The following is a 56,412-nucleotide window of genomic DNA, read 5'->3' on the forward strand; positions in this document are numbered from 1 at the left end:
CCGTCTTCCTCGGCGATACCCTGGATGTGCAACTGAGCTGGACCGCCGGCCCCATCGCCTGGGGCGTCTGGGTCACGGTCAAGCTCTCCCTGGTGGCGGGCATCTTCGCCATCCTGCTTGGCACCCTGGCCGGGCTCGCCCGCCTCTCCCCCAATCCGGCCCTGCGCAACCTGGCCGTGACCTATGTGGAGCTCATCCGTGGCACCCCGTTGCTGGTGCAGATCTTCATCGTCTATTTCTTTATCGGCACCGTGCTGAACCTCGACCGATTCACCGCTGGTGTGGCGGCGCTCGCGGTCTTCACCGGCGCCTACGTGGCGGAAATCGTGCGCGCCGGCATCAGCTCCATTCACAAGGGGCAGATGGAAGCGGGCAGAAGCCTTGGCATGACCTCGGCCCAGACCATGCGGTACGTCATCCTGCCCCAGGCCTTCAAACGGGTGCTGCCACCGCTAGCGGGCCAGTTCATCAACCTCATCAAGGACTCCTCTCTGGTCTCCGTCATCTCCATCACGGATCTCACCAAGGCGGGGCGCGAAGTCGTCAGCTCCACCTTCAGCCCGTTCGAGGTGTGGTTCACCGTGGCTCTGCTCTATCTGGTGCTGACCGGCACTCTCTCCTTCCTGGTGCGTCGTCTGGAGGTGAAATATGCGCGCAGCAACTGATCCCGTTATCAAGGCGCCATCGGTGTCGAAACGTTCTGCCATCACCGGCACTCCCTGCCCCTTCCCGGCGCGTCGTCTGGAGGTGAACTATGCGCGCTGCAACTGATCCCATCATCAAGGCGACCGGTGTAGAGAAGTTCTACGGCACCGAGGTGCACGCCCTGAAAAACGTCAGCACCCAGGTGGCCGAAGGGGAAGTGGTGGTGATCGTGGGGCCGAGCGGCTCGGGCAAGTCGACCTTCCTGCGCACCCTCAACCAGCTGGAGACCATCAACGATGGCAATATCGTGGTCGACGGCATCAGCCTCACCGAACCCGGGGATGTCAACAAGCTGCGGGAAGAGGTGGGCATGGTGTTCCAGTCCTTCAACCTCTTCCCTCACCTGACGGTGCTGGACAACATCACCCTGGCCCCTCAGAAGGTGAGAGGGCTCTCTCGCCAGGAGGCTGAGGAGCGGGCCAAGGCCCTGCTGCTCAAGGTCGGTCTCTCCAACAAGGCCCAGAGCTACCCCTCCCAGCTCTCCGGCGGCCAGCAGCAGCGGGTGGCCATTGCCCGGGCGCTCGCCATGCAGCCGCGCATCATGCTGTTCGACGAGCCCACCAGCGCCCTCGACCCCGAAATGGTGGGAGAGGTGCTGGACGTCATGAAGGGGTTGGCCCGCGAAGGGATGACCATGGTGGTAGTGACTCACGAGATGGGCTTTGCCCGGGAAGTGGCGGACAGGGTGCTCTTCATGGAGAGCGGCGAGCTGCTGGTGGACGAGAAACCCGCCGACTTCTTCGACAATCCCCCCTCCCCGCGCCTGCGCCAGTTCCTGAGCCAGGTACTCTGACGAGCGCACCGATATTGGCAATCCGGTAAAGGGGCAAACCCGGGCTCGATCAACCGCGCAGCGGTGTCATGCAAATCAAGAAGAGGGAGCCCAGGCTCCCTTTTTTGTTCCAGGTGGCTCGCCCCTAGAATCGATACATGCCCGTCAGGCCGACGAAGTGCTGCTCGGGCTGCACCACGGGTGCCAGCAGCCAGCGATCCGTCCCGTAGGCACCGGCGGCGGCCCCCAGCGCATTGGCCCCCGCATCCAGGGCGGAGAAGGGCCCCTGACCACTGGCCCGCTCGATCAGCTCTGCGGCGATGCCGATGCCGGTCGAGATGCCAAAACCAATCCAGCCCCTGTGCTCCCGATAGCCATAGTGATCCGCGATGGCCGTAAAGCCCGCCCCCATGGCCGCACCACCGACAACATGGCTCAACTCGCTGTTGAAACTGTCATTGGCCATCGCACTCGCACTGAGCAGGCCGAGCATGAGACAAACAGGCGTCCCGTTCATTTTCTCTCCCTCCCAAGGTACTGCCGCTTGCGGTAGATGCCGCGCGCGCTCCTTCTTCAGTGTAAACAGGGAGGCAAGGCCGGGCCGCGTCAGACAGGAGGATCACCATCAAATGTTAATGAGTTTTTAACATCATCCGGTATGCTGACATCCAACTGGTCCAACCGGATGGCTCACATGGATGTGCAACTGCTCCTGCTCTACCTCTCGCCTCTCTTTCTGGTCTTCATCGGCTGGGAGATGCTCTACCTGCGAAAACACGGCGCCGCCTATCCCACTGCGGGCTACCAGTGGAAGGATCTCTTCGCCAATGCCACCCTGGCACTGATGCATCAGGGGGGCGATGCCCTGGCCGCCATTGCCATCGCCTATCTCTATGACACCCTCTGGGGCTGGCGACTATTCGATATCGAACTGAACCTCTGGAGCCTCTTGCTGCTCTTTCTGTTGCAGGATCTCTGCTACTGGCTGTTCCACTTCGCGAGCCACCATGTCCGCTGGCTCTGGGCCTCCCACGTGGTGCACCACAGCTCGGAGCGGCTCAACCTCTCCACCGCCTTTCGCCAGAGCCTGATGTACCCGGTCTCCGGCATGTGGCTGTTCTGGATCCCCATGATCCTCATCGGCTTCCCCCCCGAGGCGGTGGTCGCCACCGTGCTCTTGAGCCTGGGTTTTCAGTTCTTCGTCCACACCCAGGTGGTGGGCAAGCTGGGCAAACTTGAATGGATCTTCAACACCCCGTCCCACCACAGGGTGCACCACGCCAGCAATGCCAGATACATCGATCGCAACTTCGCCGGCGTGCTCATCATCTGGGACCGGCTGTTTGGCACCTTCGTGGAAGAAGACTGGGGCGAGCCGTGCCGTTTCGGCATCACCAAGCCAATCCACAGCTTCAACCCCCTCACCCTCACCTTCCACGAGTGGCGCGACATGCTGCAAGAGGCCCGGGGCCTCCCCTGGCGGCAAAAGCTCGCCGTGCTGTTTGGCAAACCGGCGGGCCCCACCAGCGGTTGACCCACCGACCAAGATAAAAAAGAGCGCCCAGGGGCGCTCTTTTTCATGACAGGGACAACCCCCGGGTCAGACGTGAACGAAGGACCAGACGGCGGGGATCAGGCTCAGCAGCGTCACCCCGGCCAGCAGCCGTTCGCGACCGCTGAGCCGCTGTTCGGCGCCGAGCTGGCGACGGCTGTAGAGAAACAGCAGCAGACCCGGCCCGTAGAGCAGAAGCGACAGCAGCAGGTACTCCACCCCGGCGGCGTAGAGCAGCCAGAAACCATAACCGCTCGACACCAGCGCCACCACCTGCATCAGGCCGCGGCCCTGCCCCCCCTTGCCACTGAAGACCAGCTTGAGCAGGAAGAGGCCGATGAGCAGGTAGGGCACCAGGATCATGGAGGTGGAGATGAGCAGCAGGTTGGTGTACCCCTTGCCAAGCAACCACACCAGCAGCAAGCAGCCCTGCACGGTCAGGCTGGTGAGCCAGAGCGAGGCGATGGGGGTGCCGTTGTGGTTCTCGCGCCGGAAGATGGCCGGGAAGGCCCCGTGACGCGCCGCGCTGAACGGCACCTCGGCCGAGAAGAGGGTCCAGCTCACGTAGGAGGCGAGCACCGACACGATGAGGCCGGCGCTGATGAGCAACTTGCCCCAGGAACCCGTCATCTGGGCCATCAATCCCGCCATGGAGGGGTTAGGCAGGGCCGCAAGCTCCGGGCGGCTCAATATTCCGAGCGCCAGCACCGAGATGAGCACATAGAGCAGCAGCGCCAGCACCACACCGAGCACGGTGGCGGTGCCCACGTCCCGCTTGTTTCTCGCCCGGGCCGAGAGCACCGCTGCCCCTTCGATGCCGGTGAAGACCCAGAGGGTGATGAGCATGGTGTTGCGCACCTGCTCGGAGACCGGTACCGCCAGGGTGCTGCCCTCCTGATCCGCCGCAAAGGTGACCGGATCGAACCAGTAGCAGGCGAACAGGATGAACAGCAGCAGCGGCAGGCTCTTGGCCAGGGTCGCCACTAGGTTGAACAGGGCCGCCTGCTGCACGCCGCGGGCCACCAGCAGGTGCACCGCCCAGAGGATGCAGGACTCGCCGACAAAAGCTGCCAATGTGTTGCCCTCGCCAAACCAGACCCGCTCCGGCGTGTCGACGAAGCTGCCCAGCGCCGCGAAGGCGATCACCAGATACCCCACCACGCCGATGGTGGCACAGAGCCAGTATCCCCAGGCGGAGAAGAACCCCACCAGCTCGCCAAAGCCGGCTCGGGCATAGCTGTAGATGCCTCCGTCGAGCTCGGGTTTGAGCCGCGACAGGTAAAGGAAGCTCATGGCCAGCGCCAGTATGCCGACCCCGGTGACGGCCCAGCCGATCAGCACGGCGCGGGCGCCCGCCACATCGGCCATGTTCTGGGGCAGGCTGAAGATGCCGGCCCCCACCATGGAGCTGAACACCAGCGCAGTGAGGGACCAGAGCCCGATCTTGCTCTCTTTCATGGGCGCTCCTTAACGCAGCCGGCTGGCCAGCGCCTCGATGTGTTCCGGGCCGATGCCGCAGCAGCCGCCGATGAGGTTTGCCCCGGCTCTGCGCCAGCGCTCGGCCCAGCCGAGGTAATCCAGCGGCCCCAGATCGCCGCGGATCTCGTCCAGACCGTCATTGGCAGTCGCCTCCTTGGGCTGGGGCGGGAAGGCGTTGGCATAGGCGCCGAGGCGAACGTCGGTGCGCCCCTGAACCTGCAACGCGGCGACGGCCACCTTGAGCGCCCCTTCAATCACCTCGGGCTGGCAGCAGTTGAACAGGATGGCATCCACCCCGGCCGACGCCAACGCGGCCACGGCATCCGCCACCCGCTCGCCGGAGCGCAGGGTGGGCTCGCTGCCCGGCGCCTCATCTTCCAGAGTAAAGGAGACCCAGAACGGCTTGCCGTCCTCGGGCAGCAGGGCCTTGAGGGCCAGGGGTTCGGCGATGAGGCTCATGGTCTCCGCCAGCCAGAGATCCACATGGGGTGACAGGGCCCGGATAAGCGGTGTCGCCAGCTCGCTCACCCGCTCGGCTTGATAGAGGTCCGCACGATAGGAGCCAAAGAGCGGCGGCAAGGAACCGGCCACCTTGACGGCTCCCCCCTGCTCGTCGGCCACGTCTCGGGCCAGTTGCCCGGCCAGAGCTGCAAGTGCCTCCCCTTGGGCGGCAAAGCGCGCCTCGCCGATATGGAAGGGAACCAGGGCATAGCTGTTGGTGGTGATCACCCGGGCACCGCTCGTCGCATAGGCCTGGTGTACCTCGCGCACCGTCTCGGGCGCTTCCATCAACGCCAACGCCGACCACTCCGGTTGACGGAACGGCGCACCACGCCGCGCCAGTTCACGACCCATACCGCCATCGAGTACCCACAAATCCTGCTTGTCCATCTCTGTCTCTCTGCGTCTCCCCGCCATGACGGGTGTTTATTGTGTGAAATCACATTAAGCCATCAAAACATCTAGACGGCTAGAAATCCCAGATATCATGACCCAAAGTAGAACAAGAGGCAATCGGGGGCTACGAACAAATCCGGGCAAGCTCAGGATGATGGCGGCAAAGGGAGGTATCCCCGGCACAGGTATCACCTGGCCAGACACTGAAACGACAAGAGGCCACCCCGGGGGGTGACCTCTTGTGAAACAGGGGATCAAGGCGGGCACAGCCGCCGATAACCAGAGGGACTCAGCGCCCGGCCAGCACCCGCTTGGTCTGCTTGACCCAGTCGGAGACCCGGCCCTGATGGGGATAACCCTGCCAGATTTGCTCCCACTGGGCGGGGCTGAGCGGGCGGCCCAGCCGACGCTGCACCCCGGCATAGAGGTAGTCGTGGGCCGTGGTGCGGGCCTGGGCCGAGGTGAGGAACTTGGCAACAGGGTCGGTGAGACGTACGTCCCGCATGCCGAGCAGCGGATAATCGCTGTGCACCGCCGCCAGCATGGTCTCGCGCATGGCCGATTCGATGTAACCCCGGGCAAACAGGGCGGTGACCGATTCAAGCGACCCTTGATCCGGGCCGTGATACTCCTCGTCGAACACCGGGCTGGGCTCTGCCACGGCGCTTTGCACCACCGCATCGGGATCCTGCTGCGGGACCACCACGGCAGGCTGGGGAGCGACGGGTTTGACAGGCGTCACCGGCTTGCGCGGTGCGCTCTGGCTGCAGGCACCCAGTGCCAGGGCGAGCGCCACACAGGCCAGCACACGGGAATGAGTCTTCATCTTCATGATTGTTAACGAACTCCTTTAGGATTCCTGAGCGGGCTTCTCATTGCTCGCAGGTTCTACCCGGGTGACCAGCAACTGGTCAATCTTGTAACTGTCGATGTCCACCACTTCGAACTTGTAACCGGCATATTTGACCGAGTCGGTGCGCTTGGGGATCTTGCGCAGCATGTACATGATGAAACCGGCGATGGTCTCGTAGTTCTGGTTTTCCGGGAACTCCTCGATGTCGAAGGCGCGCATCACGTCGGAGATGGGGGTCACCCCGTCCACCAGCCAGGAGTTCTCGTCCCGCTGGACGATCTGCTCTTCCACCACGTGGGTGGCCCACTCCCCCATGACGGTACTCATCAGGTCATTCATGGTGACGATGCCCACCACCAGGGCGTATTCGTTCATCACCACCGCAAAGTCGCCGCGATGGTTCTTGAAGTACTCCATCGCCTCGTAGAGGTTGAGGGTGTCGGGAATGATGATGACGTTCTGCACCAGGGAGCCGCTGTTGAGATCGATGCTCTGGCCGCTGATGACGCGGATCAGCAGCTCCTTGGCATCCACGAACCCCTTGATGCTGTCGAGGTTGTGGTCGCACACCAGGAACTTGTTGTGGGGGTGCTCGGCGATCTTCGCCTTGATGCTCTCTTCCCCCTCTTGCAGGGTGAAGTAGATGAGGCTCTCCCGCGCCGTCATGGCGGAAGTGACACCCAAGGACTGGAGCTCGAACACGTTCTCGATGAGCTGGTGCTCCTCGCGCTGAATGACACCGGCTTCGGCACCTGCATCCATCACCGCATAAATATCGTCGGAGGTGATCTCGTCGTTGCGCACCATGGAGATGCGCATCAGCCGGAACAGGCCGTTGGCCATGCCGTTGAACAGCCACACCAGCGGCATCAGCAAGGTGACGCACAGCATCATGGGACGCACCACCACCACGGCGATCCGCTCGGGCATGGTCATGGCAAGGCGTTTGGGCATCAGGTCCGCTATCAGGATGAACATGCCGGTGACGAAGACGAACGAGGCCGCAGAGCTAATCTGGCCGAGCCAGGGCCCCTGGTAGAAGCCGGCTATCAGCTCCCTGATGGCGGGATTGAGGGCGGATTCCCCCAGGATACCGCCGAGGATGGCAACGGTATTGAGGCCTATCTGCACCACGGTAAAGAAGTTGCCCGGCTGGGCCTGCAATGCCAGCACCTTCTCGGCGTGGCGGTTGCCCTCGTCGGCCATCACCTGCAACTTGATCTTGCGGGAGGCGGCAAGGGAGATCTCGGAGAGTGAGAAGAACACGCTGCCGGCGACCAGCAGCATCAGAAAGAACAAACTATCGGCAAAACTCATGATTAACCTATTGCTACAGCCGCCTTAGCACAAGACGGCAAACTGGGCCCGGGAAACCGGACCGTGACTCCATCCGGGACTCACACAGGGGCCATATTCTAGCAGAAAAGCGCCCGCTGGGTGGCGTTATCTTGAACTGCCGTGCCATGCAATGAAAAAGGCGCTCAAAGCGCCTTTTTATTCAATCAGAGTTGGATTCCCGTCGTGCAGCCGCGACGGGAGCTCCACCCAAGGCGCCCTATCAGCCCTTGCCCAGCAGATCGCTCAGGTCATCGGCCTTGGTGTGACGCACATCCTTGCCCTTGACGTAGTAGACGATGTACTCGCAGATGTGCTGGCAGCGATCGCCGACCCGCTCGATGGCCCGTGCCGCCCACAAGACGTTCAGCACCTGCGGTATAGTGCGCGGATCTTCCATCATGTAGGTCATCAGCTCGCGGATGATGGACTCGTACTCCCGGTCCACCTTGTCATCTTCCTTATAGACCGCCAGGGCGGCATCCAGATCCATGCGGGCGAAAGCGTCGAGCACGTCGTGGAGCATCTTGATGGTGCGACGCCCCATGTTCTCCAGCGACACCAGCGGTGGCTGGGGTTTGTTGGCGTTGTCGGTCAGCATGCGGGCAATCTTGTCCGCCACGTCGCCAATCCGCTCCAGATCCGTGATGGTCTTGATGATGGCCATCACCAGCCGCAGGTCGGACGCGGTGGGCTGACGCTTGGCGATGATGCGGGTGCACTCCTCGTCGATCGCCACTTCCATGGCGTTGACCTTGTGGTCGTTGGCCACGATCTTGCGCGCCGCATCCAGATCCTGGCCATGGATGGCGGCGATGGCGTCGGTGAGTTGCTTCTCCACCAGCCCCCCCATCACCAGTACCTGGTTGCGCACGCTCTCAAGCTCGGCATTGAACTGACCGGAGATGTGTTTGTTGAGGTTCATATTGTCCATACCAGTAATCCTTGTTGCTCCGATTATGCCTTAGCCGTTGAACTGACTGCCAATCTGTTTGTTGATGCCCATCTTGTTCATCTCAATCACCCTTGTTGCACCAACATGCCTTAGCCGTTGAACTGACTGCCAATCTGCTTGTTGATGCTCAACTTGCTCATCTCAATCACCGGCATCCCTTAGCCGTAACGACCGGTAATGTAGTCTTCGGTCTTCTTCTTGGCCGGGGTGGTGAAGATGGTGTTGGTATTCGAGTACTCGATGAGTTCCCCCATGTACATGAACGCGGTCTGATCCGAGACCCGCGCCGCCTGCTGCATGTTGTGGGTCACGATCACCACGGTGAACTGGCTCTTGAGCTCGTTGATGAGCTCCTCGATGGTGAGGGTGGAGATGGGGTCCAGCGCCGAGGTCGGTTCATCGAGCAACAGCACTTCCGGCTCGATGGCGATGGCACGGGCAATCACTAGACGCTGCTGCTGACCGCCGGAGAGACCAAAGGCGTTGTCATGCAGACGATCCTTCACCTCCTCCCATAGGGCGGCACCGCGCAGGGAACGCTCGGCGGCCTCGTCCAGAGTACGGCGGTCATTGATGCCCTGCAGGCGCAGGCCGTAGACCACGTTCTCGTAGATGGACTTGGGGAAGGGGTTGGGGCGCTGGAACACCATGCCCACCTGACGGCGAAGGGCGGAGACATCCACGCTCTTGTCATAGATGTTGTGGCCGTGCAGCTGGATCTCCCCCTCGATGCGGCAGATCTCCACCAGATCGTTCATCCGGTTGATGCAGCGCAGCAAAGTGGACTTGCCGCAACCGGACGGGCCGATGAAGGCGGTGACCTGACCCTTGGGGATCTTCATATTGACGTTGAACAGCGCCTGCTTGTTGCCGTAGTACAGGTTGAGATCCTTCACCTCCAGCGCAGTCTGCTCCGGGGTCAGGTTGAGCAGGTCGGTGGCGGTGTGCGGGGCCGAACTCGGTGTTACGTTGATCATCTGTTTACCTCAAATTCTCTTGGTGGCAGCGGGCAAACGTCTTGCCCGCTGCCGGAATATCTGGTTGGCAGGGAAGGTCCCTGCCCGTCTCTGTAATGGCTGGATTAATGTTCCAGCGACCGGAATTTCTCGCGCAGGTGGTTACGAATACCGATCGCCGTCAGGTTGAGGCCGACGATCACCGTCACCAGCAGGAAGGAGGTGGCGTAGACCAGAGGACGCGCCGCCTCGACGTTCGGGCTCTGGAAGCCCACGTCATAGATGTGGAAGCCCAGGTGCATGAACTTGCGCTCCACGTGCAGGTACGGGAAGTTGCCGTCCATCGGCAACGTGGGAGCAAGCTTCACCACCCCCACCAGCATCAGCGGCGCCACCTCGCCCGCCGCACGGGCAATCGCCAGGATAAGGCCGGTCATGATGGCCGGGCTGGCCATGGGCAGCACGATGCGCCAGAGGGTCTCGGCCTGGGTAGCACCCAGCGCCAGCGAACCCTGGCGAATGGTGCTCGGGATCCGGGCCAGCCCCTCTTCGGTGGAGACGATCACCACCGGCAGGGTCAGAATGGCCAGGGTCAGGGCTGACCAGATGACTCCGGGGGAACCGAAGGTCGGGCTCGGCAGCGCTTCCGGGTAGAAGAGGCGGTCGATGCTGCCCCCCAGGGTGTAGACGAAGAAGCCCAGACCAAACACGCCGTAGACGATGGAGGGCACCCCCGCCAGATTGATCACCGCGATACGGATGATCTTGGTCAAGCTGTTCTTGCCCGCGTACTCATGCAGGTAGACCGCCGCCACCACCCCGAGCGGGGTCACGATGATGGCCATCAGGATCACCATGAAGACGGTGCCGAAGATGGCCGGGAAGACGCCGCCCTCGGTGTTCGCCTCCCGTGGGTCATCGGAGACGAACTTGCCTATCTGGTGGAACCAGTGACCCACCTTGGCCATCAGGCTCATGTCGTTGGGCCAGACCACATCCAGCACCCGGGACATGGGCATGGTCACCAGCTCGCCGCGCATGTCCTTGACGGTGATGCTGTCTCTGTCCGCCTGGGTACGCAGGGAGAAGAGCTCTTTCTCCAGCACCTGATAACGGTCGTTGAGCGCCTGACGCTCGCTCGCCAGCTCGGCTTTAAGCTGATCGGTCAACTTGTCATCCAGCTCGGCCTTGCGCTCTTTCAGGCGCAGGCGCTCCAGCTGATAGTTGATGCTGCCGATGGCCCCTTTTTGCAGGTCGTTGGCTTGGCTTGAGAGGCCGTTGGCACGGGCCAGCACCCGCTGCAAGGCGGGATGCAGATCCGTGGTCAGCTCCTGGCCATCTTCCTTCACCGAGGTGATGTAACCATAGAAGTTGCCGTTGGTGGCGCGTTCCACCATGGCGAGCTCCGCCGGCTGGGTGCGCGATTTGATATCGGTCTCCAGCACCCAGCGAAAATCGAGGTCCACGAACTCCCGGTTGCCGGTCTTGACCAGATAACGGGTAATCTCTTCGCGATCCTCCCCTTCCAGCGCCTGGCCTGCGGCGCGCAGGCGCTCCACCGGCACCAGCTCCCGGTCGTTGATCTCGCCAATCAGGACGCTCTTGTTGCCGCTTGCATCTTCAAGTTGCCACTCATAGATGGGATGGGGCCAGAAATAGACCAGACCACGCCAGCCGATCAGCAACAACAGACCCAGTACGGCCACCAGACTCAGGCTGACGGCGCCCCCCGTCATCCAGATCCAGGGGGCCCCCGATTTAAACCACTTACCCATTGTCGATTCCTTAGTCCTTACAGAGAGCTGTACTTTTCACGCAACCGCTGGCGGACGAATTCGGCCAGGGTATTGAACAAGAAGGTGAACACAAACAGCACGAAGGCGGCGAGGAAGAGCACCCGGTAGTGGGAACTGCCCACTTCCGATTCCGGCATCTCCACCGCAATGTTCGCCGCCAGGGTCCGTAGCCCCTGGAACATGGAAAAGTCCATGATGGGGGTGTTGCCTGTGGCCATCAGCACGATCATGGTCTCGCCCACGGCGCGGCCAAGGCCCATCATCACCGCCGAGAAGATGCCCGGACTCGCGGTGAGGATCACCACCCGGCTCAGGGTCTGCCACGGGGTCGCCCCCAGCGCAAGCGAGCCCTGGGTCAGGTGCTTGGGCACCGAGAAGACCGCGTCTTCGGCGATGGAGAAGATGGTGGGGATGACCGCAAAGCCCATGGCAATACCAACCACCAGAGAGTTGCGCTGGTCAAACTTGATGCCCATGTCGTGGGTCAGCCAGATGCGCGAATCACCGTGCATGAAGGCGTTCTCGATGATGGGGCTCAAGGCGAAAGCGCCCCAACCGATGAACAGCAGCACAGGGATAAGCAGAATGGCGTGCCAGCCTTCCGGCAGCCAGGTGCGGCCGCGCTCCGGCAGATAATTCCACACCAGGGCGGTGAGCAGCATACCCATGGGCAGCAGGATCAGCAGCAGGATCACCCCGGGCAGGGCCCCTTCGATGATGGGAGCGAGCCACAGACCCGCCAGGAAGCCGAGGATGACGGTCGGCAGCGCCGCCATGATCTCCACCGTCGGCTTGACGTATTTGCGCAGCCCCGCCGACATGAAGTAGGCGGTATAGATGGCGCCGGCGACGCCGAGCGGCACCGCGAACACCATGGCATAGAAGGAGGCTTTCAAGGTACCGAACACCAGGGGCACCAGGCTCAGCTTGGCTTCGAAGTCGTTGCTGGCGGAGGTGGACTGCCACACGTACTGGGGCTCGGGATAGCCTTCATACCACACCTGTTGCCAGAGGGCAGACCAGGTTACCTCGGGGTGATCGTTCTCGACGTCAAAGACCTTGAAGTCATCCCCCTGCTGGGTCAACAGCAGGTTGTGGCGAGGAGAGATGGCAACAGCAGCCAGGTTGCCCCCGTCAACCTTCTCGCCAAGCAGCTTGGCTTCGCCGGTGGCATGGAAGAAGTTGATGGTGCCGTCGCTGCCTGCGCTGATGAAGCCCTTGCGAAAGTGCTCGGGGGTCAGCAGGGCGACCGGCGCGTCACCCTTGAAGTCACGGATCTGGGTGAACTGGCGCTTGCCATCCTTTGCCACCTCGAACCACTGGGAGATGACGCCGTTGTCGTTGCCCACCAGCAGGGAGGACGCACCGGAGAGCAGGGCCACCTGGGTCACGCTGGCATTGGGGGCGTTGATCTCCATGACATTGCGCAGGGAGATGTCGCTCAGGTTGTGGATGTCATAGACCGACAGGCGGTTGCCCTCGCGCACGAACAACAGACGCAGGTTCGGGGTCAGCAGCATCTGGTCAACATGGCGTGGCAGGGACGGAATGGTGTAGGTCTGGTTGCTCCACTCGATTTCGCCGGAGAGGAAGTTCTCCTCGCCGCTCATCACCATCAGCACACCACGACCATCTTCGGTCACGGCCGCGGTCGCCATCTTGTCCTTGGTCGCCTCGAAGACCATGCGCGTCAGCGCCTTGCCCTGGGGATCGATCACCACGGGGGTCTCGCCGAAGGGATATTGCAGGCTGGGCTCGATGACGCGCACGTCATTGGGATAGGAGATCTTGAAATAGGGTTGCACCACCTGGGCCTTGCCGTCGGCAAACCCATAGGCGATGAGTTTCTGGCCCGGCGCAGGCGGCGCGACCGCCGTGATCTCGCCGTTCACCTGTGCCTCGCCAATCACCTGTCCGGTCTTGATCTTGCCATCCGGTTGCACGGCAAAGAATTTGACCTTCCCCTGGTCGCTGAAGCGGTAACCTATCTCGTTTTGCTCCTCGACCCCGAGCCAGGCGGTCTTGCCCTTGATGGGCAGGGTGAAGGAAGCGGTGCTCTCCATGCTGGCGCCATTGAAGAGGGGCTTCACCACATAAAGCAGGTAGAAGAAGATGAGCAGCAGCGCCACCAGCACCAGGGCTCCCCCTGTGGTGACGCCATATTTGGCCAATTTATCCTTGATCCGGCGTTTTCGACTGCCCGCCATGACCAGATTTAACGATTCCGATGACATGCAAGACCTCAATGTGAGCTAGGCTTGGCGGCATTATATGGCGGATGCATGACAGTTTTGTTACATCAACAGCGGCAAAGAGCGCAGGCTCCATCGGGGGGTGGCAGTTGGTATTCGGGGGGAAGCAGGCAGCCGGTCTGGCAGTGAAATAAAAGCAAACGGGGCCATCAGGCCCCGCTGTCATCTTGAGGAAGCGCCTCTTTCGCGGCGAGTCTGGCCGCCTTCTTCTCGGCGCGGCGCCGTTTGAAGAAATCCGACAGCTGGGCCGAGCAGGCGTCGGCGAGCACCTCCCCCGTCAGTGCCACCTGGTGGTTGTGGCGGGGATCCAGCAGGATATCGAACACAGACCCTGCCGCCCCCGTCTTCAAATCCCGGGCACCATAGACCACCCGCTTGACCCGGCTGTGGATGAGGGCGCCGGCACACATGCAGCAGGGCTCCAGCGTCACATAGAGGGTGGTGTCGAGCAGGCGATAGTTTTCAAGCTGCTTGCCCGCTTCCCGAAGCGCCATCACCTCGGCATGGGCACAGGCGTCGTGCTCGCTGATGGAGCGATTCCACCCCTCTGCCACTATCTTGTCCCCCAGCACCAGCACGGCGCCCACCGGGATCTCGCCTATCCCCTCTGCCCTGGCTGCCAGGGCCATGGCATGGCGCATCCAGCGTTCGTCCTCCTCGCGCTGGCTGATCTGTGCTGCAACTTCAGATGGTTTCACGCCCTGATCCTCTCGTCGATATGATGTCAGCTTGCCTGGCCCCTGCACGGCATCGGCCGCGCACTCCCGGATTGCTGCGTCCCGGCCCTGGGCACACCGGGCCCCTTCCCCCTCGCGCTAGCCGGTAGCCCACGGCAGAAGATGCTGTCAATGAAAGAGAGGCCAAAGGCCCCGGCGACATCGGAACGCCCCGAGTTGGGTGTTCGCCACCCTGTGCCCGCCTAAGGGGGCGGCGATTATGCCAAAACTCCGGCCGGGGCCCAAGTTGCATCTTGGCTGAACAATAAAGAAGCAGTCGGCATCTCCCTGATAAAAAAGGAGTTGCGCCCGCCAAATCATCCGATTAGACTTCCTCCCCGTCAGCCGAGCTGACCCCGTCGGTGTGTAGCGCAGCCAGGTAGCGCATCTGCATGGGGTGTAGAGGGTCGGAGGTTCGAATCCTCTCACACCGACCAAAATCCCCGAAAATAGCCCAGTCAAACGACTGGGCTATTTTTTTGCCTGCACACCCGACGCTTGCCTCTTTTTCCTCTCGCCTCCCCCGTTCATCGGGTCGCCGCTTTTTATTGGCATGAATTTTATACAGAACCACTTGAAGCTTTCATAAAGTGCCGCTAGGATACGCAACTTTTCCGCCGGCCATAAAAACAGGGAGGTGGACACTAGGGTGATGGAATCACCGACCGGCTTGCAATCAATGAGGCAAGCATCCATGACCCAAGCTGTTGACTCCCAGCCCGTTCAGCCCCTGATCTCCCCCACGCCCTCCGAGCTCGATTCCGCAGAGCACGGGTTTGGCAGTTCAGTGCACCTCGATGTGATCGATCTCGCCGCCCCGGATGAAGATTACTGAGACGAGCCCGTGCCATAGTGCGGTTCAAGACGCCGGTTTTGCTGTCCGGCACCGCCCTTGACCCCGGCCAACAGACCGCCACCGCAAATAACGACAAAATGCTAGTTTTTCTTCAAAAACCAGTTTAATTGACCATCTAATCCGCCCCAACCTCCCTCTCCTTCATGGACACGCCTTGATACAAACCTACGTTATTGCTCGTCATTTCCCTCTCTCCTGTTCGCCTTCGCCATTTTGACCCAATTTGACATTTTAGTTTTAAACACCAGTTCACTACCCGGTCACTTCATAGCCCCCATGCAGGCTGGATTGAACGAAGGCATTTCATACAGCTGTTCTTGCAAAGCTTGGAGTAATGTCGGGATTTGTTTTTGCATTTGTAATTTTATTACGTAATTAGTTACATTTTTAACCCATCCCCTCTACCGAAATCCTCTCCCCTGCCGCCCCGGCAACCCAAGAGCATAACCATCTGCAAAGAGCTTTTACACTAATCACATAAATCCATTTAAAACAGCACCTTAACCATAATCAAAAAACACCTGTTTTAAAAATCAAGTTGACGAATCCGCCATTCTTTTGCACCTTATGAATCGTGTTACCCCGCTGTTACGGGGAGTTTGAAAGAAAGGGATATAGACGTTAGTCGTAGTTAATAAATTCAAAATGTAACTTTTGGAGGAGTACCCACTATGTCGGCACCGGCCCAGACCATCAGCAGCACCCGCCTGCGCATTCAAGGCGAGATGCTTCCCGATTACGCGCAGATCCTGACGCCGGATGCGGTGGCCCTGGTGTCCGAACTGGTGGAACGTTTCGCTCCCCAACGCAATGAACTGCTGAAGCAGCGAGTCGCACGCCAGGCCCGTATCGATGGCGGCGAGTTGCCGGACTTCCTGCCAGAGACCGCCCATATTCGCGCTGGTGACTGGACGGTGCGCGGCATCCCCGCCGATCTGCAGGACCGCCGTGTGGAGATCACCGGCCCGGTCGAGCGCAAAATGGTGATCAATGCCCTCAACGCCAACGTCAAGGTCTTCATGGCCGACTTCGAGGACTCACTGGCCCCAGCCTGGAACAAGGTGATCGAGGGCCAGATCAACCTGCGCGATGCGGTCAACGGCACCATTGCCTACCAGAGCCCGGAGGGGAAGGCCTATACCCTGAATCCCAATCCGGCCGTGCTCATCTGCCGGGTGCGCGGTCTGCATCTGCCGGAGAAGCACGTCACCTTTGATGGTGCCCCCATTCCCGGCGGCCTGTTCGACTTCGCCCTCTATTTCCTGCACAACCACAAGGCGTTGCTGGCCAAGGGCTCCGGTCCCTACTTCTACGTACCCAAGCTGCAGAGCCATCTGGAAGGGCGCTGGTGGAGCGAGGTGTTCGCCTGGACCGAGGACAAATTCGGTCTGCCCCGCGGTACCATCAAGGCCACCGTGCTCATCGAAACCCTGCCGGCGGTATTCGAGATGGACGAGCTGCTCTATCAGATGAAGGATCACATCGTCGCCCTCAACTGCGGCCGCTGGGATTACATCTTCAGCTATATCAAGACCTTGAAGAATCACCCCGATCGCGTCCTGCCGGATCGTCAGGTGGTGACCATGGACAAGCCGTTCCTCTCTGCCTACTCGCGACTCCTTATCAAGACCTGCCACAAGCGCGGCGCGCTGGCGATGGGGGGCATGGCTGCCTTTATTCCGGCCAAGGACGCGGCAGTCAACGAACAGGTGTTTGCCAAGGTGCACGCGGACAAGCAGCGCGAGGCCGACAACGGCCACGATGGCACCTGGGTCGCCCACCCCGGTCTGGCCGATACAGCCATGGCGGTGTTCAACGCCACCATTCCGGCGGGTGCCCAGAACCAGATCGGCGTGCTGCGCGAGCAGGATGCCCCCATCACGGCCGCCGACCTGCTGGCCCCCTGTGAGGGTGATCGCACCGAGGCGGGTATGCGCACCAATATCCGCGTCGCCCTGCAATACCTGGAAGCCTGGATCAACGGCAATGGCTGCGTGCCCATCTACGGACTGATGGAAGATGCCGCCACCGCCGAGATCTCCCGCACCTCCATCTGGCAGTGGATCCGCCACGGCAAGACCCTCTCCAATGGTCAGGCGGTGACCAAGGCGCTGTTCCGCCAGATGCTGGCCGAGGAGCAGGAGGTGGTCAGAGGCGAAGTGGGCGAGGCCCGCTGGCAATCGGGCCGTTTCGCCGAGGCGAGCGCCCTGATGGACGAGATCACCTGCGCCGACACACTCATCGATTTTCTGACGCTGCCCGGCTACGAGCGGCTGTGAGACCCGGGCCGGTAACGGCCCCCATAACAAGTCAATGGAAACGTGAAATCAATGAAAGAGGGAACTGATATGGCACTGACCCGTGAGCAACAGATCCAGGCTATCGAGAAAGACTGGGCAGAAAACCCCCGCTGGAAAGGGATCAAGCGCGGCTACAGCGCCGAGGACGTGGTAAACCTGCGTGGCAGCCTGCAACCGGTGCACACCCTGGCCCAACGCGGTGCCGACAAGCTGTGGGAATTGATCCACGGCGGCGCCAAGAAAGGCTATGTAAACTGCCTCGGCGCGCTGACCGGTGGTCAGGCGGTGCAACAGGCCAAGGCAGGCATCGAGGCAATTTACCTCTCCGGCTGGCAGGTGGCGGCGGACAACAACCTCTCCTCCACCATGTACCCGGATCAGTCCCTCTACCCGGCCAACTCGGTGCCGTCGGTGGTGGAACGCATCAACAACTCCTTCGCCCGTGCCGACCAGATCCAGTGGGCCAACAAGGTGGGCCCGCAGGACAAGGGCTTCACCGACTATTTCCTGCCTATCGTGGCGGATGCCGAAGCCGGTTTCGGCGGCGTGCTGAACGCCTTCGAGCTGATGAAGGGGATGATTGAAGCGGGCGCCGCCGGCGTGCACTTCGAAGATCAGCTCGCTTCCGTCAAGAAGTGCGGCCATATGGGCGGCAAGGTACTGGTACCGAGCCAGGAAGCGGTGCAGAAATTGATCGCGGCCCGTCTGGCAGCCGACGTCTGCGGCACCACCACCCTGGTGATCGCCCGTACCGACGCCAACGCCGCCGACCTGCTGACCACGGACGCCGATCCCTACGATGCCGGCTTCCTGACCGGTGAGCGCACCTCAGAAGGCTTCTACAAGGTGCAGGCCGGTATCGAGCAAGCCATCTCCCGCGGTCTGGCCTATGCCCCTTACGCCGACATGGTGTGGTGCGAAACCGCCAAGCCGGATCTGGACGAGGCACGCAAGTTTGCCGAGGCCATCAAGGCCCAGTACCCGGACAAGATCCTGGCCTACAACTGCTCACCGAGCTTCAACTGGAAGAAGAACCTGGACGATGCCACCATCGCCCGCTTCCAGCAGGAGCTCTCCGACATGGGCTACAAGTACCAGTTCATCACCTTGGCGGGTATCCACAACATGTGGTTCCACATGTACGAGCTGGCCTACCAGTACGCCCGTGGCGAAGGGATGAAGCACTATGTCGAAATGGTGCAGCAGCCGGAGTTCGCCGCTGCCGAGCGCGGCTACACCTTCGTGGCACACCAGCAGGAAGTGGGTACCGGTTACTTCGACAAGGTGACCACCGTCATTCAGGGCGGCCAATCCTCGGTGACCGCGCTGACCGGCTCGACCGAAGAAGATCAGTTCCACTGATAGCTGAGTAATGCTCGCAAACAAACCCCGGCCAAGTCCCGGGGTTTGTCGTTATGGGGCCTAGAACCTATCCCAGTAGGCGTAATCGTTGAAGGCAGTTTGAACACGGACAGCGCGCAGAAACCGGAGCGTACTGTAGTACGTGAGGATTTCGAGCACTGCCCAGGTTCAAAATGGCGAATAAGATAGCCTAATGGGATAGGTTTTCAGAGCTCGAGGATCTCTTTGACGAAAGGGATGGTCAGCTTGCGCTTGGCGCGAAAAGAGGCGTTGTCGAGACGATTGAGGGTGGCAAGCAGGGTGCGCATGTCGCGGGAGAGGCGATTGAGCAGGAAACGGCCCACGTCGATGGGCAGCTTGAAACCCCGCAGCTCGGCGCGCAGTTGCAGGGCGCTGAGTTTGCCCTCGTCGTCCAGCTCGTCGAGGTGGAAGCTCACTCCCCAGTCGAGACGGGACGCGAGATCCGGCAGTTGCAGCCCCAGCTTGCGTGGCGCGCTGCAGCCGGTAACGATGAGCGTCCCCTCCCCCTTCTCCTTCCAGCGATTGTAGAAGTCGAACAGGGCCCGCTCCCACAGGGCGTTGCCGGCGATCGCCTCCAGGCTGTCAAGACAGACCAGGGGCAGGCTCTCCAAAGCATCGAGCATGCTGGGGTCAAGCTGTTCGAACTGATCGAGGGAGAGATAGGCCGCCGCCGCGTCGCGGGCGTTGACCTCGGCACAGGTGGCATGGAGCAGATGGGAGCGGCCCGACCCCTTGGCTCCCCAGAAATAGAGGAAGGGCGAGCCCTGACCGATGGCCGCATTCTTGAGGGCGGTGATCAGATGGGCGTTGTTGCCGGGATAAAAACTGACGAAGGTTTCATCATCCGGTAGTTGTACGGCTAAAGACAGTTGGGCCGGTTGCTTCACTCGTTGGGCTTTGACTGTGATATTTGCGGGCAAGTGTATCACCAGCGGGGCAGATAGAGAACCGCCCGGACCATGCCGGGCGGTCAGGATCCTTCCCCGGGATCAGGGCTGCGACCATTGATAGCGCAGGCCGCTCTCGTTGTCTTCCACCTGATGCAGGCGGCTCTCAAGTTGCAACCCCCTCACCAGCTCGGCCTTGTCCCCCTGCAGCGAGAGGTTGAAGGTCACCTTGTCCCCTTCCAGCTTGCCGATGGCCACCTTGGTGACACTGGCCATCCCCTGCAGCAGCTTCTGGATCTGGATCATGCCATCGATGTCGGACAACCCCTCCACCACCAGGGTCTGGCTGGAGGCGACACCGGAGAGACGGGTACCGTACTGCTGCACCAGCCAACCGGCAAGGGCATCGGCAAAGCCCTTTGCCACCTCGGCCTGGGTACCTGAACCCGAGCCCTTGGTCAGCTCGGTCAGCTCTCCTGCCTGCGCCCCCGGCTTGGCCCCATAAAGACCCCAATCGATGCTCCAGGCCTCCCCCTCCGGGGTGAGTTTGCCGAGCACCACCATTTCGGCGCCGTAACGCTGGCTCGCCTTGAGCACGGGATCGGCAAAGCGGCCCCAGACATCGGTGGCATTGACCGCCATGTTGTCATCCAAGTCCATCAGCGGGAGACTGACCGGCAGCCCCATGGCCTGGGTCTGGGCACGCAGCGCCTCGGACCAGCCATCGCCGGACTGATCCGGCAGAATGCGCCGCTCCCCTTCGTCGACCACCAGCCAGATGGCGACCTGCGGCCGCACCGGGCCAAGCAGGGCAAACTTGCTCTGGCCGACCAGGGCGTTCACCTTGGCCACATTGAAATCCGCCTTGAGAAACTTGACCGAGCCGATGTCCTGATAGCTGTATTGCTGCACGTAATCCGCCGGCGCCGCCAGGGCCTTCACCACATCCGGCTGGGTGAGGATATCGCGCTTGCCCGTCACCTTGACGAGCACATCCCCCAGCGCCTGAGACTGGGCGGCCGTCATGTCGCCACTGGTGGGAGCCTTGCCCTGATAGAGGTCGGTTACCTGGGCGGCCGACACCACGAGAGGCAGACAGCAGCAGAGGAGAGTCGCTAAGCGTTTCAGCATAAAGAAGATTCTCGAAATGGGGGATGGTGCTTATGGTAGCGGCAAGGCGCGCATGGCAGCAAGCAAAGGGGGGAGAAACAGCGGAGCCGGCAGGGTGCCGGCTCCGTTTGCGCGCCTTGGGCGCGGCGATGGGGTGATGCTTACTTGGTGCCGAAGATCTTGTCGCCAGCATCCCCCAGACCCGGGACGATATAGCCCTTCTCGTTCAGCCCCTGGTCGATGGAGGCACAGAACAGCTCCACGTCCGGGTGAGCGGCTTCCAGGGCCTTGATGCCTTCCGGCGCGGCAACCAGCACCAGCACCTTGATGGACTGGCAACCTTTCTTCTTGAGCAGGTCGATGGTGGCGATCATGGAGCCGCCGGTGGCCAGCATGGGGTCGATGACCAGGGCCAGACGCTCTTCGATGTTGCTGACGATCTTCTCGAAGTAGGGGACAGGCTGCAGGGTCTCTTCATCGCGATAGATACCGACCACGCTGACGCGGGCGCTCGGCATGTGCTCCAGCACGCCGTCCATCATGCCAAGACCGGCGCGCAGGATGGGCACCACGGTGACCTTCTTGCCCTTGATCTGGTCGACTTCCACAGGGCCGTTCCAGCCATCGATGGTCACTTTTTCGGTTTCGAAGTCAGAGGTCGCTTCGTAGGTCAACAAACTGCCCACTTCCTTGGCCAGTTCACGGAAACGCTTGGTGCTGATGTCGCCTTCGCGCATCAGGCCGATCTTGTGCTTGACCAGGGGGTGTTTGACTTCAACGACTTTCATTATTATCTCCTCTAACCGGCGCCAAAAAATCGCGGAATCATACAACAAAAGCCACGGCTTGTAGAGCTTTTCGATTCAAAAACGCGCAAACGATTTTCTTTCTGGTTTTTCGTACCCGCTGGTAGAATACGCCCCGAATTTTACCCTCCACTTCTTTATATGACGGGGAATACGCGTGACTGACAAAACCTCACTGAGCTACAAGGATGCTGGCGTAGATATCGATGCCGGCAATGCACTGGTTGAACGTATCAAGGGCGTGTCAAAACGCACTCGTCGTCCTGAAGTCCTTGGTGGTCTTGGCGGCTTTGGGGCCCTGTGTCAAATCCCTGCTGGCTACAAGGAACCGGTACTGGTCTCCGGTACCGACGGGGTGGGCACCAAGCTGCGTCTGGCCATCGACCTGAAGAAGCACGACACCGTGGGGATCGACTTGGTCGCTATGTGCGTCAATGACCTCATCGTGCAGGGCGCCGAGCCCCTCTTCTTCCTCGACTACTATGCCACCGGCAAGCTGGACGTGGACACTGCCGCTGCCGTGGTCACCGGCATCGGCGCCGGCTGCGAACAGTCCGGCTGTGCCCTGGTCGGCGGTGAAACTGCCGAAATGCCTGGCATGTATGAAGGGGAAGATTACGACATCGCCGGTTTCTGCGTCGGTGTGGTGGAAAAGAGCGAGATCATCGACGGCAGCAAGGTTGGCGAAGGGGATGCCCTGATCGCCCTGGCCGCCAGCGGTCCCCACTCCAACGGCTTCTCCCTCATTCGCAAGATCCTGGAAGTCTCCAAGGCCGACGTGCAGCAGCCGCTGGGTGACACCACCCTGGCCAACGCCCTGCTGGAGCCGACCCGCATCTACGTGAAGCCCGTGCTCAAGCTCATCAAGGAGTGCGAGATCCACGCCCTGTCCCACATCACCGGCGGCGGCTTCTGGGAGAACATCCCGCGCGTGCTGCCCGCCAACACCCAGGCGGTCATCGACGAGCAGAGCTGGCAGTGGCCGGCGGTGTTCAGCTGGTTGCAACAGGCAGGCAACGTCACCCGCCACGAGATGTATCGCACCTTCAACTGCGGCGTCGGCATGATCATCGCCCTGCCGGCGGATCAGCTGGACAAGGCGCTGGCCCTGCTCAAGGCCGAAGGCGAGAACGCCTGGCACATCGGCCACATCGCCAAGGCGGCCGATGGTGAGGAGCAGGTCATCATTCAATGAATGATCGGATCAACGGCCAGATGACCTCCCCTATGAAACGCATCCTCGTCCTCATCTCAGGCAGCGGCAGCAACCTGCAGGCCATCCTCGACGGCTGTGCCGGCGGCAAGATTGCCGGTCAGGTGGTCGGCGTCATCAGCAACAAGGCTGATGCCTATGGCTTGGTGCGTGCCAAGGAAGCCGGAGTGGCAACCGCCATCCTGGCTCAGCAGCAGTTCGCCAGCCGGGAGGAGTATGATGCCGCCCTGCTGGCTCTGATGGCGGATTATCAGCCGGATCTGGTGGTGCTGGCCGGCTTTATGCGGATCCTGAGCGCCGACCTCGTGCGCCACTTCGCGGGGAGGATGATCAACATCCACCCCTCATTGCTGCCGAAATACCAGGGTCTGCACACCCACCAGCGCGCGATCGAGGCCGGTGATGACGAGCACGGCGCCAGCGTCCACTTCGTCACCGAAGAGCTCGACGGCGGCCCGGTGATCCTCCAGGCACGGGTCCCCATCTTCGAAGGGGACAGTGCCGACGAGGTCGCCGCCCGGGTCCAGGTGCAGGAGCACAGCATCTACCCCCTGGTGGTGCAGTGGTTCTGTGAAGGGCGCTTGCAGATGCGAGAAGGGTCTGCCTTCCTCGATGGCAAGCAGCTTGGCCTGGCAGGCTATGCCAGCGAGTAACCGCTAGCAGCCGTAAGACACAACAAGGGAGGCTCAGGCCTCCCTTGTCATTTCCATCGACCAGCGCAATGTCTGTCATCACGTCCGATGACGCCGCTGCGCGGCTAATCGGCCCTACACCGGATTGTCGATATCGATAAAGGTCACCTCCAACCCGTGTACGGTGGCGAGCCACTCTCCCAGCGCCTTGACGCCGTAACGTTCGGTGGCGTGGTGGCCTGCGGCGTAGAAGTGCATGCCCATCTCGCGGGCGGTGTGGATGGTCTGCTCGGAGGCTTCGCCGGAGATGAAGGCATCGATGCCCTGCTCCGCCGCCTGGCTGATGTAGCTCTGACCACCGCCGGTGCACCAGGCCACGGAGCGGATGAGCTCGGGACCACTGTCACCACAATGAAGCGGCTCGCGACCGAGACGCTCGGCAATCAGCTTGGCAAAATCGCTGCCGCTCATGGGCTCCTCCAGCTTGCCCACCATTGCGACGCTCTTGCTGTTCCAGGGTTCGAGGCCGCGACGCACCTTGATGCCAAGCAGCCTGGCAAGCTGGGCGTTGTTCCCCACCTCGGGGTGCACGTCCAGCGGCAGGTGGTAGGCAAACAGGTTGATGTCGTGGGTCAAGAGGGTCTTGAGACGACGCTGCTTCATGCCGGTGATCTGGGCCGGCTCGCCGCTCCAGAAGTAGCCGTGATGGACCAGGATGGCGTCAGCATCAGCGGCCACGGCGGCATCGATGAGGGCCTGGCTGGCGGTGACGCCGGTCACCACCTTGCGAATGCGCTCGCGCCCCTCCACCTGCAGGCCGTTGGGGCAGTAATCCTTGATGGCATGGGGTTCGAGCAGGTGGTTGAGCAGGCTTTCCAGTTTACGATGAGAGATCATGGGGGTCTCCTAGCTGGGCTCCCCACGCACTGTGCGGGGAGCCGGATTCCGATCGTCAGAGCCCATGATAATCGAGCCGGACCGGCAAGGCCATGCGCCTGTCAGGCCTAGGCGGGCAGCTCGATGCCGGCGTCACGCATCTGGGCCAGCTTGTAACGCAGGGTGCGCGGGCTGATGCCGAGCTTGTCGGCCACCGCTTTGCGACTGCCGTTGCACTCCTGCAGGGTGTCCAGAATGATCTGGTGCTCCTGCTGCTTGAGTTCGCCGCCGAGCCCCTCCCCTGACAGCCGCTCGAGCGGGCGCACCAGGGTCTCGTCCGTCTCCTCCAGGATCAGGTGCTCACAGTCGATGAGGCCGTCTGGACAGAGGATCAGGGCGCGCTGCACCACGTTGTCGAGCTCGCGCACGTTGCCGGGCCAGGGGTGAGCCATCAGACGCTCTCGGGCGTCCTCTGCGAGCTGCGGCGTCGGCAGCCCCATCTGGCTGGCATGCAGCGCCAGCAGATGCTCCGCCAGGGGAAGAATGTCACCCGGGCGTTCCCAGAGCGCCGTCCAGCGCAGGGGGAAGACGTTGAGGCGGTAGTAGAGATCTTCGCGGAACAGCCCGTCCTGCACCGCTTTTTTCAGATCCCGGTTGCTGGTGGCAATGACCCGCACATCGAGGGGGATCATCTTGCGGCTGCCGAGCCGCTCCACCTCTTTCTCCTGCAAGACCCGCAGCAGCTTGGCCTGCAACCCCAGATCCATCTCGGTGATCTCGTCGAGCAGCAGGGTTCCTCCCTGAGCCTGCTCGAACTTGCCAGGGCACCCCTGCACCGCACCGGTGAAGGCGCCCTTCTCGTAGCCAAACAGGGTCGCCTCCAGCATGTTCTCCGGAATGGCGGCGCAGTTGATGGCGACGAAGGCCTGCTCTGCCCGGCTGGAGTGGTCGTGAATGTAGCGAGCCAGCACCTCCTTGCCCGTCCCGCTCGGTCCGGTCACCATGACGGTGGCTTCGCTTCTGGCCACCCGGGTCGCCAGCTGGAACAGCTCCGCAGTCCTGGGGTCCCCGTACACCACGGCACGCTTCTCCACCTTCTGGGCCGGCACATAACGGCTGACCTGGTTGAGCAGCACCTCGGGGGAGAAGGGCTTGGCCAGATAGTCGATCGCCCCCTCGCGCATGGCGCGCACCGCCCCGTCAATGTTGGCGTAGGCAGTCATCAGGAGCACAGGCACCTGGGGATATTGCTGGCGGATGTTGGCGAGCAGGGTCAGACCATCCATGCCCCCCATCTGGATGTCGGAGATCACCATGTCAAAGCGCTGACGGGACAGAGCAAGCAGGGCCCGCTCGCCGCTGTCCACCTCGCGGCACTCATAGCCACCGAGCAGCAGGGTATCCACCAGCGCCTCGCGCAGGCCGTTGTCATCTTCCACCACCAGAATGCGAGCCTGGGTCATGCCACACCTCCTACAACCAACATGGCCTTGTCGAGAATCATCTTCACCGGCGCTCCGGCTTTTGCGTGGCTCATGCCACGCCCCCCAACTGAACCTGTTGCTGATGCAGGGGGAAGGACAGGGTAAAACAGGTGCCCTCGCCAGGGACCGAGGCCACGCTTACCTCCCCCTGATGGGCTCGTACTACCGACTGCACCACCGCAAGACCGAGGCCCGTGCCCTGAGATCGGGTGGTAAAGAAGGGTTCGAAGATCTGGTTGAGCAGGGAGGGGGCCATCCCCTTGCCGTTGTCGATGACCCGCATCTCCACCCGGTTGCCGCTGCGCACAGCGCTCACCAGGAGCGAATCGGCGCCGGCCTGCCGGGCATTGGCGATGAGGTTGTTGATGGCCCCCGCCAAGGCACTGCTGTTGGCAAGCAGACAGAGATCGGGCTCAGGGGCCTCCAGATGCAAGGCGCACCCCTGCTGCTGGCAGAAGGCTTCGGCCCCCGCCTGCACTTCCGCCAGCAGGCCCTGCACCGAGAGGGGTGCCACCACCTGGTTGTCGCCATTGCGGGCAAACAGCAGGATGTCGTTGATCTGCTTCTCGAGATCCTGCAGGCGCGCCATCAATTTTTGCTGGAACTGGCTGCGGGATTCAGGCTTGAGGGTGCGGTTGGCCAGGTTGGCCGCATAGAGCATGGCCGCGGAGAGCGGGGTACGGATCTGGTGCGCCAGGGAAGCCGCCATGTTGCCAAGGGCGGAGAGGCGCTTCATGTGGTTGACCCTATCCTGCAACTGGCGGGTCTCGGTCAAGTCGGTAATGAACACCAGTTGGCCGGGCTGATCCGGCAGCGGCTGGGTCGACAGCTGGACCCGACGGCCGTCGCGCAAGGAGATCTCGTGACCGTCATCCTCACGGGGTTCGAAACAGCGGGCAATGATCTGGCGCCAGGAAAGGCCCTCCAGTGGTTCCCCCAGCAGCGCCAGGGCGGCAGGGTTTGCGCGGGTGATCAGCCCCTCGCCATCGAGCAGCAGGACGCCGGTCGGCAGCGCCGTGAAGATGGCGTAAAGCTGACTCACTTCATGTGACTGGAGGGGGGCATCCTGCTGCAAGATTGTCATAAAGCTGACCTCAAACTGGCGATTGAGTCAGCTTATTCAATTTCCATGCCAGCAAAATAGGCGTTATTTATCAATGCATTGGATCAATGCGTCAAAGCATTGACCTCAATTGTCCTTGCTCATGCCGTACTTCTTCATCTTCTCCACCAGGGTGGTGCGGCGCATGCTGAGCAGGTCGGCGGCGCGGGCCACCACCCCGTCCTGGGACTCCAGGGCCTGGCGGATCAGCTCCACCTCGAGGTCGGCCAGCATCTCCTTGAGGTTGACCCCTTCCTGGGGCAACTGCATGGGCAGGGGCATGGCGATGCCGGGATCCAGCTCTGGTGGGGACTGGAACACGGCAGCCAGGGCGTCCCGCTCGTCCATCTCGGTGAGCCGTTCATCTCGTGGCTCGCAAGGCAGCAGGCGATAGCGGCCGGGCAGATCCGCCACATCGACGATCTGGTTCGGATAGAGGATGAGCAGGCGCTCGATGAGGTTGGACAGCTCGCGCACGTTGCCGGGCCAGGCGTACTGCATCAGGGACTCCATGGCGCGCTGGGTCAGACGGATGATCCCCTTGTGCTGTTCGGCATGGCGATTGAGCAGCTCCTGCAGCAGCAGCGGGATGTCGTCGGCCCGATCCCGCAGGGGGGGCGTCTCGATGGGGAACACATTGAGGCGGTAGTAGAGATCTTCGCGAAATACCTGGGTGCGGATCATGGCTTCCAGATCCCGGTGGGTCGCCGCGATCACCCTCACATCTGCCTGGACGGCCTTGCCGCCCCCGACCCGGTCGAACTGGCGCTCCTGCAGCACCCGCAGCAACTTGACCTGCATCGGCAGCGGCATGTCGCCGATTTCGTCGAGGAAGAGGGTGCCCCCCTGGGCCAGTTCGAAGCGGCCGCGCCGGGCGGCAATGGCACCGGTGAAGGCCCCCTTCTCGTGACCGAACAGCTCGCTCTCGAGCAGCTCCGCCGGAATGGCGCCGCAGTTGATGGGCACGAAGGGGCCCGCGCTTCGGGCGGACAGCTCGTGGATGGCGCGAGCCACCACCTCCTTGCCAGTCCCGGACTCACCGAGGATCAGTACGTTGGCGTCGGTCTCGGCCACCTGGCCGATGAGACGGCGCACCTCCTGGATGCCCCTCCCCTTGCCCACCAGCAGGCGCAGCAGGGTCTGGCCCTTGTCGTGGGTCTGATGACGGGGATGCAGGGAGATGAAGGCCTGGCAGAAGTGCAGATGACGGGTGAGGGACTCATAGGTAAAGGGGGCCTCGGCCACCCCGATGAAGTTGCTGCAACCATGGCTCGCTGGCATCAGGGAGAGAAAGGGCAGACGAGGATGGGCGGCAAGCAGCTCACTCAGGGCGCGCTCGCGCAGTTCCCCGGCCAGAATCCCCTGCAAGGGCCCGGCAGTCTCGATGGCCACATCGAGATCGCTCTCCACCACCTCCTGCCAGGGGATCCCCATGAAGGAGAGCACAGTCCCCAGTTGCTGGCGCCGCACATCATCGGCATCAACAAGCAGCACACCCATAGCCATCCTATCCATATTTTCACACCTGACGCCAAGTTATTGTTTTTTTTAAGTGCTTATTAAAACCAATTTCGCACTGTGTCATAAGGGGGACAAAGTGCCAAAATTCTGGCGGATTGTCAAAACTTGTCGCATCCTCCCGGACCCTGGCGGGACGGGGATCACGCTTCCAGCCAGATTGAGTATCGGATGAAAACCAGCGAAGGGGAAAGAATGACGCCGACAGGGTGCGGCGTCAGAGGAGGGATCAGTGTTTCACGCTCTCCTGGGGAGCGGCATAGCGGCACTCGGGAAACCGGCTGCAGGCGAGGAACAGGCGACCGGCATGGGGACCCTTTCGTGCTTCCCGTGCCACCAGGGGCGCGGCACAGCGGGGGCAATGAGGGATCGTCTCCCGGGGCTCCTCCTCATCCGGATCGAGGAAGGGATTCTCCCCCATCAACACGGGCATTGCCTCTTCGGCCTGGGGGGGCGGCACCTGGGGCTCCCTGGCAGCCCCCGGGTGTGACGTGCCCAGATCGACACCATCGAGCAGCAGCGGGCTGAAGGTCGGTTCGCGGCGCTCGCCGGGCAGCAGGTCATCCACCGGCGCCGTCGTTCTCGCCAGCAGGGGCAGCAGTTGCTCCCGCAACTCGTCGACCTGGTAGTGGCTGCTGGCCGGGATCTGCAACAGCGGCAGACCGGCGCCATCGCAGACCGCCTTCAGGAAGAGATCCCGCGCCTTGCGCTTCTGGTGGCGATGCCCCTCGTCATCCAGCTCCACGGCACACAGGAAAGAGAGATCCGCCGGGTGGCAGAGCAGAAAATCGAAGTGCTTCTCCCCTATCTTGCCGAGCGCCTGCTGGCGCTTGCCTTTGCCAAGGTGCGCCTCGGGCGTCAGTACATAGGAGGCTCGTACCTTGGCAAAGACACGGGCCTTGTCCCCCACCGCCTGATCCAGCACCCCGAAGAAGGTGCGCTCGGCTGGGCTCATCAAGGTTTCCTGCAGATCATAGGGCTCGGCCTTGCCCCCTTTCTCCCTGCGCCAGACGATCACCAGCAGGAGCAACCCCAGCAACACGGCTCCCGATACGACAAGGCTATTCATACACGCACATCCCGTTTACAAGACAAATTCAGTTCACACCAGAGGAAGGGGCACACTCTACCACGGGGAAAGCGACTCAGGCAGCGCAGAAATCAAGCCCGTCCCGGCATTCGCGTTTTTTCACTGAATTTGCGCAAGGCGGGCTTCATATGGCCTGTCACAGCAGGCACAATGCTAGAGCCCATGGACGTTCTGGCGCGCACCCCGTCGCCGCCAGGTGTCAACGGACCCCACGCAGCCCCATTCAAGGAGAGCAGGATGCAAAAGCAATTGGTCGTCACCGTGATCGGCGCAGACAAACCCGGGATCGTCGAGAGCCTGGCCGATACCATCACCCGGCAGCAGGGCAACTGGCTGGCCAGCTCCATGAGCGAGCTGGCGGGGCAATTTGCCGGCATTTTGCACGTCGCCGTGCCTGACGAGCATTACCGCAGCCTGTGCGAGGCTCTGGTGATGCTGCCTGGCCTCACCGTGAGCTTCGCCGAAGGGCAGCTGAGCCCGCAACCGGCCCATCAGGTGATGCTGAGCGTCACCGGCAACGACAGACCGGGCATCGTCCATGAAGTGGCCAGCATCCTGCGCCAACTCAACATCAACGTCGCCGACCTCACCACAGGTTGCGAACCTGCGCCCCACTCAGGCGCCCCCCTCTTCTATGCCCACGCTCTGGTGGCCCTGCCGCCGCAGCTCGAACTGGACGATCTCATCACAGCCCTGGAGTCCCTCTCCGACGACCTCGTCGTCGACATCGATCAGGATCTGAGCGAATAGTGTCGCCTGTCATAAATTTGTCATGGTTTGACGCCATAACTTCCGCGCAGACGCAACCAGAGCAAAGAGGCACCAGATGAGCACCGACAAGCAGTATGAAGAGAAAGAGCTTAGCTGGCTCTCATTCAATGAACGGGTGTTGCAAGAGGCGATGGACAAGACGGTACCCCTTATCGAGCGGGTCCGCTTCCTCGGGATTTTCTCCTCCAATCAGGACGAGTTCTTCAAGGTACGGGTGTCGGACGTCAAGCGCCGCATCCTCATCAACGAAGTCCACGGCGGCGACGACGAGGCCAAGGTGCTGCTGCGCGCCATCCAGCAGAAGGTGATGGCGCTCGGCGAGGCGTTCGACAACACCTACAAGGAGCTGCTGATCGCCCTGGCCCGCCACAACATCTTCCTGGTGAACGAAAGCCAGCTCTCCGAGTCCATCCAGCAGTGGCTGCGGATCTTCTTCCGGGAAAAGGTGCTGCGCCACATCATCCCCATCCTCCTCAACAAGGAGGTCAACCCGGTCAAGTTCCTGAAAGACGAGCACACCTATCTCGCCATCGAGATGAAGAAGAACGGCCAGGTGATCCAGTACGCCCTGGTGGAAGTGCCCACCGACGATCTGCCCCGCTTCTTCCAGCTACCGCCGGAGGGCACCCGTCGCAAGAAGCAGATCATCATCCTGGACAACGTTATCCGCTTCTGTCTGGACGAGATCTTCAAGGGCTTCTTCGACTACGACGAGATTGCCGCCTACGCGGTCAAGCTGACCCGGGATGCCGAATATGACCTCTCCGACCAGCTGGACCTCAGCCTGGTGGACAAGATGAGTGACGGCTTGAAACAGCGCCTCACCGCCATGCCGGTACGCTTCGTCTACGAGCGGGAGATGCCGGCGGCCATGATAAGCTTCTTGAAGCTCAAGCTGCAGATCAGCTCCTACGACGCCATCATGCCCGGTGGGCGCTATCACAACTTCAAGGATTTCATCGGCTTCCCCAATGTGGGCCGGGATTATCTGGAAAACCCCAAGCTGCCGGCCCTCGATTGCCGCGACTTTGACGGCTTCGTCAACGCCTTCGACGCCATCGCCAAGCAGGACATCCTGCTCTACTACCCGTACCACAAGTTCCACCACTTCACCGAGCTGGTGCGCCAGGCGGCCTTCGACCCGGCGGTCAGCGCCATTCGCATCAACATCTACCGGGTGGCCAAGAAGTCGCGGATCATCCACTCCCTCATCGACGCCGCCAACAACGGCAAGAAGGTGACCGTGGTGGTGGAGCTGCGCGCCCGCTTCGACGAGGCAGCCAACATCGACTGGGCCAACATCCTGACCGACGCAGGCGTCAAGGTGGTGTTCGGGGTGCCCAGCCTCAAGATCCACTCCAAGCTCTGCCTCATCACCCGCCACGAGAACGGCGAGGCGGTGCGCTACGCCCATATCGGGACCGGCAACTTCAACGAGAAGACCGCCAAGATCTACACCGACTTCTCCCTGCTGACCCGCCATCCGGACATCACCGCCGAGGTGGAGAGCGTGTTCGAGTACATCGAGTACCCGTACCGGCGCTACAAGTTCAACCACCTGCTGGTCTCCCCCATCAACAGCCGCCGCCAGCTTTATCGCCTCATCGATAACGAGCTGGCCAACGCCAAGGCGGGGCAACCCAGCGGTATCACCCTCAAGATCAACAACCTGGTGGACAGAGACCTCATCAACCGGCTCTATGCCGCCGGCCAGGCCGGGGTGCCCATCCAGATGATCATCCGGGGCATGTGCGCCCTGCGCCCGGGGGTGCCGGGTCTGAGCGACAACATCCGGGTCATCAGCATCATCGACCGTTTCCTCGAACATCCCCGGGTGATGGTGTTCCACAACAAGGGCAATCCCCAGCTCTATATCTCCAGTGCCGACTGGATGAGCCGCAACATCGACGGTCGCATCGAGGTGGGCACCCCCATCTATGACGAGCGGCTCAAGCAGCGCATCCTCGAAATTCTCGAGCTACAACTGAGTGATACCTGCAAGGCGCGGGTGATCGATGCCGACCAGAAGAACGAGTACGTGAAGCGGGGCAACCGCCGCAAGGTCCGTTCCCAGGTGGCGATTTACGACTACCTCAAACGCATAGAGTCAAACCATGGACAATAGTCTGTACGCCGCTGTCGATCTGGGCTCGAACAGCTTCCACATGGTCATTGCCCGCCTCACCGAGGGGCGGATGCAGATCATCGATCGCATCAAGGAGCGAGTGCGCCTCGCCGAAGGGATGGATGAGCAGCGCCGCATGTCCCAGGAGGCCATGGCGCGCGGGCTGGACTGCCTCGCCCTGTTCGCCGAGCGGCTCACCAACATCAAGCCGGATCAGATCCGCATCGCCGGCACCTATACATTGCGCCGCGCCAGCAACGCCCGCGACTTCGTGCGCGAGGCGGCCAAGGTGCTCAACCACCCCATCGAGATCATCAGCGGCCAGGAAGAGGCCCGCCTCATCTATCAGGGGGTCGCTCATACCCAGCACATCGAGGGCCAGGTGCTGGTGGTGGACATCGGCGGCGGCAGCACCGAGCTCATCATCGGCGAAGGGTTTGAGCACAAGGCGCTCACCAGCCGCAAGATGGGCTGCGTGAGCTTCACCCAGAGCTTCTTTGGCAACGGCAAGCTCGGCGAGAAGGCCTTCAACGCCGCCGTGCTGGAAGCCCAGCACCAGCTCGCCCCCATCATCAACCAGTACCGCAAGCTGGGCTGGCAGAGCTGCCTCGGCAGCTCGGGCTCCATCCGCACCGTGCGCGACGTGTTGCAGGGGGAAGAGTGGACCGATGGTGCCATCACCCTGGCGGGACTGGAGCGGCTGAAGGAAGAGATGCTCAAGCACAAGCGGGTCGATCAGCTCAAACTGGCGGGCCTCACCGAGGAGCGTCAGGGGGTGTTCGCCGCCGCGGTGGCCATCCTGCTCGGGCTCTTCACGTCCCTGCCCATCGAGCGGATGGAGTACTCCGACGGCGCCCTGCGCGAAGGGCTGCTCTACGAGTTCGAGGAGCGCCTGCAGCATCACGACATTCGCGAACGTACCGCGCTTGCCCTCAGCACCCACTATCGCATCGACAAGCGCCAGGCCACCCGGGTAGAGCGCAGCGTCCTCTCCCTGTTCGACGCCCTGAGCGGCCCCTGGGAGATGCCGGAAGAGCCCTATCGCGCTATCCTCGGCTGGGCGGCGCGGCTGCACGAAATCGGCCTTGCCATCAACTACAGCGGCATCCACAAACACTCCGCCTACATCTTGCAAAACACCGACCTGCCCGGCTTCAACCAGGACGATCAGGCCCTGCTGGCGGCCCTGGTGCGCTTTCATCGCAAGGGGCTCAAGCTCTCCGAGCTGCCGGCCCTGCCCAACCACGACGAGCAGACGGTGCTGCGCTGCATCCGCATCCTGCGCCTCGCGGTGGCGGCCCACCACAGGCGTCAGGACAACCTGCTGCCCGAGTGGAACGTGCAGGCCGCCGGGGATCAGCTGGTGGTCACCCTGCCGCTCGACTGGTGCGACGAGAACAAGTTGCTGATGCAGAACCTGGAAAAGGAGCACCGCTACTGCCACGAGCAGGGCTGGCCCTTGCTGTTCCAGCTCGGGTGATCCGCCCCTCTGTGCAAAAAGGCAGCCGATGGCTGCCTTTTTTGTCTCTTGTCCTTTCCTACTGCAGATCCGGCAGGATCAGCTTGGCTATCTCGAAGTAGATGATGAGGCCGGTACCGTCCACAAGGGTGGCGATGAAGGGGGCGGAGACCACCGCCGGGTCGATGCGAAAGCGACGCAGCACCATGGGGATCACCGAGGCGACGGTGGCGCTCCAGAGCACGATGGCGACAATGGTCAGGGTCACCACCATGCCGATCTCGGGCCCCACTCCCAGGCTCCAGGCCCGCACCCAGGCCGCCAGCGCGATGGCGGCCGAGATGAGCAGACCGGTGGAGATCTCCTTCTTCAGCACGGTGCCGAGGTTTTTCAGGCTCACCTCCCCCACCGCCATGGCGCGCACTATGGTGGTGGTGATCTGGGTACCGCTGTTGCCACCGGTGCCGATGAGGAGCGGGATGAAGAAGGCCAGGGCGATGGCCGCCTCCAGCTGCTCTTCAAAGGCTCGCAGCACGGTGCCTGTGTAGGCTTCCGCCACGAACAGGATCAGCAACCAGCCCACCCGCTTGCGCCACAACTGCCAGGGGGTGGCCTGCAGATAGGGGGTATCCAGCGGCGAGGAGCCCCCTTGCAGCTCCGCATCCTCGGTGGACTCCAGCTCCAGGATGTCGGCGGCATCGTCCACGTGGAAGACCCCCACCAGACGCCCCTGATCTTCCACCGGCAGGAGCGAGAGGTCGCGGTCGATGAGCAGGCGGGCCGCCAGCTCCTGATCCGCCCGGGCGTTGATGCGCACCGCCTCCCCCTCCATCAGCTCCCCTACCGGCAACAGGGGATCGGCGATCAGCAACGACTTGAGGGAGACGCTGCCAAGCAGGCGCTGCTCGCCGTCAACCACATAGAGATGACCGAACAGCCTGGCCTGATCCCAGGCGCCGTGGATCAGCTGCTTGGCGCTTTCAACTGTTGCATCGGCCTCCACTGCCAAGTATTCGTGGCGCATGTTGGCCCCCACCGACTCGTTCGGCCAAGCCAGCAGGGACTGGAAGGCTTTGCGGGTGGGGTCCGGCAGCCGGGCGAGCAGGGTCTTGCGATCGTGCTCGTCGAGCCTGCGCAGGATGGCCAGCAGGTCCCGACGGGCCAGGGTGCCCTGCAGTATCCCCACGATGCTGCCATGCAGCCTGAGCAGCAGATGGCCGGCACACTCCGCCGGGAGGGAGGCGAGCAAGGACGCCCCTTCCGGCATGGAGAGGGTATCGAAGATGCAGTTGAGCTCTTCCGGGCGCAGGGTCAGAAGCTGATCGGCACGGGCCACCGGATCCAGGTTGTGCGCCAGCCAGTTGCGCAGGGCAACCGGGTCGAGCAGTTGATGACGATTGAGCAGGGTGTGTGTTTTCTTCATCACAGATGTCCTCATGTGATTTCAGGCGAACCTGAACGCCTCCGGCACCTGGCCGGATGCAACGGCAAGAAAACAGCAATTTGATTGACGAGTAACAGGCAGGAAATGACGCCGTCCGGCGTGTTTTCATCCCCACGTACCAGCTTTAGCACTGCATAACGTATCCGGCATGCCGGAAGCCACTTGGGTTGACACCTTAATCCGATGAAAACTGTCCTGATCTTGGGCGTCTCTGGACGTCGTGAGATCAGTGGCCTGTGTTTATGCAGGAGCCTCGCCTAACGAGATGCTGCGAACATTGATTGCACGGCGCTACCGTGCGGGCGGCATCATCTGCCCAGGCGCAGGTCGAGTCAAGGCAAACGGGCCCCTGGCAACGGGTTGTTACAAATTGGCCGGACGGCGGGCCCTTCATGAAACGAGGCTCTCCCGTGCGTGGCACGGGGGAGCCTGCGGTCAACGGATGAACGTCAGCGGATATAGTCGAAGAGGGTCAGCTTGCTTATCTTGCTGAAGGCGAGCTGGGAGGCGCTCATGGCAGCATCCTCCTTGGAGAGGGCCGCGATCACCTCGTACATGTCCGCCTCGGACACCTTGGCCCGCGCCTGCTGGTTCAGGGTGCTGAGTCCATCGTTGGAGCTCATCACCTGCTCCAGGCTGTTCATCCTTCCCCCCAGCTCCCCCAGTCCCCGGTCTATCTTGGTTCTGGCGTTATTCATATGGGTCGTCGCATCGGCCACCTCCAGCTGGAAATCGCTCTCGGACAGGGTCGGATCGCGCATGGCGGAGATGAAATCGGACATGCCATTGAGGATGTTGTCGTTTTTCGGGGTATCCAGCACGAAGTTCTGGGTCGCCGATCCCGCAGGGAGGTCGAGGGTGAGCGCCAGGCCGTTGAAGGGGATCTTGTTGCCCGCCACATAGTCGCCGCTTTGCAGCAGGGTGCCACCGCTGTCACGGATCTCGTAGGTGTCCGGCGGCCCGGCCAGGGTGCTGACCGCATACTGGTTGCTCGGCAGGGAAGCATCATAGTTGTTGCGATAGAAACTCTCGAAGTTCCCCTGATCCGCCACCGACACCTGGATGTTGCCACTGGCAGCGCTGGCGGTGCGCCGGGTCGCCACCATCTCGAACAGATCGAAACCGGAGTCGTTGGCCGGGATCTGCACCGTGGGAGAGACCTGGATGTTGCGCTGCCCCGTGTCCCCCTGAAACACATAGTTGCCGCTGGCATCCTTGACGAAGGGCTGGGTCTTGCTCTGATTGCCGCCGAAGATGTACTCCCCCTGGGAGTTCTTGCTGTTCATCAGGTCGAACATCTGCTTTTGCAGCCCCTCCAGTTCGCTCGCGATGGCGTTGCGCTCCTCGGAGCCCATGGCGGAGTTGTTCGCCTTCTGGATCAGGGTCTGGGCACTCAGCATGGCGTTGTTGAGGGAGGTGAGCACCGTCTCCTCGTGGCCCAGGCTGTTCTCCAGCAGGCTGCCGTTGACGCCGTACTGCTTGAAGAGATCGATCTCCTTGGTCAGCGCCATCTTCTGGCTCATGCCGGCCGGGTCCTCCCCGGAGCGGGAGAATTTATCCCCCGTCATCAACTGGTTGTAGGCGGTGTTCTGGCGCTCGCTCACCTTGCTCATGGAGGCAAGGTTGCGGTCATAGATCATGTTGGTGGTGATGCGCATGACTTACCTCACGGAGGAGAGCAGGGTGTCGAAGATGGTCTTGGCGGTGTTCACTATCTGGGCCGAGGCCGCATAGGACTGCTGGAAGCGGATGAGGTTGGCCGCCTCCTCCTCCAGATTGACGCCGGAGACACTCTCGAAGATGGCGGTACTCTGGGTCAGCTTCGCCTCGTTGGCCTGCAGCAGGGTCTTGGCCTGGCTGGTCTTGTTGCCAATGCCGCTCACCAGACCCGAGTAGGCATCGTTGAAGGTCATCTTGTCGTTGCTGGTGGCGGCGTTGTTGTTCTTGCGCACCACCTCCTTGTTCTGCAGCTCCGCCAGCGCCAGGCCGTTGGCGTTGTCCGCAAAGCCGTCCTTGTTGTAGCTGAGCGTGAAGCTGTCGCTGGCCTCCACCTTGCCGGTGATGCTGAACTCATAGCCCGGGCTCTGGGTCGGATCGGCGTAGACCTTGGGCCCCCCCAGGGGGCTCTCGAGGGCGGCCATCAGGTTCTTTCCCTTGCTGGAGGCGGGGGCCACACCGAGCAGGTTGTTGTTCTTGTCATAGACCTCATAGTTGCCGCTGCCGTCGATCTTGATGACCTGGGGGGCACTCGGGTCCAGAGTGTTGGTGCCAAAACCCGAGCCCGTGCCGGTGTTGTAGACACCGCCCAGCGTTATCTCGCCCGAGCCCAGGTTCTGGGATCCCTTGTCCGCCTTCAGGGGGGATGCCAGCGCGATATCCTCGGGACGGGTGATCGCCTGCTCCAGGTTGGCAGCCGCATTCCGGGTGGGTTGCAACAAGATCTTGTCACCTGCGACCGGAGTGCCGGAGAGATCGATTTCGATGCCGTGCCCCGCCACCTCGAAGGTGGCTGGCGGCGTGGTCCCCGTGGCGAGCGAGGTACGCTGCCCGCTGCCGTCGATGGCGAATACCTCGTAACCGGTGGCGCTGTTGAACCGCACCTCGTAGTCGAAGGTGGTGACCTCGCTCCCCTTGCCGGGGACGAAGCTGACGCTGGCTACCCCGTTACCCTGGTTGCTGGCGTAGGGCAGCCCCTGGCTTCCCTTGAGGGTGAAGAGATCCCCCCAAGCTCGTTGTCGAGATCCATCCCCAGCCGGTTCTGCTGGTTCATGGCATCCCCCAGGGCGACGGCCAGCTGCCCCAGCTCCCGCTTGGCGGGCTCCAGATCCCGGCGCGCGGTGAAGAGGCCACCGATGGCACCGCCAATATCCTTGTCGTTGATGCTGGCCTGGTTCTTGCCCAGGGTCAGCTGCAGGGAAGGCTCACGGGAATCCGGGTCCCCCGGCACCACCTTGAACTGGGCCACGCCGCCATCGAGCACCAGGGAGTGTCCTGTGCTCATGTTGACCAGCATGCTGCCATTGGGCTGGGTCACGGTGCGGATCTCCATCTTCTCGGAGAGCTGGCGAATGGCCTCATCCCGCTGATCGAACAGCATCAGGTTCTCTTCAGGGGAGCCCTGGGTGCGGACGATGGCCTGGTTCAGATCGTTGATGCTGTTCAGCAGGCTGTTCACCCTGTCCGTCTCGTCCCCTATGGTGGCGTTGATGGTATCGGACTGCTTGTCGAGCTGGGCGGAGAGGGTATGGAATCTGTCCACCATGCCGCTCAGTTCACTCAGGGTCGTCTTGCGCCCCCCGATCTCGGACGGTGACTCGTTGGCGGTGTGGAAAGCCTTGAAGTAGGAGGTGATGGTGGTCCCCACGCTGTTGCTGGCATCACCGAGCAGGCTGTCGAGCCGGAACAGTTGATCGTAGCGGGTGTTGGCCGCCTGATAGGCGGACGTATCCCGGCGCACCTCGGCCTGGGCATAGGCGTTGATGATGCGCTCGCTCACCATGTCGCCCGTCCCCAATCCGACGGAATTGGTATAGATCAGGGTGCGTTCACGTACATAGCCCTGGCTATTGACGTTCACTATGTTGTTGCTGGTGGTCTGCAGCAGTCGCTGCTGGGCCAACACACCCGAGGTCCCAATTCCAAGCAGATCGCTTGCCATAGCTTACAGCTCCATCTCTGTGTTCCTGTCTGCAATGTTGCCGGGCGTCGAGTAACCGGCGATGGCATCACTGCGCAACACTTGTTTAAGTTTCCTGGCGTACTGGGGATCGGTGGCATAACCGGCCTGCTGCAACGCCTCGAAGTAACGATCCGGGCTGTCCACCTTGGCCAGCGCCCCCTTGTAGCGACTCCCAGAGGTCAGGAAATCCACGTAGTCGTTGAAGCTCTCTTCGAACGACTCGTAGGAGCGAAACGCCGCCTTCTGGCGCGAGGCCACCCCTTGCTCGTATTCCAGGGTGCTCACCACCGCCTTGGGGCCTTCCCAACGCGGATCGGCCTTGATGCCGAACAGGTTGTGCGTCACGTTTCCGTCTGCATCCTTGATCACCCGCTTGCCCCAGCCACTCTCAAGGGCGGCCTGGGCCACCAGCACCGCCGGGCTCAACCCCAGCTTGTCCGCCGCCTTCTTGGCCAGCGGCATCAGCCTGTCGACGAACTCTTCCGGGCTGTCAAACACCTTGGCGCTGCCATCCAGGGCCGAAGGCCTCTGGCTGCTGCCCATGGGCGGCACGGTGCGGTGGGGGCGTCTTGGCATGGCCAGCGTACGCTCGGCCCCATTCAGCTCACCCTTCATTTCGTTATCAGCAAAATCTTTGCCAACTTTGGAGGCAGCAATCAGATCGTTGGAGGCACTGGGGGGTTGATAGGGCTTGTAGACCCGCTCGGTACGCTGGGGCAACTTGAGTACCCGGCCATCCTGATGGGTGAAGGTCTGCTCGGGTGAGAGCTGCCTGGCCACCATCTCGGCGATGCCCAGCCCCCCCTTGCTCGACATGTCGGCAACCCGCTGCTCGTCCAGCATCCCTTCATAGAACTGGGTGTAGCTGCTGTTCATCGGGTTGCCCTCGGTGAGCACCGAGTTGGCCTGGCGCATCCCCTTGAACAGGGTCTGGGTGAAGATGGATTCGAACTGGCGGGCGGCCGCCATCAGGGCCCCTTGCTTCCCCTCCTTGCTCAGGCTCATCTGGCGCAGTTTGTCCAGGTTCTGGACGTCCTGCACCATGCCAATATTGATACCGCTCTGGGTGTCGAACTCTGCCATAACCTACCTCTTTGCCGCCCGTGGCAACCGCTTGCCGCTCACGAAATTACAGAATGACCAGTTGGCCCTGGATCGCGCCCGCCTGCTGCAGCGCCTCCAGGATCGCCATCAGATCCCCGGGGGCGACCCCCACCTGGTTCACCGCCCGCACCAGGTCGTCCAGGGTCGCGCCGGTATCGAGCTTGAACATCCGACCGGGATCCTGCTGCACGTTGATGGTGGAGTTGTTGGTGACCGCCGTCTGCCCGCCAGCGAGCGGATTGGGTTGGGAGACCTGCTGGTTCTCGGCGATGGTGACCGTCAGCCCACCGTGGCTGATGGCCGCCGGGCGCAGCTTGACCTCGCTGCCGATGACGATGGTCCCGGTGCGCGAATTCACGATGATCTTGGCGGACTCGCTCGCCGGGTCCACTTCCAGGTTCTCGATGGTGGAGAGGTAGGAGACCCGCTGGGCCGGATCCCGCGGCGCGAATACCTTGATGGAGGTAGCGTCCATCGCCTGGGCGGTGTTCGGACCCACCAGATCGTTGACCACGTCCGCCAGACGGCGGGCGGTGGTGAAGTCCGGCCGGTTCAGGTTGAAGGTGATGGTGTCGCCCTGGCTGAAGGAGTTGGGAACCTCCCGCTCCACGGTCGCCCCGTTGGCGATGCGCCCCACTGTGGGCGTGTTCACCACCACCTTGGAGCCGTCCGCCCCTTCGGCCCCGAGGCCACCGACCACCAGGCTGCCCTGGGCCACCGCATAGACGCGGCCATCCAGCCCTTTCAGGAAGGTCTGGAGCAGGGTGCCGCCACGCAGGCTCTTCGCCTCGCCGATGGCGGAGACGGTGACGTCTATGGTCTGGCCCGGCTTGGAGAAGGGGGGCAGATCCGCGTGGATGGCCACCGGTGCCACGTCCTTGATCTTGGGCTTGATGTTGTCAGGCACCTTGATGCCGAAGTTGTTGAGCATGGTCCTGAAGGTCTGCTCGGTGAAGGCGTTGTTCTTCTCCCCCGTGCCGGGCAGGCCCACCACCAGACCGTAACCGATCAGCTGGTTGCTGCGCACCCCTTCCACCGAGGCGAGGTCCTTGATGCGGGATGCGTGCGCCAGCCCGAAGGGCAGCAGGCAGCACAGCAGGGCAAGCAGACGGAATCGGTTCATGACATCTCCTAACAAAACCTTCCTGATCCGGGGCCCGTGAACGCCCCGGACTCTTGAGTCTTAAATGGGCCACCAGGGGCCGTTGAAGAAGCTGGTGAGCCAGCCCTGTTCCTGGGTGTTCGCCAGATCCCCGGTACCGCCGTAATAGATACGCGCATTGGCCACCCGCTGGGAGGAGACGCTGTTTTCCGAGCTCACGTCCTCCGGGCGCACCAGACCGGTGATACGGATATATTCGTTGCCATTGTTGAGCATGATCCACTTCTCGCCGCGCACCAGCAGGTTGCCGTTTGGCAGTACCTTGACCACGCTGACCGAAATGTTGCCCTGCAGGCTGTTGCTCTGATCCGCCTTGGCCTGCCCCTTGAAGGCACTGTTCTGGCCGATGGAGGCCGACAGATCGTAGGGCCCCGCCGTGACCGGCACGCCACCCAGGGTGACGGGGTCGAGCGCCAGCTTGTTGTCCTTGCCGCTCTGGGTGTTGGCCTTTTTCGACGCCGAGGTCGACTCCGCCAACTGGATGGTGATGATGTCACCCACCCGGTGCGCCTTGATGTCCGAGTAGATGCCGTTGACCTGCTCGGGCTGGAAGATGGCGCCGGTCGGGCGCACCGACACCGGCTCCGACTCCCCGTAGACGGGGGCGAAATCCGGGTCATCCGGTTTGGCGGTATTGGGGGTACTGGTGCAACCCGCCAGGGTCAGCAGTCCCAGCATCCATATGGCTTTCATCATGGCACTCCTTTCATCAGGTCCGCTGGGTCAGGAAGGACATCATGGAGTCGACGGCGGAGATGACCTTGGAGTTCATCTCGTAGACCCGCTGAGCTTGGATGAGATTCACCAGCTCCTCGGTCACGTTGACGTTGGAGGTCTCCAGCATCCCCTGCTTGATCACCCCCAGCCCGTCCGCACCGGCAGTCCCCTGAATGGGGGCGCCGCTGGACTGGGTCTCGAGGAAGAGGTTCTCTCCCATGGGCTGCAGGCCGGTGGGGTTGACGAAGTCCGTGGTGTTGATCTGGCCCACCACCTGGGACTGGCCATCCCCCTTGAGCTGGACGGAGACCTGGCCATCCTCCCCCACGGTGACGCTCTGAGCGTTCTCGGGGATCTGGATCTCCGGTTGCAACGGGTAACCGTTGCCCGGGGTGACGATGGTCCCCTCGTCGTTCAGGGTGAACTGGCCGTTGCGGGTATAGGCGGCGCTGCCATCGGGCAGCTGGATTTCGAAGTAGCCGCGGCCGCTGATCATCAGGTCAAGGGAGTTGTCCGTGGTCTGGACGTTGCCCTGACTGTGGTTTTTCTGGGTGGCGACCACCTTGGCCCCCGCCCCCAGCATCAGGCCGGAAGGGAGCTCGGTGTCCGCCGAGGAGCGACCGCCAGGCTGGTTGATGTTCTGATACAGCAGATCCTCGAAGATGGCCCGCGCCTTCTTGTAGCCCACGGTGCTGGCGTTCGCCAGGTTGTTCGAGGTGACCGAGATGTTGGTCTGCTGGGCATCGAGGCCGGTCTTGCTGATCCAGAGTGCAGGATTCATGGGGTGCTCCTTGATTAGCTGATACGCAGCAGCTGGGTTTGTGCCTCGTCGTTCTCCTCGGCGGTCTTCATGATCTTGACCTGAGTTTCAAACTGACGTTGCAAGCGAATAAGGTTGGTCATCTCGTCGACCACGTTGACGTTGCTCCCCTCAAGGGAGCCGGCGATCAGGCCCACATCCGCAGACGCGGCCTCATTCTGGCCATCCTTGCGGCGAAACAGGCCGTCCTGGCCTTTCTCCACCGCATCTGCTGCCGGGTTGACCAGCTTGATACGCTGGAAATCTTCCGGCAGGTTGGCGGCGGCCCCCTCGGGACGGCCGCTGATGGTACCGTCGCGATTGATCTCGATCTTCTCCATGGGCAGGGGCAGCACGATGGGCTGACCGGCATCATCCACCACATTCAGACCGGTGGAGGTCTGCAGATTGCCGGTGGCATTGAGCTGCAGGTTGCCCATGCGGGTATAGGCTTCCGCACCGTTGGGATCCTGCACCGCAATCCAGCCCGGCCCATCGACGGCAACGTCAAGATCCCGACCCGTGGTCATCAGCATGCCGTGCTGCAGGTTCTGGCCCGGCCGCTCGGTCATGGCGAACACCCGCGTGGGCAGCCCTTCGCCAAACGCCTGCATGCTGCGCGCCTGCTCGAAGTCAGACTTGAAGCCAATGGTGTTGGCGTTGGCAAGGTTGTTGCCACGAACAGCCAGGCTGTTCATGTTCTCCTTGGCCCCGGACATGGCGATGTAAAGCAGGTGATCCATGGGATCCTCCGTCAAACAGATGACTCTCACAGCTCAACTGCAAGTTGAATGCCAAGAGAGATGACGAAGACGGAATGAAAGGAGGAAATGAGGCGGGACGGAAATGACAAGGGGCGCCGAAGCGCCCCTGCCAACTACCCGCCGTCTTAGCGGATCTGCAGTATGTTCTGCTGCAGGGAGCTGTTCACTTCCAGGGAACGGGAGTTCGCCTGGAAGTTGCGCTGGGCAGTGATGAGATCGACCAGCTCGGTGGTGAGGTCCACGTTGGACTGCTCCAGCGCCGACGACTTGATGGAGCCGAACGTGCCGGAGTTCGGGGTGCCGGGCAAGGCATCGCCAGAGAGCAGGGACTGGCGCCAGGAGGTGTCGCCGACCTGGGTGAGCCCCTGGGCATTGGCAAACTTCGCCATGGCCACCATGGCCACCTTGACGGTGGTGGCGTTGCTGTAAGTGGCGGAGACTATGCCATCCGCCCCGATCTCCACCTTGGTCAGGCGGCCGACAGTGGAGCCGTCCTGGGTCAGCTTGCTCACTTCAAAGGGGGAGGCGTACTGGGTCACGGTACCAAGCTTGAACTCAATCTCCTGGGTGCCATCGGCGCCATTGGTGATGATACCAGCCCCTGTCGCCCCCAGGGGTTCCGTCTTGATGACCGCCGGGGTGGTGGGTGTGACCATCTTGCCGGAGGCATCGAAGGTGACGCGGGCGCTCAGGGGGGCCTGGCTCAAACCGGTCGCCATGGTGGTGGCCGTACCGCCTACGATGTCGATGGGCTTGTCCCCTTCATAGAGGTACATGCGCCAGGCAGTCGGCACCGCCGCTTGGGTAGGATCGGCCGGATCCGCTTCCTTGGTGAAGTACTGGGTGATGGTGTGTGGCTCGCCCAGGGAGTCATAGACCACCACGGAGGTGGAGGAGGAGTAGGTGGTCGAGTCCGTGGGATCGAATTTGGAGGCATTGACATCCATCAGCGTTTTCGTGCTGGAAGGCAGGTTGAAGCCAGCCTCGACCGTCGTGGTCTGCACCGGCTCACCGGCCTTGTCCGGGATCTGGATGGGCTTGGTGGCATTGATGCTCACCGCCTTGGGGGTGCCATCAGAGTTGATCTCGTACCCCTGCAGATAACCGCCGGAGTTGCTGACCATGTAGCTGCTCTCATTGAGCTTGAAGGCGCCCGCACGGGTGTAGGTGCGATCCAGGTTGGTCAGGCCGTCCGAGGTCACGAAGAAGCCGTTGCCCTGGATGGCGAGATCCAGCGCGTTGTTGGTGAATTGCAGCGCGCCCTGGTGGAACTGCTGGGCCACCGCGCCAGTCGCCACCCCGTTGCCGACCTGGGTCTTGGCGTTGACGAAGATGGAGTTGGCATAGACGTCGGCAAACTCGGCACGGGACTCCTTGAAGCCGGTGGTATTGACGTTGGCAATGTTGTTCGCGGTGACGTTCAGGTCTTTTTGAGCCGCATTGATGCCGCTGAGGGCATTGTTGAATGACATGTCTTTCTCCTTAGATCACTGCGTTAGAGGACGAAGCCGACTGGGTGGTGGTTTTGCCGGTCGTCGCGCCAATTTCCAATACATCGGTCAGGTAGATGCCACCCAGTCCCTTGAGTTTGAGGGTGCTGGGGTTGGTGCTCGTTCCCAGGGTGACGCTCTCCACCTTGGCGTAAGTCAGGGCGGGGACGCTCTCCGACTTGCCGTCGACGGTGGCATGCGCCTCTATCGAATACTTGCCGCTCTTGGCCTGGTTGCCGGACTTGTCCTTGCCATCCCATTCGAAGGCCACGTTCCCCTTGTGGCTCCCTTCGATGGCGAACTCCCTGATGACCTGGCCGCTCTCGTCCTTCACCGTCACCTTGATGTTGCTGCCGCCGTCGCCGGTGGCGATGACCCCCGTGAGGGAGCCTCCCTTCTCCACGTAACCCGTGTTGGACGGGATCAGCACGTTCTGTCCCACCAGCGCGGAGGCCTGCAGCGCCTGGCTGGAGGTCATCAGGCTGTTGAGGCTCTCCATCTGGGAGGAGAGACTGCTGATCCCCTGAGACGTCGACATTGAGGTCATCTGGGAAAGCATCTGGGCGTTGTCCACCGGTTTGAACGGATCCTGATAGGAGAGCTGCATGGTCAGCAGCTTCAGGAAGGACTCCTGATCCAGCTCCTTTTTCTGGGTACTGGTGTTGACCGTACTGGTCTGGGCCGACGTCGTCCGGTTGACGCCCAGCAGGCTGTCATAGGTATCTGCCACTTATGCTCCCCCCTCTAGGGCGTGCCCACTGGGCCGATTGTTGCCGCCTGGCAGGCGATCACGGGTCACTCTCATCCGGGTTCACCTCTGTCAGGACTTGCCCAGACCCAGGGTCTGCTGCAACATTTTCTTGGCCGCATCGGCCACCTGGACGTTGGTCTGGTAGCTGCGCGACGCCGCTATCATGTCCGCCATCTCTTCCACCATGTTGACGTTGGGCTTGAAGATGAAGCCATCCTTGTCCGCCATGGGGTGATTCGGGTTGTACTCCTTGAGCAGGGGCGCATCACTCTCGACGATGCCCTTCACATCCACCCCGACCGAGGCCTGCTTGTCGGACATGGCCTGATCCAGCTGGGCGGCAAAGACTGGCCGCCTGGCGTGGTAAGTTTTTTCCACGCTGGAGCTGACGCTGTCAGCGTTGGCCATGTTGCTCGCCACCGTGTTGAGGCGAACGGACTGCGCGCTCATGGCAGAGCCTGCAATGTCAAAGACCTTGAACAAACTCATCCTTGCTCTCCTTTCAGTGCCTTGAGCAGGCCGCTTATCTTGCTGTTCATGAATTCAAGGGAGGCCTGGTATTCGAGGCTGTTGCGCAGGAACTCGCTGCGCTCCTGCTGCACGTCCACCGTGTTGCCGTCACCGGTATCCGGTTGCAGGGGATTGCGGTACTGGGTCGTGCCCGGGGTATCCATCTGCAAGGCGAAGTGCTTCTCGCTGGTGGTGCTGAGCCCGAACCCTTGCTGGCCCTGGGCATCCTGCAACGCCTGTGAGAAGTCGATGTCACGAGCCTTGAAGCCCGGCGTGTCCGCATTGGCGATGTTGCTGGACAACACCTCGGCACGCTTGGCGCGCACGCTCAGCGTGTACTGATGAACACCGAATGCCTTGTCGAATGAAATTGCCATAGCACACCTCCTGCTTCATGAATATTTAGCAAGAGGTGTGCCAAGAGGGTATTGAGCGGGGTTATTTGACCTTGTAGACGATGCCGGGGTTGCAGCGGATCATCTCGAACTTGTCGGTGAGGCCGGCCAGAGACTCGGAGGCCCCCAGCATCAGGTAGCCGCCAGGATTGAGGCTGCTGGCGAACTGGTTGAGGATCTTGGATTTCACTTCGGGCGCAAAGTAGATGAGCACGTTGCGGCAGAAGATGATGTCAAACTTGCCGAGCAGGCTGTAGCTCTCCAGCAGGTTGAGGGGACGGAAGCTGGTCAATTTTCTGACACGCTCCACCACCCGCATCTTGTTGTCGCCATAGGGTTCGAAAAAGAGTCGCTTGCGCTCGGGGGAAAGCCCGCGAGCCAGTGCAAGGCTATCGTAGATCCCTTCCTTACACTGGTTCAGCATGGTGCTGGATATATCGGTCCCTACTATTTGCACCCCGCCCGGCATGCTACCCGGCCGTTTAACTTGCTGCTCCAGCGCCGTCATGGCGATGGAGTAGGGTTCCTGCCCGGATGAAGAGGCGGCAGACCATATCTTGATGGTGCGACCGCTCTTACCAAGCTCCGGGAAAATCTTGTCACTCAATAACTGGAACGGATAGGTATCGCGAAACCACAAAGTCTCGTTGGTGGTCATGGCATCGATCACTGCCATCTTGAGCTCCCGCTCGCGCACGCTCATCGCCCGGGTGACCAGATCAGACAGACTCTCGATACCAAACTGAGTCATCAAGGGCGACAGGCGGCTCTTGACCAGATACTGTTTGTTGTCACCCAGCACTATGCCGCTCTGTTGCGCCAGAAAATTGCTGAATTGCCTGTATAAGTCGTCCGAAAGTGTCTTCATGCAGTTGTTCTTCTTGATTAGAGAGCGCCTTGTACGGCCTTGGCCAATTCATCCGGCTGGAATTTGGCAATGAAATTGTTCGCTCCGACTTTCTGCACCATGGCCTGATTGAACACCCCACTGAGGGAAGTGTGCAGGATAACATGCAAATCCTTGAGGTTGGGATTGTTGCGGATCTCGGCGGTGAAGGTATAACCGTCCATCTCCGGCATCTCGATGTCCGAAATGACCAGGGCTATCTGATCCTTGATGGGACCGTTCTTGGACATCTCCAGCAACATGTTGAGCGCTTCCCGTCCATCCTTGGCCAGCACGCACTGCACCCCGATTGCCTCCAGTGCCCGTTGAACCTGCTTGCGCGCCACCGAAGAGTCGTCTGCAACCAGCACGGGACGCCCGTGAGGATTGCGCTCCACGCTTGCTTCCACCAGTTCGGTGGACACCTCGGTGGAGACCGGTGAGATCTCGTTGAGAATGCGCTCCACGTCCAGGATCTCCACCAGCTCACCATCTACCTCGGTCACCGCCGTCATGTAGTTGATGCGACCGGCCCCTTTGGGTGGCGGCAGGATGGACTCCCAGTTCATGTTGATGATGCGCTCGACCGAGTGGACCAGGAACCCCTGAATGGAGCGGTTGTACTCGGAGATGATGATGAAGCACTTGGAGAGGTCCTGGATGGGGCGCTTGCCCATCGCCATGCTGAGATCGATCACCGAGATGGTCTGGCCACGGATATGTGCCACGCCGCGAATGCAGGAGTTGAGCTTGGGCATGACGGTCAGAGGGGGACACTGCAGCACCTCGCGTACCTTGAATACGTTGATGCCAAATCTTTGACGTCCATTGAGACGAAACAACAGCAGCTCCAGCCTGTTTTGTCCCACTAGCTGGGTTCGCTGGTTGACCGAGTCCAGAATACTCGCCATAAACACTCCCTAAAAATGCTTGGCACTGATCGTGCATGTCATTATGCATGCACATTGGCTTGCATCAGACCATCGTTGTTTCAACAACAGAATAATTCTGGAGCAAGCATAGTTAACTACGGTGGTATACGTGAATAACTTATCGACCGGTAAGCAAAAATGATTAGTAGACTTTTCCTTATCTTACTGCCGTTTTGCAGTCTGTCTCACGCCATGGCGTCCGAGGTCACCGACTATCTGCAAGAACAGGCACAGGCGTTCGTGCTCGACCAGCTCGATATTCCCCTCGATGCACAGGCCGACGTCAAGGCCGGCACCATTGACGAGCGCCTCCCCCTCACGCGCTGCGAAGATGCCCTCACCATTTCCCTCCCCGCCCGGATGGAGATCCGTCGCAACACCACCGTCTACCTCAAGTGCGAGGGAGATAAATCCTGGGATCTCTATCTCCCTGTCCGGGTCAGCATCCAGAAACCCTATGTCACCGTCGCCGTCCCGGTTGCCAAGGGAGACATCCTGAGCGAACCGATGCTGACCTTGGCATACCAGGACCAAACCCTGATCCGTGGCGACTACCTTACCGATCCGACCGCACTCATCGGGGTACGCAGCAAACGTGAGCTCAAACCGGGCCAGCCAATCAGACTGACCCAGGTCTGCGTGGTCTGCAAGGGGGACCAGGTCACCCTGAGTGCTGAAAACAGCAGCATGCAGATCAAAACCATGGCCCGCGCCTTGCAAGATGGCAGCTTCGGAGACATGATCCGGCTTGTCAACACGCGCTCGGGCAGAACGGTGCAAGGCCAGGTCAGTGCAGTGGGCTCCGTGGTCGTGACATTCTGACACAGGAATGCACTGCGCAATTTTTTTCTAAAGTTCTGACCGCCGTCACCGATACACAGGTAAGCGAACAGCAAAGCAGACGAAGGTAAACCTTATGGCTATCAACAATATCAACAATTTGGCTAACAACCGCCTGCAAAACAGCGGCAACAGCCAAGGTGTAGCCACCAAGTCGGCGACCTCCAGCGAGAGCAGCCGTGCGACGACCGTCAAGAGCGACTCTGTCTCCTTGACCAGTGAGGCGCAGCAATTGCAACAGATGCAGAAGACCCTCAACACCGCCTCCACCGGTAACGAGAGCCGCGTCGAGAGCCTGAAGAAGGCCGTGGCCAGTGGGGAGTACAAGGTCAACAGCGAAACCGTGGCCAGAAAGATGTTCAGCTTTGAAGCCGATCTGGATAAACGGTTGGGATGATGGACCTCCCTTCGCTACTGCGCGCTCAGGACGACAACCTCTCCCAGATGCAAGGCTTGCTGGCAGAGGAGTTCGACCTCCTCAAGGCTCACCGGGCCCTTGCCTTGCCGGCACTCGCCGATCGCAAGCAGCAACTGCTGGTGGCCATCGAGACGCTGGACAAGACTCTGGCGGAGCTACCCGACCTGAAGCAACAGCTGAGCGCCTTCCCGACCCAATTGCAGGCCCTTCAAGCCAAGCTGGAAGCCTGCCAGGAGCAGAACAATCTCAACGGACGTCTGCTCGAACTCAGTATTGTCTCCAATCGCCGTCTCGCCAGCTTCCTCAGCAAGCTCAGAGACAGCAGCTCCCTGACCTATGACGCCAAAGGCAATACCCGCTCAGGCACCCGCTCTTTCGGGATCAAGGCCTGATCTCCTCTCCCCCTTCGGGCTTCCTCTCCTTTTGGGCCCCTAGTCAGAGCACCAGCTGCATCAGGGTTTCTCCATACTTGCAGGCATGAATGCTCATGCGGCCCTCGTGATATCGCCCATAACTGGCCACCCACTCGCCCCTTGGAAAACAGATAGACCCCGGGTTCATCAGGATCATCTCTCCTTCCTGACATAGTACAGGCACATGGGTATGACCGCTGATGAACAGGCTCCCTGCAGGCAGGGGCACGTTGCTGGGCTCATAGAGATGACCGTGGCTGACAAACCAACGCCGCCCATCCACCAGTAGCTGGTTGTAGGGCGCCGTGATGGGGAAGTGGAGCAGCATCTGGTCCACCTCCGAATCGCAATTGCCACGCACCGCCATGATGCGGGGGGCCAGCTGGTTGAGCCTTGCCGCCACGGCAGCAGGATCATACCCCGCCGGCACCGGATTGCGCGGCCCGTGATTGAGCAGATCCCCGAGCAGCAGATAGTGATCAGGCTGCCAGGGAGCGAGTTGCGCCAGCACCTGCTCGAGGGCAGTCAGACTGCCGTGCAGATCCGAGATATTGACATCCTCCCCCACCTTAGCGCTTCGCGTCACAGGAGGGGAATTCCCATTACTGGGTGATAGCTGCTCGCGCAGTACCGGGTTCCTGCTTCATCGGGCGGCCTGATTGCACCACGCCTCCACAGGCTAAAACGGCGTGTCCCGCCGCTAAAATATTGCGAGCGCCGTTCACATCGGCGTTCGCCTCATAACCACACGCAGCGCATTTAAACTGGCTTTGCGTCTGGCGGTTATCCTTCGCAGTATGCCCACAACAGGCGCACTGCTGGCTCGTGTAGGCCGGGTTTATCGCCAACACCTGACCGCCTCGCCATGCCTGCTTATATTCGAGCTGGCGGCGCAGCTCAAACCAGCCCTGATCTAATATCGAACGATTCAGCCCTGATTTTGCCCGGACGTTGCGCCCCGGCTGGCTGGTCGTGCCCGCTGCTGATTTTGACATGCTGGCAACCTTCAAATCCTCAATGACGATCATCGCGTGGTTTTTGCTGATAGTCGTTGTGACCTTGTGAAGGTAATCGCGGCGGGTATTGGCGATATGTGAGTGCAGCCGCTGGATCTTGGCTTTTTGTTTCTTCCAGTTGCTGCTGAACTTTACCTTTTTGCTCAACTGGCGTTGGAGCCTTGCCAGCTTGGTCTGATTGGTTTTGAAGCTGTTGACGGGCTCAAACACCGTGCCATCTGACAGGGTTGCGAGCTTGGCGATCCCCGCATCCAGCCCGACCATTGAGCCGGAGGGGTGAATTGGCTCAAGCGTCTCCTGCTCGACCTGAAAGGAGATATACCAGTGCCCGGCTGCTTGGCTGACGGTCGCGTTTTTAATTTTCCCTTCAACTGGCTGGGACTGGCGAAACTTGACCCACGCCAGCCCGGCAGGCAGCTTCACTCGACCCTTTTCAAGGCGGCAATACTTGTCGAAGTTGACGAACCGGATAGCGTCGCGGTTGTCGCTTTTTTTCTTGAATACGGGTGCCTTGGCGGCGAGTTTCTTATCAAAGCAGCGCATCCACGCGCCATGCAAATCCTTGAGCTTCTGCTGGAGGTTGTCGGTATATGCCTCGGCCAGAAAGGCCATTTCTGGGTCTTTCTTCCAACTGGTGAGCATCCTGTTCAGCTCAAAGGCAGAAGGCAGTTTTTCGCCAGCATCCAGAATGCGTTTGGTTTCTGCCAGCCCGTGATTCCAGACATAACGAGCACAACCGCCCAACTGGCGCAGGCGTTGCGCTTGTTGTTCGGTCGGTTCGAGTCGGAATTTGTAGGCTTTCAGAATTTGCATTTGGCGCTCAGTGTGTAGCATTATTGCCATATCTATTAAGCCCGATTGAGTGACAGAATGCAATTCACTAAAATTAATAAATCACGCCATGCGGCCTACGTTTTGCACGTATACTTGGTGTTTATCACCAAGTATCGAAAGCCGATATTGGGGGATCTGCATCACGCTTCCTTCGGTCAGTGTGCGGCAGAGGTTTGCAGAGATTTTGGTGCGGAACTGAAAGAGTGTGACGGAGAGGCTGATCATGTTCACATGCTGATAGAGTACGCGCCAACGGTGCAGCTATCGGTACTGGTGAACTCGTTAAAGGCGGTCACATCAAGGCGACTGCGTAATGAATTTCTGGACTTGAGAGGTGCTTACAGCAAACCCGTACTCTGGTCACGCTCTTACTTTGCGGGCTCTTGCGGCGGAGCACCGTTGGAGGTGATCAAGCAATACATTCAAAACCAGCGGGGCTGACGCCCCGGCGAAATTCCCCTCCCACCTACGTCGGAGGGAGTCCCCTTTCGCATTTAAGATGGCAATCTTCATTCCACACTCCTCATGGCTGGCTGAAATAGAGATCCTTGGTGGCGATGGCGCCCTTGAGGTTGCGGCTCGGCAAGCCGCGCAGTGCCGGGTCCACCAGTCTCATCTGGTTGTAGTGATAGACGGGGATGACGGGCACCTCCTCCATCAGCAGTTGCTCGGCCTGATGATAGATCCCGGACCGAACGTTGGCATCCAGGGTCTCGGAGGCCTGCTGCAGCAGACCATCGAAGACGGGGTTGCAGTAGCCGCTCTCGTTCTGGGGATCCTGGCAGCGGAAACTGCCAAGCATGGACGACGGCTCGACATAATCACCAAACAAAAATGAACGCGCCAGCATGAAATCACCACTGTTCTTGGCCACCTGATAAGCATTCCACTCCATGTTGTTGAGGGAGACTTCTACCCCCAGCGGTTTCCACATGGCCGCCACCGCCAGAGCCAGCTTCTTGTGGTTCTCCGACGTGTTGTAGGTCAGTGTCAACCTGAGGGGATGGGCGCTGTTGTAGCCTGCCTGGGCCAACAGCGCGGCTGCGCGGGCCAACCGAGTTGACTGGTCTTCCCGGGAGAGGGGGATATCCAGTTCGTCATAACCTGGCATGGCGGGCAGCAATGACCAGGCAGGACGTTCTCCCTGGCCGCTCACCTTCTCGGTCAGCAGGTAGCGATCAATGGCCATGGAGAGCGCTTGGCGCACCCGCACATCCTGCAATTCAGGGAGATTGAGATTGAAGGTATAAAGATAGGTGCCAAGCAGCGGCAAACCCCAGATCCGCTCCGGTGCCTCCTGCATGGTCTTCTGGTAGTACTCCAGCGCCACCTTGTTGGTGAGCTGGATCTCCCCCGCTTCGTAACGCAGCCGCTCCCCATGCTGGGAAGCGAGCGGCAGGTAGGTCACCCGCTGGATCCGGGTATGGGCGTCATCCCAGTACTGGGGGTTGCGCTCGGCTTCGATGCGCTCGTTCACCACCCAGCTCGCCAGCTTGTAAGGGCCATTGCTCACCATCTTGCCTGGCTGGGTCCACTGCTTGCCAAACTGGGTGATGACCCGTTCGTTGACCGGCACGAAGGGACGCTGGCTGACCAGTTGCAGGAAATAGGGAACGGGGCGCTCCAGGGTCACTTTCAGGATCTGGTCGCTTTCAGCCTCCACCCCCAGGGCATCGAGGTCGAGCGCCCCGGCATAGATGGACTGGGCATTGTTGATGCCGGTCGCCAACAGCAGGCCGGCGGAGGGGGAAGCCTGCGCCGGGTTCAGCAGCCGCCGCCAGGCGTAGACGAAATCCCGGGCGGTGAGGGGCTCGCCGTTGGACCATTTGAGCTGGGGACGCAGGAAGAAGCGCCACACCAGCCCATCCTCGCTGGTCTCCCAGCGCTGGGCCTGAGCGGGCACTATCTTGCCCTGACCATCCTCGCTCACCAGCCCCTCGAACAGGTCCACCAGTACCACCTCCCCCGGGAAACCGGAGCGGATCAGGGCCGGATCGAGGGACTCGGGTTCGGCGCCATTGCCCTTGACCAGGGTCTGCCTGTCCGACAGCACGGGCTGCTGCACCACGGTAGTAGCCTGAAGCGGCGGCACCGCCATCAACCCGAACAGCAAGGGAGAGAGCCAGCGGCGGGCTGGCCTGGCGGCGAAACGGTAAAACATGACATCAACCTCGTTCAATTCTTTTGACTGCAATGGGGGGAAGGCCGGCGGCGCGCCTGGAACCGAATGCATCATGCCGCGCTTGTTATCCCCGAAGACGACCCGTATTGTATCGGGCCTGCCCGATAGAGGGAGTCTTTCGGGCTATTTTTTTCAAGGTTTTATGACGACACGGCCGCCACGGGTGGGCGCAATCGCCAGAAGGCGCACTCCCCTGCCCCCTTGGCAATCGGCCCGGGGCGATGTGTCGCCTGCAAGTCCGGTTGTCGTCTACCGTTTCAGGGGTCTTTATGGGTTACGAATGGCTGGCGCTGGCTGCCGCCAGTTTATGGGCGATCGCCGCCCTCATCTCCGTCAAACCGGCTCGCCATCTGGGGGCCTTTGCCTACAGCCGCTGGCGGATGTTCCTGGTCAGCCTGATGCTGGCCAGCGCAAGTCTGGTGACGGGAGGCTGGCAGACCCTCACCGAGAGCGCCCTTCCCCTGCTGGCCCTCTCCGGCCTCATCGGCATCTTCGTCGGCGACACCGCCCTCTTTGCCTGCATGAACCGACTCGGCCCCAGGCGCAGCGGTCTGCTCTTCTCCTGCCACGCCCTCTTCTCCGCCCTGCTTGGGCTCTGGCTCTTTGGCGAGCGGCTCGATGGTTGGCGCCTGCCAGGCGCCTTGCTGGTCCTGGCCGGGGTCATGCTCGCCATCCTGTTTGGTCGTCGTGGCGACAACCAGCAGAACGAATGGGAGCAGGTGCGCGGCCGCCTCGTGGTCGGCATAGCCCTTGGCCTCACCGCAGCCCTGTGCCAGAGCCTCGGAGCCATCATCGCCAAGCCGGTGATGATGAGCGGCACCGTGGACGCGGTGAGCGCTTCCGGCGTGCGCATGGGCAGCGCCCTCTTGGCACACTGCGTCTTGCGGGCACTGCGCCTGCCGCTCGCCATGCCGCACAACCCAATCAACCGGCAGGTGCTCGGCATGATAGGCATCAACGGATTTCTGGCGATGACGCTGGGAATGACCCTGATCCTGGTGGCCCTGCGTCAGGGAGATGTGGGCATGGTGGCCATCTTGTCTTCCACCACACCGGTCATTCTGCTGCCCTTGCTGTGGTGGCACTCGGGGATGCGTCCCTCGCTCCCCGCCTGGGCCGGAGCCCTGCTGGCCACCCTGGGCACGGCCCTGGTGCTCGGAATGGGGAACTGAGCCCCGTCTATCCTGCTGGAAGGACCAACACGCCCATCGGCGGCACTGAGCCGCCGATGCTCCCCCGCGCCGGACAGGGAGAGAGGCGATCGCGCCCCTAGAACAGAGCCACTTCCTCTTCGGTCAGCTCCCGGTATTCCCCCGGTGCCAGCTCATCGTCCAGAGCCAGATCGCCGATGCGTTCCCGATGCAGCCCGACCACCTTGTTGCCGATGGCGGCGAACATCCGCTTCACCTGATGATACTTGCCCTCGTGGATAGTCAGGCGTGCTTCCCGCTCGTCCAGGATTTCCAGCTCCGCAGGGCGGGTCTTGTCGTTCTCGTTGCGCAGGTAGATACCGTCGGCAAAGAGCGAGATGGCCTCTTCACTCACGGGATCAGCCAGCCAGACATGGTAGGTCTTCGCGCACTCGTGCCGGGGCGACGTGATGCGATGGGACCACTGGCCGTCATCGGTGATCAGCACCAGCCCGGTGGTATCGAGATCGAGGCGCCCCACCACATGCAGTTTGCCCATGGCCGGCTCGTCGAGCAGGTGGAACACGGTGGCGTGATCCGGGTCCTCGTTGGAGCAGACATATCCTTCCGGCTTGTGCAGCATGAAGTAGCGATTCTGCAGGTTCAGGGTCAAGGTCACACCGTCAAACTCGATCTGGTGTTGCTCATTGATGTGAAAGGCGGGCTGCTTGACCAGCACGCCGTCTACCAGCACTTCCCCCTGACGGATCAGCTTGCCCGCCTGGGAACGGGTCAAATCGGAGCAATCGCAAAGAAATTTGTCGAGCCGCATGCAAAAACCTCGGAATCCATCATGATTGGGGGCGACATTATATCGGTCAGACCCGACAACACCAGTACTAAGCGACAGGGACTCAAGATGGCGCCTGACGCCATGATGTGCCAGTGATAGACTGCCGTCAGCAGACCGACATCACACATAATAATAAGCCCAGGATGTACCCATGAAGCCGACGAAGTCTCACCCCGTCATCCCCGTCAGCCAGTTGAAACCTGGCATGTACGT

Annotated in this window: 53 protein-coding genes, 1 tRNA gene, 1 pseudogene and 1 riboswitch (2 of these 56 only partly in view); of the genes and pseudogenes, 19 read left to right on the forward strand and 36 right to left on the reverse strand. The window is 61.3% G+C overall.

All coding sequences use genetic code 11. The features are described from left to right. The 3 genes in view from C3F36_RS02345 to C3F36_RS02350 are tightly spaced (each overlapping or abutting the next) and all read left to right on the forward strand, a layout consistent with a single transcriptional unit that may run on beyond the window. Positions 1-665: the 3' portion of an amino acid ABC transporter permease gene (locus C3F36_RS02345; RefSeq protein WP_199769699.1), read on the forward strand. Its footprint begins 280 nt before the window's first position; 665 of the gene's 945 nt are visible here — the last part of the coding sequence; its start codon lies off the left edge, out of view; its stop codon occupies positions 663-665. Further along, positions 649-771 (forward strand): hypothetical protein, encoded by a 123-nt coding sequence (locus C3F36_RS23965; RefSeq protein ID WP_267893444.1) that lies wholly within the window; start codon positions 649-651, stop codon positions 769-771. Before C3F36_RS02345 ends, C3F36_RS23965 begins: the two co-directional genes overlap by 17 nt. After that, positions 755-1,498, forward strand: coding sequence for an amino acid ABC transporter ATP-binding protein (locus tag C3F36_RS02350; RefSeq protein ID WP_010675257.1), 744 nt, complete (start codon positions 755-757; stop codon positions 1,496-1,498). The genes C3F36_RS23965 and C3F36_RS02350 overlap by 17 nt, the downstream gene beginning before the upstream one ends. Before the next feature lie 124 nt (positions 1,499-1,622). Here C3F36_RS02350 and C3F36_RS02355 read toward each other — a convergent pair whose 3' ends face one another. Next, positions 1,623-1,994 (reverse strand): hypothetical protein, encoded by a 372-nt coding sequence (locus C3F36_RS02355; RefSeq protein ID WP_104454382.1) that lies wholly within the window; start codon positions 1,992-1,994, stop codon positions 1,623-1,625. Between the two features lie 177 nt (positions 1,995-2,171). Between C3F36_RS02355 and C3F36_RS02360 the strand changes: the two genes are divergently transcribed. Continuing rightward, positions 2,172-3,011: a sterol desaturase family protein gene (locus C3F36_RS02360; protein ID WP_199769700.1), complete on the forward strand. Its 840-nt coding sequence runs from the start codon at positions 2,172-2,174 to the stop codon at positions 3,009-3,011. Positions 3,012-3,077: 66 nt separating this feature from the next. On the opposite strand, the gene C3F36_RS02365 is transcribed toward C3F36_RS02360, so the two are convergent. The 9 genes from C3F36_RS02365 to tadA all read right to left on the reverse strand — a co-directional run bounded on the left by C3F36_RS02365 (position 3,078) and on the right by tadA (position 14,250). Continuing rightward, positions 3,078-4,487, reverse strand: coding sequence for a basic amino acid/polyamine antiporter (locus tag C3F36_RS02365; RefSeq protein WP_104454384.1), 1,410 nt, complete (start codon positions 4,485-4,487; stop codon positions 3,078-3,080). A 9-nt stretch (positions 4,488-4,496) separates the two neighbouring features. After that, entirely contained in the window at positions 4,497-5,399 is a 903-nt protein-coding gene (locus tag C3F36_RS02370) for a homocysteine S-methyltransferase family protein (RefSeq protein WP_069652537.1), read from the reverse strand. 295 nt (positions 5,400-5,694) lie between these two features. Beyond that, the gene (locus C3F36_RS02375; protein ID WP_199769650.1) at positions 5,695-6,237 is read right to left on the reverse strand and encodes a hypothetical protein; all 543 of its coding nucleotides are present in this window, start codon (positions 6,235-6,237) and stop codon (positions 5,695-5,697) included. A gap of 18 nt (positions 6,238-6,255) precedes the next feature. After that, positions 6,256-7,575: a hemolysin family protein gene (locus C3F36_RS02380; protein WP_041213150.1), complete on the reverse strand. Its 1,320-nt coding sequence runs from the start codon at positions 7,573-7,575 to the stop codon at positions 6,256-6,258. Positions 7,576-7,816: 241 nt separating this feature from the next. After that, entirely contained in the window at positions 7,817-8,527 is a 711-nt protein-coding gene (phoU, locus tag C3F36_RS02385; protein WP_029314752.1) for a phosphate signaling complex protein PhoU, read from the reverse strand. 179 nt (positions 8,528-8,706) lie between these two features. Beyond that, positions 8,707-9,525: a phosphate ABC transporter ATP-binding protein PstB gene (gene pstB, locus C3F36_RS02390; protein WP_010675264.1), complete on the reverse strand. Its 819-nt coding sequence runs from the start codon at positions 9,523-9,525 to the stop codon at positions 8,707-8,709. A 104-nt stretch (positions 9,526-9,629) separates the two neighbouring features. Continuing rightward, on the reverse strand, positions 9,630-11,279 hold the full coding sequence (gene pstA, locus C3F36_RS02395) for a phosphate ABC transporter permease PstA (RefSeq protein WP_042017560.1): 1,650 nt from the start codon (positions 11,277-11,279) through the stop codon (positions 9,630-9,632). A gap of 17 nt (positions 11,280-11,296) precedes the next feature. Continuing rightward, positions 11,297-13,534 carry an ABC transporter permease subunit gene (locus C3F36_RS02400; protein ID WP_104454385.1) on the reverse strand — a complete coding sequence of 746 codons (2,238 nt, stop codon included), beginning with the start codon at positions 13,532-13,534 and terminating at the stop codon, positions 11,297-11,299. Positions 13,535-13,701: 167 nt separating this feature from the next. Beyond that, positions 13,702-14,250, reverse strand: a complete 549-nt coding sequence (tadA, locus tag C3F36_RS02405) for a tRNA adenosine(34) deaminase TadA (protein ID WP_080768115.1) — start codon at positions 14,248-14,250, stop codon at positions 13,702-13,704. 378 nt (positions 14,251-14,628) lie between these two features. Here tadA and C3F36_RS02410 point away from each other — a divergent pair. The 4 genes from C3F36_RS02410 (at position 14,629) to aceA (ending at position 18,786) form a co-directional block, all read left to right on the forward strand. After that, positions 14,629-14,705 (forward strand) — tRNA-Pro (locus C3F36_RS02410). A gap of 257 nt (positions 14,706-14,962) precedes the next feature. Further along, entirely contained in the window at positions 14,963-15,103 is a 141-nt protein-coding gene (locus C3F36_RS23550; RefSeq protein WP_010675269.1) for a hypothetical protein, read from the forward strand. 692 nt (positions 15,104-15,795) lie between these two features. Next, positions 15,796-17,403, forward strand: a complete 1,608-nt coding sequence (gene aceB, locus C3F36_RS02420) for a malate synthase A (protein ID WP_041213154.1) — start codon at positions 15,796-15,798, stop codon at positions 17,401-17,403. A 69-nt stretch (positions 17,404-17,472) separates the two neighbouring features. Continuing rightward, entirely contained in the window at positions 17,473-18,786 is a 1,314-nt protein-coding gene (gene aceA / locus C3F36_RS02425; RefSeq protein WP_104454386.1) for an isocitrate lyase, read from the forward strand. 206 nt (positions 18,787-18,992) lie between these two features. Here aceA and hda read toward each other — a convergent pair whose 3' ends face one another. From hda to upp, 3 genes are all read right to left on the reverse strand, one after another. Next, the gene (gene hda, locus C3F36_RS02430) at positions 18,993-19,694 is read right to left on the reverse strand and encodes a DnaA inactivator Hda (RefSeq protein ID WP_010675272.1); all 702 of its coding nucleotides are present in this window, start codon (positions 19,692-19,694) and stop codon (positions 18,993-18,995) included. 102 nt (positions 19,695-19,796) lie between these two features. Then, positions 19,797-20,825: a DUF2066 domain-containing protein gene (locus C3F36_RS02435; protein ID WP_104454387.1), complete on the reverse strand. Its 1,029-nt coding sequence runs from the start codon at positions 20,823-20,825 to the stop codon at positions 19,797-19,799. A gap of 140 nt (positions 20,826-20,965) precedes the next feature. Further along, positions 20,966-21,592, reverse strand: coding sequence for a uracil phosphoribosyltransferase (gene upp, locus C3F36_RS02440; protein WP_005302745.1), 627 nt, complete (start codon positions 21,590-21,592; stop codon positions 20,966-20,968). A gap of 175 nt (positions 21,593-21,767) precedes the next feature. Between upp and purM the strand changes: the two genes are divergently transcribed. Both purM and purN read left to right on the forward strand, forming a co-directional pair. Beyond that, entirely contained in the window at positions 21,768-22,805 is a 1,038-nt protein-coding gene (gene purM / locus C3F36_RS02445) for a phosphoribosylformylglycinamidine cyclo-ligase (RefSeq protein ID WP_010675274.1), read from the forward strand. Positions 22,806-22,837: 32 nt separating this feature from the next. After that, positions 22,838-23,476 carry a phosphoribosylglycinamide formyltransferase gene (purN, locus tag C3F36_RS02450; RefSeq protein ID WP_164882638.1) on the forward strand — a complete coding sequence of 213 codons (639 nt, stop codon included), beginning with the start codon at positions 22,838-22,840 and terminating at the stop codon, positions 23,474-23,476. A 114-nt stretch (positions 23,477-23,590) separates the two neighbouring features. Here the strand turns inward: purN and C3F36_RS02455 are convergent, their stop codons facing one another. The 5 genes from C3F36_RS02455 to C3F36_RS02475 form a co-directional block, all read right to left on the reverse strand. Continuing rightward, entirely contained in the window at positions 23,591-24,352 is a 762-nt protein-coding gene (locus tag C3F36_RS02455) for a Nif3-like dinuclear metal center hexameric protein (protein WP_010675276.1), read from the reverse strand. 107 nt (positions 24,353-24,459) lie between these two features. After that, positions 24,460-25,794, reverse strand: coding sequence for a sigma-54-dependent transcriptional regulator (locus tag C3F36_RS02460; RefSeq protein WP_010675277.1), 1,335 nt, complete (start codon positions 25,792-25,794; stop codon positions 24,460-24,462). 70 nt (positions 25,795-25,864) lie between these two features. Then, a complete protein-coding gene (locus C3F36_RS02465) occupies positions 25,865-26,899 on the reverse strand; it encodes a sensor histidine kinase (protein WP_010675278.1) in 1,035 nt (344 codons plus the stop codon). Positions 26,900-27,004: 105 nt separating this feature from the next. Then, entirely contained in the window at positions 27,005-28,423 is a 1,419-nt protein-coding gene (locus tag C3F36_RS02470; protein ID WP_104454388.1) for a sigma-54 dependent transcriptional regulator, read from the reverse strand. Positions 28,424-28,664: 241 nt separating this feature from the next. Then, complete coding sequence (locus C3F36_RS02475) at positions 28,665-29,504, reverse strand: DUF2726 domain-containing protein (protein WP_104454389.1); 840 nt, start codon at positions 29,502-29,504, stop codon at positions 28,665-28,667. A gap of 258 nt (positions 29,505-29,762) precedes the next feature. Between C3F36_RS02475 and C3F36_RS02480 the strand changes: the two genes are divergently transcribed. The 3 genes from C3F36_RS02480 (at position 29,763) to ppx (ending at position 33,901) form a co-directional block, all read left to right on the forward strand. Next, a complete protein-coding gene (locus C3F36_RS02480; protein ID WP_104454390.1) occupies positions 29,763-30,275 on the forward strand; it encodes a glycine cleavage system protein R in 513 nt (170 codons plus the stop codon). 76 nt (positions 30,276-30,351) lie between these two features. Beyond that, the gene (gene ppk1, locus C3F36_RS02485) at positions 30,352-32,421 is read left to right on the forward strand and encodes a polyphosphate kinase 1 (protein WP_104454391.1); all 2,070 of its coding nucleotides are present in this window, start codon (positions 30,352-30,354) and stop codon (positions 32,419-32,421) included. Beyond that, positions 32,411-33,901, forward strand: a complete 1,491-nt coding sequence (gene ppx / locus C3F36_RS02490) for an exopolyphosphatase (protein WP_039040239.1) — start codon at positions 32,411-32,413, stop codon at positions 33,899-33,901. Before ppk1 ends, ppx begins: the two co-directional genes overlap by 11 nt. Before the next feature lie 58 nt (positions 33,902-33,959). Here the strand turns inward: ppx and mgtE are convergent, their stop codons facing one another. From mgtE to C3F36_RS02560, 14 genes and pseudogenes are all read right to left on the reverse strand, one after another. Beyond that, on the reverse strand, positions 33,960-35,303 hold the full coding sequence (gene mgtE / locus C3F36_RS02495) for a magnesium transporter (RefSeq protein ID WP_103260422.1): 1,344 nt from the start codon (positions 35,301-35,303) through the stop codon (positions 33,960-33,962). 123 nt (positions 35,304-35,426) lie between these two features. Continuing rightward, positions 35,427-35,596: riboswitch (M-box (ykoK) riboswitch) on the reverse strand. A gap of 177 nt (positions 35,597-35,773) precedes the next feature. Next, entirely contained in the window at positions 35,774-36,982 is a 1,209-nt protein-coding gene (gene flgL / locus C3F36_RS02500; protein ID WP_104454392.1) for a flagellar hook-associated protein FlgL, read from the reverse strand. A 3-nt stretch (positions 36,983-36,985) separates the two neighbouring features. Further along, positions 36,986-38,982, reverse strand: a pseudogene (flgK, locus tag C3F36_RS02505) (flagellar hook-associated protein FlgK). Positions 38,983-38,985: 3 nt separating this feature from the next. Continuing rightward, positions 38,986-40,086: a flagellar assembly peptidoglycan hydrolase FlgJ gene (flgJ, locus tag C3F36_RS02510; protein ID WP_069652528.1), complete on the reverse strand. Its 1,101-nt coding sequence runs from the start codon at positions 40,084-40,086 to the stop codon at positions 38,986-38,988. A 46-nt stretch (positions 40,087-40,132) separates the two neighbouring features. Further along, complete coding sequence (locus C3F36_RS02515; protein WP_010675288.1) at positions 40,133-41,230, reverse strand: flagellar basal body P-ring protein FlgI; 1,098 nt, start codon at positions 41,228-41,230, stop codon at positions 40,133-40,135. Between the two features lie 60 nt (positions 41,231-41,290). After that, on the reverse strand, positions 41,291-41,962 hold the full coding sequence (flgH, locus tag C3F36_RS02520) for a flagellar basal body L-ring protein FlgH (protein WP_010675289.1): 672 nt from the start codon (positions 41,960-41,962) through the stop codon (positions 41,291-41,293). 16 nt (positions 41,963-41,978) lie between these two features. Then, a complete protein-coding gene (gene flgG / locus C3F36_RS02525; RefSeq protein ID WP_010675290.1) occupies positions 41,979-42,767 on the reverse strand; it encodes a flagellar basal-body rod protein FlgG in 789 nt (262 codons plus the stop codon). A 14-nt stretch (positions 42,768-42,781) separates the two neighbouring features. After that, entirely contained in the window at positions 42,782-43,528 is a 747-nt protein-coding gene (gene flgF, locus C3F36_RS02530) for a flagellar basal-body rod protein FlgF (RefSeq protein WP_010675291.1), read from the reverse strand. 146 nt (positions 43,529-43,674) lie between these two features. Further along, complete coding sequence (gene flgE, locus C3F36_RS02535; RefSeq protein WP_039040233.1) at positions 43,675-45,021, reverse strand: flagellar hook protein FlgE; 1,347 nt, start codon at positions 45,019-45,021, stop codon at positions 43,675-43,677. A gap of 10 nt (positions 45,022-45,031) precedes the next feature. Further along, positions 45,032-45,769: a flagellar hook assembly protein FlgD gene (locus C3F36_RS02540; RefSeq protein WP_104454393.1), complete on the reverse strand. Its 738-nt coding sequence runs from the start codon at positions 45,767-45,769 to the stop codon at positions 45,032-45,034. A 90-nt stretch (positions 45,770-45,859) separates the two neighbouring features. Continuing rightward, positions 45,860-46,279 carry a flagellar basal body rod protein FlgC gene (gene flgC, locus C3F36_RS02545; protein ID WP_005329775.1) on the reverse strand — a complete coding sequence of 140 codons (420 nt, stop codon included), beginning with the start codon at positions 46,277-46,279 and terminating at the stop codon, positions 45,860-45,862. After that, positions 46,276-46,677 (reverse strand): flagellar basal body rod protein FlgB, encoded by a 402-nt coding sequence (gene flgB / locus C3F36_RS02550; RefSeq protein WP_010675294.1) that lies wholly within the window; start codon positions 46,675-46,677, stop codon positions 46,276-46,278. The genes flgC and flgB overlap by 4 nt, the downstream gene beginning before the upstream one ends. Positions 46,678-46,738: 61 nt before the next feature. Continuing rightward, positions 46,739-47,563, reverse strand: a complete 825-nt coding sequence (locus tag C3F36_RS02555; RefSeq protein ID WP_052815061.1) for a CheR family methyltransferase — start codon at positions 47,561-47,563, stop codon at positions 46,739-46,741. A gap of 17 nt (positions 47,564-47,580) precedes the next feature. Further along, the gene (locus C3F36_RS02560; RefSeq protein ID WP_010675296.1) at positions 47,581-48,492 is read right to left on the reverse strand and encodes a chemotaxis protein CheV; all 912 of its coding nucleotides are present in this window, start codon (positions 48,490-48,492) and stop codon (positions 47,581-47,583) included. 237 nt (positions 48,493-48,729) lie between these two features. On the opposite strand from C3F36_RS02560, the gene flgA reads away from it, so the two are divergent. The 3 genes from flgA (at position 48,730) to C3F36_RS02575 (ending at position 50,163) form a co-directional block, all read left to right on the forward strand. Further along, entirely contained in the window at positions 48,730-49,335 is a 606-nt protein-coding gene (gene flgA / locus C3F36_RS02565; RefSeq protein WP_029314756.1) for a flagellar basal body P-ring formation chaperone FlgA, read from the forward strand. A 94-nt stretch (positions 49,336-49,429) separates the two neighbouring features. Next, positions 49,430-49,750: a flagellar biosynthesis anti-sigma factor FlgM gene (flgM, locus tag C3F36_RS02570; RefSeq protein WP_069785264.1), complete on the forward strand. Its 321-nt coding sequence runs from the start codon at positions 49,430-49,432 to the stop codon at positions 49,748-49,750. Next, positions 49,747-50,163, forward strand: a complete 417-nt coding sequence (locus C3F36_RS02575; RefSeq protein ID WP_052815062.1) for a flagella synthesis protein FlgN — start codon at positions 49,747-49,749, stop codon at positions 50,161-50,163. Before flgM ends, C3F36_RS02575 begins: the two co-directional genes overlap by 4 nt. Before the next feature lie 43 nt (positions 50,164-50,206). On the opposite strand, the gene yfcE is transcribed toward C3F36_RS02575, so the two are convergent. After that, on the reverse strand, positions 50,207-50,770 hold the full coding sequence (gene yfcE / locus C3F36_RS02580; protein WP_223945731.1) for a phosphodiesterase: 564 nt from the start codon (positions 50,768-50,770) through the stop codon (positions 50,207-50,209). A gap of 16 nt (positions 50,771-50,786) precedes the next feature. After that, a complete protein-coding gene (locus C3F36_RS02585; protein ID WP_021141234.1) occupies positions 50,787-52,013 on the reverse strand; it encodes an RNA-guided endonuclease InsQ/TnpB family protein in 1,227 nt (408 codons plus the stop codon). Positions 52,014-52,070: 57 nt separating this feature from the next. Here C3F36_RS02585 and tnpA point away from each other — a divergent pair, with 57 nt between their 5' ends. After that, complete coding sequence (gene tnpA, locus C3F36_RS02590; RefSeq protein WP_104454394.1) at positions 52,071-52,475, forward strand: IS200/IS605-like element ISAs26 family transposase; 405 nt, start codon at positions 52,071-52,073, stop codon at positions 52,473-52,475. 82 nt (positions 52,476-52,557) lie between these two features. Here the strand turns inward: tnpA and C3F36_RS02595 are convergent, their stop codons facing one another. After that, a complete protein-coding gene (locus C3F36_RS02595) occupies positions 52,558-54,195 on the reverse strand; it encodes a peptide ABC transporter substrate-binding protein (protein WP_199769652.1) in 1,638 nt (545 codons plus the stop codon). Between the two features lie 290 nt (positions 54,196-54,485). On the opposite strand from C3F36_RS02595, the gene C3F36_RS02600 reads away from it, so the two are divergent. Further along, complete coding sequence (locus tag C3F36_RS02600) at positions 54,486-55,388, forward strand: DMT family transporter (RefSeq protein ID WP_010675302.1); 903 nt, start codon at positions 54,486-54,488, stop codon at positions 55,386-55,388. 97 nt (positions 55,389-55,485) lie between these two features. On the opposite strand, the gene rsuA is transcribed toward C3F36_RS02600, so the two are convergent. Then, the gene (gene rsuA / locus C3F36_RS02605) at positions 55,486-56,178 is read right to left on the reverse strand and encodes a 16S rRNA pseudouridine(516) synthase RsuA (RefSeq protein WP_039040228.1); all 693 of its coding nucleotides are present in this window, start codon (positions 56,176-56,178) and stop codon (positions 55,486-55,488) included. 172 nt (positions 56,179-56,350) lie between these two features. Here rsuA and C3F36_RS02610 point away from each other — a divergent pair, with 172 nt between their 5' ends. Then, positions 56,351-56,412, forward strand: partial view of an HD-GYP domain-containing protein gene (locus tag C3F36_RS02610; protein ID WP_104454396.1) — the 5' portion only. The gene runs 1,129 nt beyond the window's last position; the window shows 62 of its 1,191 coding nt (coding positions 1-62); the start codon lies at positions 56,351-56,353; its stop codon lies beyond the right edge, outside the window.

Source organism: Aeromonas sp. ASNIH2, assembly GCF_002934795.1.
GTDB lineage: Bacteria > Pseudomonadota > Gammaproteobacteria > Enterobacterales > Aeromonadaceae > Aeromonas > Aeromonas caviae.

What these genes read in the sequence shown, in the direction of transcription:
- C3F36_RS23965 (WP_267893444.1), top strand. Translation starts at nt 649, where the DNA reads ATGCGCGCAGCAACTGATCCCGTTATCAAGGCGCCATCGGTGTCGAAA.
- C3F36_RS02350 (WP_010675257.1), top strand. Translation starts at nt 755, where the DNA reads ATGCGCGCTGCAACTGATCCCATCATCAAGGCGACCGGTGTAGAGAAG.
- C3F36_RS02355 (WP_104454382.1), bottom strand. Translation starts at nt 1,994, where the DNA reads ATGAACGGGACGCCTGTTTGTCTCATGCTCGGCCTGCTCAGTGCGAGT.
- C3F36_RS02360 (WP_199769700.1), top strand. Translation starts at nt 2,172, where the DNA reads ATGGATGTGCAACTGCTCCTGCTCTACCTCTCGCCTCTCTTTCTGGTC.
- C3F36_RS02365 (WP_104454384.1), bottom strand. Translation starts at nt 4,487, where the DNA reads ATGAAAGAGAGCAAGATCGGGCTCTGGTCCCTCACTGCGCTGGTGTTC.
- C3F36_RS02370 (WP_069652537.1), bottom strand. Translation starts at nt 5,399, where the DNA reads ATGGACAAGCAGGATTTGTGGGTACTCGATGGCGGTATGGGTCGTGAA.
- C3F36_RS02375 (WP_199769650.1), bottom strand. Translation starts at nt 6,237, where the DNA reads ATGAAGATGAAGACTCATTCCCGTGTGCTGGCCTGTGTGGCGCTCGCC.
- C3F36_RS02380 (WP_041213150.1), bottom strand. Translation starts at nt 7,575, where the DNA reads ATGAGTTTTGCCGATAGTTTGTTCTTTCTGATGCTGCTGGTCGCCGGC.
- phoU (WP_029314752.1), bottom strand. Translation starts at nt 8,527, where the DNA reads ATGGACAATATGAACCTCAACAAACACATCTCCGGTCAGTTCAATGCC.
- pstB (WP_010675264.1), bottom strand. Translation starts at nt 9,525, where the DNA reads ATGATCAACGTAACACCGAGTTCGGCCCCGCACACCGCCACCGACCTG.
- pstA (WP_042017560.1), bottom strand. Translation starts at nt 11,279, where the DNA reads ATGGGTAAGTGGTTTAAATCGGGGGCCCCCTGGATCTGGATGACGGGG.
- C3F36_RS02400 (WP_104454385.1), bottom strand. Translation starts at nt 13,534, where the DNA reads ATGTCATCGGAATCGTTAAATCTGGTCATGGCGGGCAGTCGAAAACGC.
- C3F36_RS23550 (WP_010675269.1), top strand. Translation starts at nt 14,963, where the DNA reads ATGACCCAAGCTGTTGACTCCCAGCCCGTTCAGCCCCTGATCTCCCCC.
- aceB (WP_041213154.1), top strand. Translation starts at nt 15,796, where the DNA reads ATGTCGGCACCGGCCCAGACCATCAGCAGCACCCGCCTGCGCATTCAA.
- aceA (WP_104454386.1), top strand. Translation starts at nt 17,473, where the DNA reads ATGGCACTGACCCGTGAGCAACAGATCCAGGCTATCGAGAAAGACTGG.
- C3F36_RS02435 (WP_104454387.1), bottom strand. Translation starts at nt 20,825, where the DNA reads ATGCTGAAACGCTTAGCGACTCTCCTCTGCTGCTGTCTGCCTCTCGTG.
- upp (WP_005302745.1), bottom strand. Translation starts at nt 21,592, where the DNA reads ATGAAAGTCGTTGAAGTCAAACACCCCCTGGTCAAGCACAAGATCGGC.
- purN (WP_164882638.1), top strand. Translation starts at nt 22,838, where the DNA reads ATGAAACGCATCCTCGTCCTCATCTCAGGCAGCGGCAGCAACCTGCAG.
- C3F36_RS02455 (WP_010675276.1), bottom strand. Translation starts at nt 24,352, where the DNA reads ATGATCTCTCATCGTAAACTGGAAAGCCTGCTCAACCACCTGCTCGAA.
- C3F36_RS02460 (WP_010675277.1), bottom strand. Translation starts at nt 25,794, where the DNA reads ATGACCCAGGCTCGCATTCTGGTGGTGGAAGATGACAACGGCCTGCGC.
- C3F36_RS02465 (WP_010675278.1), bottom strand. Translation starts at nt 26,899, where the DNA reads ATGACAATCTTGCAGCAGGATGCCCCCCTCCAGTCACATGAAGTGAGT.
- C3F36_RS02470 (WP_104454388.1), bottom strand. Translation starts at nt 28,423, where the DNA reads ATGGCTATGGGTGTGCTGCTTGTTGATGCCGATGATGTGCGGCGCCAG.
- C3F36_RS02475 (WP_104454389.1), bottom strand. Translation starts at nt 29,504, where the DNA reads ATGAATAGCCTTGTCGTATCGGGAGCCGTGTTGCTGGGGTTGCTCCTG.
- C3F36_RS02480 (WP_104454390.1), top strand. Translation starts at nt 29,763, where the DNA reads ATGCAAAAGCAATTGGTCGTCACCGTGATCGGCGCAGACAAACCCGGG.
- ppk1 (WP_104454391.1), top strand. Translation starts at nt 30,352, where the DNA reads ATGAGCACCGACAAGCAGTATGAAGAGAAAGAGCTTAGCTGGCTCTCA.
- ppx (WP_039040239.1), top strand. Translation starts at nt 32,411, where the DNA reads ATGGACAATAGTCTGTACGCCGCTGTCGATCTGGGCTCGAACAGCTTC.
- mgtE (WP_103260422.1), bottom strand. Translation starts at nt 35,303, where the DNA reads ATGAAGAAAACACACACCCTGCTCAATCGTCATCAACTGCTCGACCCG.
- flgL (WP_104454392.1), bottom strand. Translation starts at nt 36,982, where the DNA reads ATGCGCATCACCACCAACATGATCTATGACCGCAACCTTGCCTCCATG.
- flgJ (WP_069652528.1), bottom strand. Translation starts at nt 40,086, where the DNA reads ATGGCAGAGTTCGACACCCAGAGCGGTATCAATATTGGCATGGTGCAG.
- C3F36_RS02515 (WP_010675288.1), bottom strand. Translation starts at nt 41,230, where the DNA reads ATGAACCGATTCCGTCTGCTTGCCCTGCTGTGCTGCCTGCTGCCCTTC.
- flgH (WP_010675289.1), bottom strand. Translation starts at nt 41,962, where the DNA reads ATGAAAGCCATATGGATGCTGGGACTGCTGACCCTGGCGGGTTGCACC.
- flgG (WP_010675290.1), bottom strand. Translation starts at nt 42,767, where the DNA reads ATGAATCCTGCACTCTGGATCAGCAAGACCGGCCTCGATGCCCAGCAG.
- flgF (WP_010675291.1), bottom strand. Translation starts at nt 43,528, where the DNA reads ATGGATCACCTGCTTTACATCGCCATGTCCGGGGCCAAGGAGAACATG.
- flgE (WP_039040233.1), bottom strand. Translation starts at nt 45,021, where the DNA reads ATGTCATTCAACAATGCCCTCAGCGGCATCAATGCGGCTCAAAAAGAC.
- flgC (WP_005329775.1), bottom strand. Translation starts at nt 46,279, where the DNA reads ATGAGTTTGTTCAAGGTCTTTGACATTGCAGGCTCTGCCATGAGCGCG.
- flgB (WP_010675294.1), bottom strand. Translation starts at nt 46,677, where the DNA reads ATGGCAATTTCATTCGACAAGGCATTCGGTGTTCATCAGTACACGCTG.
- C3F36_RS02555 (WP_052815061.1), bottom strand. Translation starts at nt 47,563, where the DNA reads ATGAAGACACTTTCGGACGACTTATACAGGCAATTCAGCAATTTTCTG.
- C3F36_RS02560 (WP_010675296.1), bottom strand. Translation starts at nt 48,492, where the DNA reads ATGGCGAGTATTCTGGACTCGGTCAACCAGCGAACCCAGCTAGTGGGA.
- flgM (WP_069785264.1), top strand. Translation starts at nt 49,430, where the DNA reads ATGGCTATCAACAATATCAACAATTTGGCTAACAACCGCCTGCAAAAC.
- C3F36_RS02575 (WP_052815062.1), top strand. Translation starts at nt 49,747, where the DNA reads ATGATGGACCTCCCTTCGCTACTGCGCGCTCAGGACGACAACCTCTCC.
- C3F36_RS02585 (WP_021141234.1), bottom strand. Translation starts at nt 52,013, where the DNA reads ATGCAAATTCTGAAAGCCTACAAATTCCGACTCGAACCGACCGAACAA.
- tnpA (WP_104454394.1), top strand. Translation starts at nt 52,071, where the DNA reads ATGCAATTCACTAAAATTAATAAATCACGCCATGCGGCCTACGTTTTG.
- C3F36_RS02595 (WP_199769652.1), bottom strand. Translation starts at nt 54,195, where the DNA reads ATGTTTTACCGTTTCGCCGCCAGGCCAGCCCGCCGCTGGCTCTCTCCC.
- C3F36_RS02600 (WP_010675302.1), top strand. Translation starts at nt 54,486, where the DNA reads ATGGGTTACGAATGGCTGGCGCTGGCTGCCGCCAGTTTATGGGCGATC.
- rsuA (WP_039040228.1), bottom strand. Translation starts at nt 56,178, where the DNA reads ATGCGGCTCGACAAATTTCTTTGCGATTGCTCCGATTTGACCCGTTCC.